Source organism: Streptomyces sp. NBC_01288, from assembly GCF_035982055.1.
Classification (GTDB): domain Bacteria; phylum Actinomycetota; class Actinomycetes; order Streptomycetales; family Streptomycetaceae; genus Streptomyces.
Genome location: NZ_CP108427.1, coordinates 4,298,312 through 4,354,409, shown reverse-complemented (window position 1 = coordinate 4,354,409; position 56,098 = coordinate 4,298,312). Strand labels below are relative to the sequence as shown.

The following is a 56,098-nucleotide window of genomic DNA, read 5'->3' as shown; positions in this document are numbered from 1 at the left end:
CGAGCACGCCTTCATCTACACCCAGGCCAACATCGGATCGCGCAGCACGCTGCTGGACCTGAACTCGGAGAACGGCAGGCGGCTGGCCGAGGAACTGCTGGCCGAGGCCGACGTCGTGGTCAACAACCACCGCGGCGACAAGCTCGAACGGCTCGGGCTCGCCCCGGAGGAACTCGCCGAGCGCCACCCCGGCCTGGTGCAGGTGTCGGTCACCTGTTACGGCTCCCAGGGGCCGTGGTCCGCCCGCGGCGGTTTCGACATGAACGGTTCCGCCGCCTCCGGCCTCATGGCGGCAGCCGGGTCCGAGCAGGAACCGAAGCTGCCCGTCACCGGCATGATCAATGACTTCGTCACCGGCTACATGGGGGCCGTCGGCGCCACCGCCGGCCTGGTCAAACAGGCGACTGTGGGCGGGAGTTGGCATGTGACGGTGAACCTGACCCGCAACGCCATGTGGTATCTGACCCTGGGGCTGGTCGACCCGGCGCTGGCCGGCAGCGACGAGGAACACAGCCTGCGGGAGCCGAAGGCGTTCGACGCGGACACCCCGCTGGGCGCCCTGCACTTCCCCGCGCCGCAGGTCGAGTTCGGCCGGACTCCGCCCGCCTGGCCGGAGCCCGCGCTGGTGCCACGCGGTTCGAGCAGCCCCCAGTGGCGGTGAGCCCGGTGTCGCACGTCGTACGCGGGGAACTGACGGTGGACGGGCGCAGGCGCACCTACGTCGTGGTGACCGGCGGGTCCCCGTCGCCGGTGCCGCCGTCCGGACGGCCGCTGGTGGTGTTCTTCCACGGCACGGCCCAGACCGGTAACGGCATGCGCCACTTCAGCGGCGACTCCTTCGACGCACTGGCCTACCGCGCCGGAGCCGTCGTCGTGTATCCCGACGGTTACCGCCGGGACTGGAACGGCGCACGCGACATCGACACGCCCGCGCAACGGCACGGTGTCGACGACGTCGCCTTCTTTACGGCGCTGGTCGAGCAGATGGCCGTACGGCACGACGTCGACGCGGGTCGGGTCGTCACGGTCGGCTTCTCGCTGGGGGGCCAGATGGTGATGCGCCTGCTGCACGACGTACCGGAACGACTGGCCGCGGCCGCGATCATCAGCAGTACCCAGCCCGACGCCGCCCATTTCACCGCCGCACACCGCGGGCCGGACGCGAGCAGACCGGTTCCGCTGGTCCTGTTCCACGGCACCGCCGACCCGCTCGCCCCCTACCAGGGCGGCATCGTCAGCGTGCACGGCCTCTTCCCGCGCGGGCTGCACCTTTCGGCGCCCGATACGGCCGCGTACTACGCCGCCCGCAACGGCATCGCCGGGGCCCCGGTGAGCGAACCACTGCGGCAACCGGGTGGCGCGGAGGTGCCCGCCGTCACCGTGACGACCTACGGCGGGGACACCGACGCCCCGGTGGCGCTGTTCACCGTCCACGGCGGCGGGCACCAGGTGCACAACGCCGTTCGCGCACCGCTGCGGTGGCTGCTGGGTCCGGGGTGCCGCGGCCTTGTGTGCGCCGACGTGATCGCGCGGCGGTTCGCGCTGGTGCCGGGGTAGCCGGACCGGACCAAGATGGACCGCATGGACGAGAGCGGCAGCCACCGGATCGACGAGGACGACGTCGCCCTCATCGACGCCCTGCACGTCAATCCGCGTGCCAGCTTCGAACAGCTCGGCCCTGCCCTGGGCATGTCCGCGGTCACGGCCGGGCGGCGCTGGCGACGACTCACCCGGGCGGGCCTGGCCTGGATCTCCAGCGCGCCCGGCCCGGCGATGCCGCTGGCGAGCGCCGTGGTCGAGGTGGCCTGCGCACCGGGCGACGCCGCCGACGTCGCCAGGGCGCTGGCGGCCCGGCCGCAGGTCTTCAGCGTCCACCTGACCGCGGGCGGCCACGACATCTACGCCCTGGTGCTGGCCAAGGACACCGCGGCCATGGCACGTCTGCTCCTCGACGACATCGGTCGCGTCCCCGCGATACGGCAGCTCACGGTTCGCATCGCGACCCACGTGTTCAGCGGCGTGCACTGGCGCCTGGGGGCGATCGACCCCGAGGCCGTGGAAGCCCTGTCGTCCGCGGATTCCTCCGACCACGCCACGACGCGGGAGCCGAACGCATTCGACCAGGCCCTGTTCCTGGCCCTCCAGAGCGACGGACGCACGACCATCCGCGATCTGTCCCGCGACCTGGACCGGTCCGAGCGAGCGGTCACACGGCGCCTGGAGAGCCTGGTGCGCGCCGGAGTGCTCGCGTTCCGGACCGACTTCGTACGATCCGAGGGCGGCTGGCCCGCGCAGGTCGCGCTGTCCCTGCGGGTTCCCGACGAGTCGCTGCACGAGGTGGGCAGCCGGGTGGGCGCGTGGCCACAGACCCGGGTCTGCGCGGCCGTGATCGGGGCGGCCAACCTGTTCGTCACCGTGCAGCTCCACGATCTGCCGGCTCTCGAACCCCTGCTACGGCGCATCCGCGCGACCTGGCCGTCCGTCGAGGTGACAGACCGACAGGTCGTCCTACGCCCGGTCAAGTCTTGGGGCAGGCTTCTCGACACCGAAGGCCGCGCGATCGACACGGTCCCGGTCGATCCCTGGGCTTGAACACCGCGCAACGGAGGGAGAGTTGGGCGGTGGCGTCGTCGAGTACGGCGTTGTCAGTGGGGCAGGGCATGATCCGGTGGATGCGCTGCACGACGTGGACTTCGGATCGGATGTTCGTCGCCCGGCAGTGTGCGGCTGAACCACCGCTGCCGGGCGAGGAGTGGGAGACCGTGGTGGACGTGAGCATCTGTAGTACGAGTGGCCGCCTGCGGCTGTTCCAGTGGGGCGGAGGTCTGGAGAAGGACGCGGGGAACTTCGCGACGGCCGGGGCGGGTTGGTATCGCGTCCGCGTTCAGACAAGTGACGCGATGAAGGCGACGGGCCCGGCGGCGACACCCCGGTCGAAGAGCACTTCCTCAGCGTGTGGCCGGCGCCGCCCGAACCAGACACCGTGCACCGCGCGAACGACGCCTTCGCCCGCACGCACTATGACCCCGCGCGGGCTCCCGGCGAGCTATTCAGCCCTGAGTGCGACGCGGCTCTCCGAGTAGGGACGCTCGTTGAGGTGAGCGGTGACGTGATGGCCCTGGTCCGGGGGACCCTGCTGGGGAAGTGTGACAGTTTGGCAGAAAGTGTCACACTTTTCCGGGGTGGGTAGGGGTCAGGCTTCGGATGTGTACGTCACGAAGTCCGTCCAGGCGGCTGCCGTGACGGTGAACTGGGGGCCCTGGGTGTTGTGCTTGGAGTCGCGGATGTGGATGGTGGCGGGGGTGGTGGCCACTTCGACGCAGGAGTCGCCTTCGCTGCTACTGCTGTAGCTGCTCTTGAACCAGGCCAGTTCGGGCTCGCGGATCATGTTTCCCCCAGCAGTTGCTCGATGAAGGCCCTCGACTCACGCGGTGTGAGGGCCTCAGCCCGGATGATGCCATACCGCAGTTCAAGGATACGGAGCTGCCTGGGTTCGGAGACCGGCCGACCGTTTGCCACAGCCGGCGAGCGCCCTACCGCCGAGCCGTCGGCGAACTTCAGTACCTCGATGCCACCGGCCACTCCAGCGTGCTCTTCGCGGTCCATCGGCATCACCTGGAGGTCGACGTTCCTCAACTGTCCTGTATCCAGCAGATCTTCGAGTTGGCGGCGCAGTACCGCCTTGCCGCCGAGCGGACGTCGAAGCGTCCACTCCTCCAGGACGAAGCTGAGTTCAGGACCGGGGTCCCGCTTGAAGATCGCCTTGCGTGCCAGACGCGCGGCGATGTACCGCTCTACCTCGTCCTCGGTGTACGCGGGGCGCCTCATCAGAAGAAGGGTGCGTGCGTACTCCGGCGTCTGAAGCAACCCGTGGATGTTCAGGGGATCGTAGAGCTGGAGCTCGACCGCCTGCGCCTCCATCTTGGCCAGGGCTCGTACCTTCTTCGGGTACCGGACCCTCGCCACATCCTCCTTCATCGCGGAGATCAGTCCATCCGCCCTCAACACCTCCTCCGCCTTGTCCAGATACTCAGGCCGAGGAATCCGCTTCCCACCCTCGATCTTGTAGACGAGGTCTTCTCCGTACCCCACCACCACCGCGAAGTCCGGGACCCGCATCCCCGCAGCCTCGCGCCGCAGCCTCAACTGCCGCCCGACCGTCGCAAGGACCGCCAACCCCCACTCGTCGTCCGGGTCCACCTCCCAACCCGGCTCGTCCGCTTCGCCGTTGACCTGCTCCGGTTCCTTGTCCACGCTCGCCCCTCCGTCGTACGGCCGTGCCGCAACGCCCCCTACCCGTACGGTCCCTGTCGACAGCCTGGACATCACTGGACAAGCACCGGACAGTCACCGTACGGGTTGGACTAGTCACGGGTAGGCATTACGAGCGGTAACGGCCCAGCGTCCTCAACCCCGGCAGCGCCTTGTCCTGGAAGTCGAACAACGCCAGGTTCTCCCACGCGTTGCCGGACGTCGGATCCGCCGGGTCCCAGCCGTCACCGGCCCGATACGTCCACACGCCCTCCCAATAGCAGTAGCCCAGGCCCTTGTTGCCGGGAACGTTCGCCATCAGGTCCGCCACGGTCCGCAGCCACGCCGACTGGCCCGCCGGTGTCGCCGGATACCCCTCCGTCAGCTGCGACGCGTCGTACATGATGTCGTTCGTCGCGTCCTCGCTCTCCAACGTGAACGGGTACGCCGTCTCCGCGATCAGCACAGGCTTGTCGTAACGGGCCGCCAGATCCGCCAAGTTGGCCGCCGCCGCATCCGGGGTGCCGTGCCAGAACGGGTAGTACGACTGGGCGATGATGTCGAAGTCGACCCCGTCGGCCACCACGTTGTCGTACCACCAACGCGATGTGCCGTTGTCGCCGCCGGAGGCTATGTGGAGCATCGTGCGGATACGCGGGGTCGTGTCCCGGGCGGCATTCAGACCTGCCTTCAAGAACGTCGTCAGGTTGCCCCAACCCCCGCCGTCGTCACCCCAGTTCTTGCCGGTCGGCCAGAGCAGCCCGCCGTTGATCTCGTTGCCGATCTGGACCAGGTCGGCCGGGGTGCCCTGGCGGCACAACGCGCCCAGGACGTCCGCCGTGTGGTCGTAGACCGCCCTCGTCAGGCCCGCCACATCCAGGTCGGCCCAGGCCGCCGGCTTGGTCTGGTGGGCCGGGTCCGCCCACGTGTCGGAGTAGTGGAAGTCGACCCAGATGCCGATCCCCGCCCGGCGCAACCGCTTCGCCAACGGCAGGATGTGCTTCTTGTTGTTGTAACCGTCGGCCGGGTTCACCCAGACCTTGAGGCGGGCGTGGGTGACGCCCGCGTCCGCCAGGATGCGGATCGGATCGTCCCGGCGGCCGTCGGCCCGGCGGTAAATCGCCCCGTGCGCCTCGTCCTTGGGGAGGGACGAGATGTCCATCCCCCGGATCTCCAATCGCCGCCGGTCAGCGGCGACCGCGGGCACCGCGCCCAGCACCGGTACCGCGAGTGCCGCCGCTCCCGCCGCCGTAAGAACACTGCGTCTGCGCATCACGAAGTTCCCCTTCACTGAAAGAAGCAAAAGAAGTAACTGAGCCCCACCACGCGCCAGTTGGTCAGCGCGGGTCCCGGAAAACCTCCACCCCGCCCGGCGGGACCGCCGCCCGACTCCCGTCCGGCAGCACCACCTTCACCTCGCCCCCGGTGTGGTTCACCGCGAAGCGAAACGTCCCCGACTCGCCCTCCCGTACGACGAGTTCGACATCGCGGGGCAGATCGACCGGCGTGATCCCCGCGTCCGCGAGGGCGAGGTCGACGACGGCGGCCAGGTCGGCGCCCGTCAGCCGCGTCGCCAAGTACCAGGAAGCCCCCGACCCCAGCGCGTACCGGGTCAACGCGGGCCCTCCCGCCGTACGACCGTCCGCGAAGGCGGCGACCGTCTCGCACCCCTCACCCGGCACGACCACCTCGGACCACAGATCCGCCGCGTACAACGAGCCGTCCGCACCCCGCACGTTTACCGTCTCCCCGGGCAGCAACGGGTCGAACTCCTCGACCGTCAGCCCGAGTACATCCCGCAACGCCCCCGGATACGCGCCCGGATGCAGCGTGTCGTTCTCGTCGACGATCCCGGAGAAGAAGGAGACGAGCAGAGTCCCGCCCCGCGACACATACCGCTCCAGATCCGCCCCCACCCCCACCGGCGCCGCGTACAACTGCGGTACCACCAGCAGCGGATACCGCTCCGGGTCCAGGTCGGACAGCCCCGTCGGCGGCAGGAAGTCCACCGTCAAGTGCCGGTCGTACAGGGCCTCGTAGAACGAATCCAACCGTTCCCGCGCGTCCAGATCCTGACTCGGCCGCCACTCAAGGCTCTGCGCCCACCAGGAGTCCCACGACCAGACCATCGCCACGTCACCCCGGGTCCGCGTACCCCGTAGCTCCGCGAGGTCGGCGACACGCTTCCCGAGGTCGGTGACCTCACGCCAACCCCGGTTGTCCGTACCGGAGTTCGCCAGCATCGCCGTGTGGAACTTCTCCGCCCCCGACTGCGACTGCCGCCACTGGAAGAACATCGCGCCCTCGGAACCCCGGGCCACATGCCCGAGCGAGTTGCGCGCCATCTCACCGGGACGCTTCGCGGGGTTGTACGGCTGCCAGTTGACCCCGGACGTGGCGTGTTCCAGGAGCAGCCACGGGCCACCGCCCGCCACCGAGCGGGTCAAGTCCGCCGCCAGCGCCAGGTTCACGTGCGTGCGGCGGCCGTCGGTCATCAGGTAGTGGTCGTTGGTGACGAGGTCGACCTCCTTCGCCCAGGCCCAGTAGTCCACGGTCTGGCCCTGGCTCGGCGCGACCATGAAGTTGGTGGTGACGGGGACGCCGGGGGAGAGGCGGTGCAGGATGTCCCGCTCGGCGACGAAGTTGGCGCGGGCCTGGGCGTCGGCGAAGCGGTGGTAGTCGAGTTGCTGGGTGGGATTGCATACGGACGGGGTCGCCCGGGGCGGAGTGATCTCCTCCCAGTCGCCGTACTGCTGGCCCCAAAACGCCGTTCCCCAGGCGTGGTTGAGGGCATCGAGGGTGTCGTGGCGCTCGCGCAGCCAGCCCCGGAAAGCCGCCGCGCACACATCGCAGTAGCAGGCGAGGACGGGGGCGCCGTACTCGTTGTGGACGTGCCACAGGACCACGGCCGGGTGGCTGCCGTAGCGCTCGGCCAGCGCCCGCGTGATCGTGGCCGCGGCCGACCGATAGGCCGGGTTGGAGTGGCAGATCGCGCCCCGCGAGCCGAAGGCGAGGCGGACTCCCTCGCGCGTCACCGGGAGCGCGTCGGGGTGCGCGCGGTAGAACCACGCCGGCGGTACGACAGTCGGCGTGCCGAGGTTCACGGAGATCCCGGACGCGTGCAGCAGGCCCATCACCGTGTCCAGCCACTCCCAGTCGTACTCACCGGGACGCGGCTCCATCCGGGCCCAGGAGAAGACGCCGAGGGAGACCGCCGTGACCCCGGCCTCCCGCATCAGCCGTACGTCCTCCTCCCAGACCTCCTGCGGCCACTGCTCGGGGTTGTAGTCACCTCCGAAGGCGAGCGGCAGACGGTCGTGGGGGGCGGGGGACGGCATGGGTTCACTCCCGGGGATCGGAGGAGAAAGTCGGCTGTTTCTGTGATCGTGCACATGGATGGTTGCGGCGTCCATCCGTCAGCAACAAGTAGGTAACCCCACGGTTCATCCATTGACAAGGGTCCGAAACAATTCTCTACTGTGCACGGTCACAGAGCCGTGCGGAGCAGGTGGGACACCTCCGAGGCCGGCTCGCACTCAGTCAGGGGAGATGAAGATGTCGATCCACCGCCACCAGTTCAGCAGGCGCAGCATTCTTGCCGGGGCAGCAGCCGTAGGCCTCACGGGCACCCTCGCCGCCTGCGGCGGTTCCGACGACGACTCCGGCAAGAGCAGCGGGCCCGTCAAGCTCACCTACTGGGCCTGGGCGCCGAACATGGACAAGGTCGCCGCGATCTGGAACAAGAAGAACCCGGACATCACGGTCACGGTGTCCAAGCAGGCGGCCGGCAAGGACATCGTCTCCAAGCTGATCACCGCGAAGAAGGCGGGCAACGCCCCCGACCTGATCCAGGTCGAGTACCAGTCGCTGCCGACGCTGGTCTCGAACGACGTGCTCGCGGACATCTCGAAGTACGCGAAGTCCGCCAAGTCCGAGTTCGCCGAGGGACTTTGGAGCATGGTGACGCTCGGCACCGACGCGGTGTACGCGATACCGCAGGACTCCGGGCCGCTGATGTTCTTCTACCGCGAGGACCTGTTCAAGAAGCACAACCTGACCGTCCCGGCCACCTGGGACGACTTCGCCAAGACCGCCCGCGCCGCCAAGAAGGCGGTCCCGGACGCCTACTTGACGACGTTCTCCGCCAACGACCCTGGATTGTTCGCCGGGTTGGCGCAGCAGGCCGGTGCCAAGTGGTGGACCGTGGAGAGCGGCGGCAAGTGGACCGTCGGCATCGACGACGCGGCGACGAAGGAGGTCACCGACTTCTGGGGCGGCCTCGTCCAGGAGGGCGCGATCGACAACCAGCCGATGTACACGCCGGCTTGGAGCAGCGCCCTGAACAAGGGCACCCACCTCGGCTGGGTCTCCGCCGTGTGGGCGCCCGGCGTGCTGATCAGCTCGGCCCCCGACACCAAGGGCAAGTGGCGGATGGCGCCGCTGCCGCAGTGGAGCACGGGCGAGGACGTCACCGGCAGCTGGGGCGGCTCCTCCACCGGCGTCTCCACCGACTCCAAGCACGCCGAGGCCGCGGCCAAGTTCGCGACCTGGCTGAACACCGACGCGGAGGCGCTGGCCGCCCTGGTCAAGGAGGCCTCCATCTACCCGGCGGCCACCAAGGGCCAGTCCGGCTCGGTGCTGACGGCCCCCGCGTTCTTCCCGAACCAGACCGACTTCTACGACACGGCCGCGAAGATCGCCGCCACCACGGCCGCGTCCGCCTGGGGCCCGAACGTCCAGGTCGCCTACGACACCTTCAGCGACGCGTTCGGCAAGGCCACCAAGGCGAAGAAGGCGGCGCAGTTCGACACCGCGCTCGCCACCATGCAGTCGTCGACCTTCACCGACATGAAGAAGCAGGGCTTCAAGGTGACCGAGGCATGACCAGCACTCCGCTCAAGGGCGCCGACCGGTCGACGGTCGGGCCCTTGGCGGACGGCACCGCCGCCTCCGTCCGCCCCCGCCGCCTCCGTCGCCGTGGCCGCAGCGCGCCGTACTGGTTCCTCGTACCGGCCGTGCTCCTGTTCGCCGCCTTCACCGTCGTACCGATCGGGTACGCGGTGTGGCTCAGTCTCCACAAGGTCCAGGTCAAGGGCATCGGCCTCGGCAAGGGCGCCCGTCAGCAGGTCTGGAACGGCATCGGGAACTACACCGACGTCCTGCACGACTCCGAGTTCGGCCACAGCGTCCTGCGCGCCTTCGGCTACGGCCTGATCGTCATCCCCACGATGCTCGGTCTGGCGCTGGTCTTCGCGCTGATGCTGGACACCCCGCAGGCCCGCAGCGCCAAGTTCGCGCGCCTCGCGATCTTCCTGCCGTACGCCGTCCCCGGCATCATCGCCGCCCTGATGTGGGGCTTTCTGTACCTGCCGACGGTCAGCCCCTTCTACTACCTGCTGCGCGAGTTCAACCTCCCGCAGCCGGACCTGTTCGACGGCGGCAACCTGTACCTGTCCTTCGCGAACATCGCGGTATGGGGCGGCACGGGCTTCAACATGATCGTCATCTACACCGCCCTGCGCTCCATCCCGCAGGAGATCTACGAGGCCGCCCGCATCGACGGCGCGTCCGACCTGAAGATCGCCCTGCGGATCAAGATCCCGATCGTGATGCCGTCCCTCGTGCTCACGTTCTTCTTCTCGGTCATCGCCACGCTCCAGGTCTTCACCGAGCCCATGGCGCTCAGGCCGCTGACCAACGGCCTCTCCAGTTCCTGGAGTCCGCTGATGGCCATCTACGACGCCGCCTTCCTCAGGTCGGACATCTACGGCGCCTCCGCCACCGCCGTGGTGCTGGCCCTGGCGACCTTCGCGCTCTCCTTCACCCTGCTGCGCGTCTCCGACCGCTACACCCGGGAGGACCGGGCATGACCCCCCTCACCCTCACCGCCACCGACGCCCGCCCGGGCCCCGCGAAGCCGAAGCGCACCGCGTGGGTGCCGACCCTGGTGCTGGTCATCGGCTCGCTGTACTGCCTGATCCCCGTGGTCTGGGTGGTCATCGCGGCCAGCAAGGGCCGCGGCGAACTGTTCTCCACGTTCACCTTCGCCCCCGGCTCCGGCTTCCTCGACAACTTCAAGGACCTGAGCGCGTACCGCGACGGCATCTACTGGCAGTGGATGGTCAACTCCCTCTTCTACGCGGGCGGCGGCGCCCTGCTCTCCGCCGCGGTCTCGGCCGCCGGCGGCTACGCACTGGGCCGATTCGCCTTCAGGGGCCGGGAGTTCATCTTCAAGCTGATGCTGGCCGGCGTCCTCGTCCCGAGCATCGTGCTGACCGTCCCCCAGTACTTCCTCCTCTCCAAGCTGGGCCTGGCCGACTCGTACTGGTCGATGCTCCTGCCGTCGATCCTCTCGCCCTACGGCGTCTACCTCGTCCGTATCTACGCGGCCGCCTCCGTGCCCGCCGAACTCCTCGAAGCCGCCCGGATGGACGGCGCGAGCGAGTGGCGGATCTTCTCGCGGATCGCGGTGCCGATGATGATGCCGGGCCTCATCACGGTGTTCCTGTTCCAGTTCGTCGGCATCTGGAACAACTTCCTGCTGCCGTACGTGATGCTCGCGGACGACACCAAGTTCCCGCTCACACTGGGCCTTTACACCCTGCTCAACCAGGGCGCCTCACAGCCCGCGCTCTACACCCTGGTCATCATGGGCTGCTTCCTCGCGATCCTGCCGCTGATCGCGCTGTTCCTGGTGATCCAGCGCTTCTGGTCCCTGGACCTGCTGAGCGGATCGGTCAAGGCGTGAGCGCTCCGCTGGAAGGGCGGTGATGGGCCGTCGCTCGTCTGCCGCGCCGTCGTGGCTGGTCGCGCCCACGCGGCGGTAGCGGCAAATCAAACACAGCCCCGCGCCCCTTTGGGGCGCGGCCTGACCGCCGCTGGCTTTCCACGATCTGCCCGGGCGGCCCCCCACAGCCGACCGCCCCCCACCACGAACGAGGAACATGACCACCAGCTCGAACGGACGCCGCAAACCGCCCACCATCCACGACGTGGCCCGGGAGGCAGGGGTCTCACGGGGGACCGTCTCCCGGTTCCTGAACGGCGGCCACTACGTCTCACCCGCCGCCCGCACCGCGGTGGAGACGGCGATCAGGAAGACGGGCTACGTCGTCAACCGGCACGCCCGCTCCCTGAGCACCGGACGGTCGGACTCGGTGGCGTTCCTCCTCACCGAGCCGCAGGAGAAGTTCTTCGAGGACCCCAACTTCAATGTCCTGCTGCGGGGTTGCACCGAACACCTGGCCCGCCACGACATCCCGCTGCTCCTGATGCTGGCCTCGTCGAAGGACGAACGCCGCCGCCTGACCCGGTACATCACCTCGGGCCACGTGGACGGCGTCCTCCTCGTCTCCAACCACAGCGGCGACCCGGTCGCGGCCGAACTCCGGGACGCGGGAATCCCGTTGGTGGCCTGCGGCAAACCGCTCGGCGCCGCCTCCAAGTACAGCTACGTCGCCGCCGCCGACCGCGACGGCGCCCAGGAGATGGTCCGCCACCTCGTCGCCGCGGGCCGCCGCCGCATCGCCATGGTCACCGGCCCGCTCGACGCACCGGGCGGCCCCGACCGCCTGGCGGGTTACCGAGACGTCCTCACGGAGGCAGGCCTGCCCCACGACCCGAACCTCGTCGTGGAGGGCGACTACCGCCGCACAGGCGGCGAGGAAGCAGCCCGCAGACTCCTCACCCAGGCCCCCGACATAGACGCGGTCTTCGTAGCCTCCGACCTGATGGCCCTGGGAGTCGTCAACACCCTCCAGCAGTCCGGCCGTTCGGTCCCGGATGACATCGCTGTCGGAGGATTCGACGACTCGGCGGCGGCCACCTCGATCACCCCGGCCCTCACGACCATGCGTCAGCCCTACGACCGCATCAGCGCCGAAATGGTGCGGATGCTCCTCGCCCAGATCGCCGGCGAGGACACGGCGGGCGTGATTCTGCCTACGGAACTGGTGGTACGGGAGTCGGCATAACGGTCGTAATTGTCAAACCAACCGGAACACGAGTACACGCATGTGAAGGCAGCAGCCGTCCGGTTCGTGTCGAGTCGGTGGGGCGTTCCATCCGTATTCTCTGATCATGGCCGCACCCCTCGCATATGCACTGATCGCCACCGACCTGGACGGAACGCTGCTGCGTGGCGACGACACGCTCTCCGACCGGTCCCGCGCCGTACTGCGGCGGGTGGCGGAGGCCGGTGCCCGGCACCTCGTCGTCACCGGCCGGCCCGCCCCGAGGGTGCGGCCCCTCCTCGACGACCTCGGCTCCAGAGGGCTCGCGGTGTGCGGACAGGGCGCGCAGTTGTACGACGCCGGCGCGGACCGTCTGCTCTGGTCGGTCACCCTGGACCGGGAGTTGGCGGAGACCGCGCTCGGCAAGATCGAGGCGGAGGTGGGCCAGGTGTACGCGGCGGTCGACCAGGACGGCGTGGACGGCCTGACGCTGATCGAGCCCGGCTACTTGATGCCGCACCCCACGCTCCCGGCGGTACGGGTAGGCAGGCGCGACGACTTGTGGTGCGAACCCATCAGCAAGGTGCTGCTCCGTCACCCCGCCCTGGAGGACGACGAGTTGGCGTCCACGGCCCGCTCGGTGGTTGGTTCCCTGGCCTCGGTCACCATGTCGGGCCCCGGCACCGTCGAACTCCAGCCACTCGGCATCACCAAGGCAACGGGACTGGCCCTGGCCGCCCGCCACTTGGGCCTGACCCCGTCCGACACCATCGCCTTCGGCGACATGCCGAACGACATCCCGATGTTCGACTGGGCAGCCCACGGCGTGGCCATGGCCAACGCCCACCCCGAACTCAAGGCAGTGGCGGACGAGGTGACGTCCTCGAACGAGGACGACGGCATCGCGCTGGTCCTGGAGAGACTGCTCGGCTGAGCCCTGAATGGCCCCGCAGGGGCACATTCAGGGGCGCGGGGAACTGCGCGACCAGCCACGACGGCGCCGCAGCCGAACGACGACGTCCCCCTGCTGAACCGGCGGAGCTAGTACGCGCCGTACACGTTGTCGATAGACCCGTACACCGCCGCCGCGTAGTTACAAGCAGCGGTGATGTTCGCGACCGGGTCATACGGATCAAACGAAGTCCCGGCCACGTGATACGCGTTGAACGTCGGGTCGATCACCTGAAGCAACCCCTTCGACGGCGTACCGGCCACCGCGTTGGAGTCCCAGTTGTTGATCGCGTACTGGTTACCGGACGACTCACGGATCACGTTCCGGTAGATCCCGTTGTACGTACCCGGAATCCCCTTCTGCGCCATGATCGCGAGCGACTCCCGGATCCACCCGTCAAGGGTGTTGGGGTACCCGGCGAGCGTGGTCGAGGCGGTGGTCGACGTGGTGGCCGCGGACGCGGTGGTCGCACCGACGACAGGCAGCGCGAGGATCGCGACACCGGTACCGGCGACGACGACACGGCGGACGAAGCGGGCACGGCGGGACTGAGCGGTTGCAGGCATGACGAGGTTCCTCTCCGTCGCCTGCGAGGTGAGCTGTCGGGTTCGGGCTGGGAGGTGCCCGGCCAAGCCCTTGCGGACGTGACTTAACCCCAAGCCGTTCCGGTCATGACGACCGGCCCGGCGACTTACCTGGTTCCCCCGCTCCTGCCGTGCGAGAAGTTCGTGACTGGGATGCCGGGCGGCGGCAGGATTCGGCGTTCCGCTCGACAGGCCGGGAAACTATGCGAGAGCACATGTCCGGAACAAGTGGCGGAATCACACCTAACCCCTATTGACCTTGGTCTGAGGCGTATGGGGCGCTTGATCCTTTGCGCGAGCCAAGGGTCAACTGTCAAATGCCGTAAGGGAAAACGCGGGCAGACCAGGACACAGGTCACGCACAGAAACGCGTGACCCAACTCACGGGAGGATTAAGAACGGCAAATCGGGCATTCGCCCTCAACTGGCAGTTCTCGGAATCCTTTTCTCCCAAGTGCGGTGGAAGATCACTTCTTCACCCTCGGTGCAGATAACCTCATTTGATGCAAGAAAGTCCGTTTCGTCACAAGTAATCTCCGACCGGGTGCGCACGCTCGTGTCCCATCCCAGCTCCGGTCGATGCAGCCGGATCGACCACTCCGAGAGGGTGCGCGCCGACAGCGGGTCCGACTCGTCGATCGTGTACGTCTCCAACGCGTCCTCGGTGAACTCCAACCCATCCGGATACACGCGCGTGCCGCCGTACCGGGGATCCACTTCGAGCCGCCACTCACCCTTCGCGACATCCCGTACGACCAGCCGCTCGGGGCGTGGTTCGTCAAGGGTCGCCGGGTAGTTGACCCCGAGCGGCTCGGCCTCCTCCGGCTCCTCGAAGCGAATGTCGCCCGCCGACTCCTGCTCCCGCACCGGGAGTTCGAGCGCGCTCCCCTCCGGGTCCAGCGTGAACCCAACCGAGGACTCCGGCTGCGGCCAGATCCACGGCCAGTACGCCGACGACACCGCGAGCCGGATGCGGTGCCCGGGCGGGAACGCGTGCCCGATGCCGTTCAGCTCGAAGGTCACGTCCTCGGTGGTGCCCGGCGTCCACGGCACCGCCCGGTCCCGCCCGTGCCGCGCCGACAGGTTCAACACGCCCCGGGTGACGAGGGTCGAGGCACCGTCGGGGGCGACGTCGCACAGCCGGGCGATCACCTGCCCGCGCGGCACCTCGCAGGTCAGCCGCAGCCGTATCCTCGGCCGCCCCAGCACCCACGTCTCGGCCGGCACCTCGAACTCGAAGCACGCGGAGCGCGCGTCCTCGTCCCGCTGGTCCGGCGGCAGATCGGCGTCGTTCCCGAAGGGGAAGAAACGGCCCGCGTCCACACCGGTGTGCATGGGGGAGCGGACGATCACGGGCGCGCCCCGGAGGCCGTACGTCGTCGTCTTCACGTGCGGCGAGGGCCACGCGGGCTCGCCGACCCAACGGCCCGGGAGGGTGTCGTAGACCGTGGCCGGCGGGTGCGAGTCGCTGACGTAGGCCCGTAGGAGCGGGTCGGACGTGACGCCGGTGTCCTTGTCCTTGAGCCAGTGGTCCCACCAGCGGAGGGTCTCCTGGAGGAAGCCGATCGCGGGGCCGGGCGGCAGGCCGCGGTCCGGGTACTGGTGCGACCACGGGCCGATCAGGCCGCGTACGCGGTCCGGCGGGAGGTGTTCGACGAGCCGTAGGACCGTGTCGCGGTACGGGTCGTGCCAGCCGCCCACCGCGAGGACGGCCGCGTCGATCGCGCCGTAGTCCTCGCAGACGCTGCCGTGCTTCCAGTAGTCGTCGCGGATCTGGTGGGCGAGCCAGGTGTGGATGAACGGGTCGATCTGTTCCAGGCGCTTGAGCCACATGTCGCGCCAGACCAGGCCCGCGTACTCGGGGTCCGGCGGGCGGGCGACGAAGGCGAGCATGGTGGCCGCCCAGGCGTGCAGGTCGACGGCGAGGGCGGAACCTCCCATGTAGTGCACGTCGTTGTCGTAGCGGTCGTCCGTCGAGCAGACCGTGACGATCGCCTTGAGCGGCTCGGGCGCGAGGGCCGCGATCTGGAGGGAGTTGAAGCCGCCCCAGGAGATGCCGAACATGCCGACCCTGCCGGTGCACCAGGGTTGCGCGGCAAGCCAGTTGACGACCTCCACGCCGTCGGCGAGTTCCTGCGCGTCGTACTCGTCGCCGGGGGCACCCTCACTGTTGCCGTGCCCGCGCACGTCGACCCGGACGGAGGCGTAGCCGTGGCCCGCGTACCAGGGGTGGCGCTGGGCGTCCCGGGGGGCGGTCCAGTCGGTCAGGCGGTACGGGAGGTATTCGAGGAGCGCGGGGACGGGTTCGTCCGTCACCGGGCGCCACACGCGCGCGTAGAGGCGTGTTCCGTCCGCGAGGGGGATGCGGATGTCCTCGTGGGCCGTCTTGTGGGGGAAGGACGTACGGATGCGCATGAGGGGACCCCTGGGTTCAGTGGACCGGGTGCATGGTCCGGCGCAGCCACGGCGCGGCGGCCATCACCGCGAGGCCCGCGGCCACCGCGATCGCGCCGTTGACGCCGAAGTAGGCCGGCTTGGAGACGTCGTCGTAGAGCTTCACCGTCTGGGCCTGGATGCCGTTCGCGAGGGCGAGGGACAGGAACCAGAGGGACATGGTCTGGCTGGAGAAGGCGGCCGGGGCGAGCTTCGTGGTGGCCGACATGCCGGAGGTCTCCAGGAGGATGTCGCCCAGGCCCAGCAGGAAGTACGAGCCGACGATCCACCAGGCCGACATCCGGTAGGCGTCGCCGCTGTGCCCGCTGGTCGGCAGGACCATCAGCAGGAAGGAGAGGCCGCCGAGTACGACGCCGATCGCGATCTTGTTGGAGGCGTGCGGCTGGCGGCGGCCCATGCGGACCCAGAGCGCGGCGACCACGGGCGCGAGCCCGACCTCGAAGGCGCCGAGCGCGCTCGCGTACCAGCTCGCGGGGAAGTCGAAGCCCAGGATGGTCGTCTCGGCGTTCGACGCGGCCAGCAGCATCATCGTCGAATAGGCCTGGAAGAGGATGAAGTTGAAGACCGTGGAGGCCAGGAACAGCACGATGTACGGGCGCAGTCGGCCGCGTTCTTCGGGGCTCACGCGCGGACTCTTGAACATCACCGCGAAGTACACGACCGGCGCGATCACGGAGATCACCGTGAGGAGGTCGACGAAGCGGCCCATCGTGAGCCAGCCGGCGGTGGCCAGCCCGGTCGCGAGCACGGCGGCCACCAGGATGCCCACGACGATCAGCTTCACCGCGCGGCGCAGCGCGTCCGGCGCGAGCGCGAACTCGGCGGTGTTCCTGCGACCGGCCAGGTGACGGCGCCCGGCGACGTACTGGATGAGCCCGAACGTCATGCCGACCGCGGCCGCCGAGAAGCCCCAGTGCCAGCCCTCGTGGTCGCCGAGCCAGCCGGTGATCAGCGGGCCCGCGAAGGCGCCGATGTTGATCGCCATGTAGTAGAGCGCGAAACCGGCGTCACGGCGTTCGTCGTCGGTGCGGTAGAGCTTGCCGACCATGGTGGCCACGTTGGGCTTGAGCAGGCCGGTGCCGGCGCTGATCAGGCCGAGGCCCACCCAGGTCATCGTGGGCGTGGGCACCGCCATCGCGTAGTGCCCGCAGGCGATCAGGACGCCGCCCCACAGCACCGCGCGGTACGAACCGAGGATGCGGTCCGCGAGCCAGCCGCCCGCGACCGAGACGAGATAGACCAGCGTTCCGTAGGCTGCCGACACGGAGGCGGCCGTTCCGGACGACATGCCCATGCCGCCGTGCGCGACGGTATCCGCGAAGTAGAGGACGAGGATGGCCTGCATGCCGAGGAACGAGAAGCGCTCCCAGACCTCAAGCCCGGAGAGCGTGAGCAGCCCCTTGGGCTGCCCGAAGAAGGCGTGGTCGTCCTCGGGGGGCGGTTGGTCGTCGGGGTCGGCTTCCAGTGCGGTTCGAGACACCATCCACTACTTCCGCGTAAGTCGATAAATATCCGTTCTTATCAGGTGATCGAAAACATACCGGTCGTGATCCGATACCGCCCCCGCTGGACGGGGTAGGCGGCATGGGTGATCGAAAGCTGACCGGATACGCTGACTTGAGTGATGCCAGCGACCTATCGACAAACCGTGTGACCGCCCAGGGACACCAGCAGACAGGAGACCCCTCGTGACCGTCGTCGGGCCGTTCGGGCTGAGCGTGCGGGACCAGGCTCTGGAAGCCGATGTCCAGGCCGGATTGACGGCCGTCGAGGAGGGTCTGCTCGAAGCCACCAAGAGCGAGGTCCCCTTCATCACGGAGGCCGCCCAGCACCTCGTGCGCGCGGGCGGAAAGCGGTTCCGGCCGCTCCTCGTGATGCTCGCCGCGCAGTTCGGCGACCCCTACGCGCCGGGTGTCGTGCCCTCGGCCGTCGTCGTCGAGCTGACCCACCTCGCCACGCTGTACCACGACGACGTCATGGACGAGGCGACCGTACGGCGCGGGGTGGAGAGCGCCAACGTCCGCTGGGGCAACTCGGTCGCGGTCCTCACCGGCGACTTCCTCTTCGCGCGCGCGTCGCACACCCTGGCCGACCTCGGCCCCGAGGCGGTGCGGGTGCAGGCCGAGGCGTTCGAACGCCTCGTCACCGGCCAGATCCTGGAGACCGCAGGACCCTCCGACGGGCGCGACCCGGTCGAGCACTACCTCGACGTGCTCGGCGGCAAGACCGGCTCCCTGGTCGCGGTCGCCTGCCGCTTCGGCGCGATGATGTCCGGCTGCGACGACGCCATCGTGGACGTCCTCACCCAGTACGGCGAGCGGCTCGGCGTCGCCTTCCAGCTCGCCGACGACGTCCTGGACATCGCCTCCGACGGGGAGGAGTCCGGCAAGACCCCGGGCACGGACCTGCGCGAGGGCATCCCCACGCTGCCGGTGCTGCTGCTCCGCGAGCGGGCCGCCCGCCTGGGTCTCGCCGAGGACATCGCCCTGTGCGAACTGCTCGACTCCGACCTCACGGACGACGCCCGGCATGCCGAGGCCCTCTCCCGGCTCCGCGTCCACCCCGCCCTGGAGCAGGCCCGCCGCGACACCGTCCGCTACGTGGAGGACGCCCGCGCGGCTCTCGCGCCGCTCCCCGAGTGCGATGCCAAGGTCGCGCTGCTGGAGATGTGCGACGCGGTGGTGCACCGCGCGGGCTGAGGTTCTGGGCAACTGCCTTACGGAGGCGGCGTCTTCCCCCTAAGGGTTTGGGGAGGCGCCGCCTCCGTGTGTCATACCCCAGGCGTACGCGGAGTTGGCTCCCGGGTCTGACGCTTATCCCCCGGCGATTTGGTCAGATGGAGAACAGAGAAAACACCACTCCTCACCGATTCGGGTGAGAATGGCGGCTCAGGGTGGTGGGGGCCCCTCCCGGTTCGAGCGAAGCCGAGAACTGGGGGAGAGTACAGCAAGGGTTAGCCGCCGCCGACGACGGAGGTAAGGCAGACATGGCACCGTACGAAACCGACGACAGCACGGACACCGGAGAGCGCGACGAGCTCCGGGCCGGGCGGCGCAGGGCGGCGCGGTACATCGTCCCGGTCACCGTGGTGGGGGTGGCGGCCGCGACCATCGGACTGGTCCCGGCGCTCGCCGACTCCGGCGACCCGAACCTTCCCAAGGTCACCGCAGAGCAGCTCATCAACAAGATCGCCAAGTCGGACGTCCAGCAGCTGTCCGGCACGGTGAAGATCAGCACGGACCTCGGCCTGCCCGACCTCGGCGGCCTGGAGAGCAGCATGCTGTCCGGCGCCACGAAGTCAGGCGACGGCTCCTCCGCCGATCCGACGACCAAGCTCACCGAGTTGGCCACCGGCACCCACACCCTGCGCGTCGCGGCCGACGGCCCCGACAAGCAGAAGGTCTCCCTGCTGGAGAACGCGGCGGAGTACAGCCTCATCCACAACGGCAAGGACGTCTGGGGCTACGACAGCCAGACGAACGAGGTCTTCCACGGCACGACCGCCGCCGACGCCTCCAAGAGCGACGAGACCCGGGCCACGCCCAAGGGGCTCACCGACGAGGCGCTGAAGTCGGTCGACGACACGACGTCCGTCACGGTCGACGGCACCGAGCACGTTGCCGGCCGCGACGCCTACAAGCTGCTGATCAAGCCCAAGCAGTCCGGTACGACGGTCGGCGCGATCAGCATCGCGGTGGACGCGAAGACCGGCCTGCCGCTCAAGTTCACGCTCACCCCGGCGAGCGGCGGCGCGGCCGTCGTCGACGTCGGCTTCACCCAGCTCAGCCTCAGCAAGCCGGCCGCCTCGACCTTCGACTTCAAGACGCCCAAGGGGGCGAAGGTCACCACGGAGGACAGCGCGAGCAAGGCGACTCCGGACCACTCCACCCCGTTCGGCAAGGACGACAAGAACAGCAAGACGGACAAGGGGCTCGCCAAGGGCGCCGACGATCCCACGGTCATCGGCAAGGGCTGGAACTCCATCGCCGTCTTCGACACCGGCGGCCAGGGCATCCCGTCCGGCTCCAAGTCCGGCGGCGGCGACCTCGGCGGCTTCCTCAGCTCGCTCGGCGACCAGGTGAAGGGTTCCTTCGGTTCGGGCACGGTCTACTCGACCCGGCTGATCAACGCCCTGGTCACCGACGACGGCAAGGTCTACGTCGGCGCGGTCACCAAGAGCGCGCTGGTGAAGGCGGCGGACGCGGCGAAGTAAGTACCGGCGGCTGATCAACTGCCGCAGGGGCACGACGAATCGAGGGAGTCGATGGGCGGACCGTGCGCGGAAGTGCAGGAACAGGCGGACGCGGGTGACGGCATCATCGCCACCCGTGGTCTCACCAAGCGCTTCCGCGGCGGGCAGCTCGCCGTGGACGGTCTCGACCTGACCGTCCCGGCGGGCAGCGTCTTCGGCTTCCTCGGGCCCAATGGCTCGGGCAAGACCACCACCATCCGCATGCTGATGGGGCTGATCGAGCCCACCTCCGGGACGGCCCGTGTGCTGGGCCGTCCCATGCCCAGATCCGTGCGTACGGTCCTGCCGCGCGTCGGTGCGCTGATCGAGGGGCCCGCCCTGTACGGGTTCCTGTCCGGTCGCGACAACCTGCTTCGGTACGACGCCGCCGACCCGACCGCCGATCCGCGTACCCGGCGGGATCGGGTTGCCGCCGCGCTGGATCGGGTGGGGCTGACTGCTGCCGCCGGAAAGAAGGCCAAGGCGTACTCGCTGGGGATGAAGCAGCGGCTGGGGCTTGCCTCTGCTCTGCTCCAGCCCCGTGAACTGCTTGTTCTGGACGAGCCGACCAACGGGCTCGATCCGCAGGGTATGCGTGAAATCCGGTCTCTGATCCGGGAGTTGGCCTCTGACGGTACGACCGTTTTTCTGTCTTCCCATCTGCTCGACGAGATCGAGCAGGTCTGCACGCATGCGGCGGTCATGGCGCAGGGCCGGTTGATCACGCAGGGGTCGGTGACCGAGCTGGCGGCGGGGACGCGGGGGCGGCTGTTCGTGACCACGCCTGATGCCGGGGACGCGGCGCGGGTGCTGAAGGAACTGGGGCTGGCCGATGTGGTCGTGGCGGAGGAGCGGGTGACTGCCGAGCCGCCCGATCGTGAACTCGCCGAGGTGAACGAGGCGTTGGTGACCGCCAGGGTGCGGGTGCGGGGCTTCGGGGTTGAACGGGCTTCTCTGGAGGACGCGTTCGTGGCGCTCACGGGGGAGGGGTTCGATGTCGCGGGCTGAGGTGGTTGCTTCCGCCGATTCCGGGTCGGTGGCCGTGCGTGCGCCCCGGTTTCTCTGGACCTTCGGGCTGTTGCGCAGCGAGTTGGTGACGACGTTCCGGCGGTGGCGCACGCTCGCGTTGCTCGGCGTGCTGGCTGCCGTGCCGATCCTGGTCGGGATCGCGGTCAAGCTGGAGACGCAGGACGGGTCGGGGCCTGGGCGTGGGAACGGGGGTGGCGGCGGGGGGCCCGCGTTCATTGCGCAGATCACCAACAACGGCCTGTTCCTGGTGTTCACGGCGTTGGCCGCCACGCTTCCGTTCTTCCTGCCCATGGCCATCGGGGTCGTCGCGGGGGACGCGATCGCGGGCGAGGCCAGCGCGGGGACCCTGCGGTATCTCCTGGTGGCTCCGGCCGGCCGTACCCGGCTGCTGCTCACCAAGTACGCGACGGTGCTGACGTTCTGTGTGGTGGCGACGCTGGTCGTGGCGGTTTCGGCGCTGACGGTAGGGGCGTTGCTCTTTCCGCTGGGGGATCTGACGACCATCTCCGGTACGCAGATCAGCTTCGCGGAGGGGCTGGGGCGGGCGCTGTTGATCGCGCTGGTCGTTGCCGCGTCGCTTGTCGGTATCGCGGCCCTGGGGTTGTTCATCTCGACCATGACCAGCAGCGGGATCGCGGCGATGGCTACCACCGTGGGGCTGTTGATCACCGTTCAGATCCTTGACCAGATTCCCCAACTGCACGCGCTTCAGCCGTACTTCTTCTCCCACTACTGGCTGTCCTTCGCCGACCTCATGCGCGAACCGGTGTACTGGGACGACCTGGTGAAGAACCTGGGTCTTCAGGCGTTGTACGCGGCGGTGTTCGGGTCGGCGGCCTGGGCGCGGTTCACGGCGAAGGACATCACGGCGTAGGACATCACGGCGTAGGGAAGCGGGCGAGCGGGGCTTCCTGGGTGAAGAACGTCTTCGCTCGGGTCAGTGCCTCGGTGTCCTTCAGTACGTCGCCGGGGGCGCTGCCGTTGCCGAGCAGGACTCCGCCGAAGCGCATCTTGAGGTACGCGGCCGAGTTGTTGAGCGTGCCGATCACCGGGTCGGCGACCACGGGCTCTTTGTCGGCGAGGGCGGAGACGCCCCAGAGCGTGCGGCCGGCCATCGTCGCCTTGAAGTCGGCGCCCGGCACGCGCAGCCAGTCGGACCAGTAGTCCAGGTAGCGCTTGGTGAGGCCGGAGAGCGAGTACCAGTAGACCGGCGAGGCGATCACGATGTCCGTCGCGGCGAGGGTGGCGTCGAGCAGCTGCCGGATGGTGTCGTTCTCGGTGGGCTGGACGGGCCGGACTATTCCGTCGTGCCGGATGTCCAGGAAGTCGGGGAGCGGGTGGTCGGCCAGGCGGATCCACTCCTGCTCGACGTCCGGGGGCAGCTGCTCGGCGGCCCTGCGGGCGAGGAGTTCGGTGTTGCCGTCCAGGCGGGCGCTGCCCAGCACGAAGAGGAAGCGGCGGGTCATGGGTCCCCCAAGAGTAATCGGCGTGCGGCAGTTATAGCCGTATGCATTATATGCGCGCGCAATCATCTGTCCATGGGGTGCCTGCGGGGGGTTGGGGGGTGCGCCCGCGGGTGTGTGGTGGGGTCGTAGCGGTACGGCGAGCCCGCCGCTTGTGGGGCCCCACGGGTGTTGTCGGAACTGGACGGGTTGGTGCCGGGTACGCGGCGGGCTGCGCCGTACCGCCACGACCCGCTCCCGGTTCGTCGGCGGCTGCGGGCGCGTGGGCCATCCCGGCCCATTCGGGTGGGCTTCAGCGTGGGTGGCGGATCGTGCCCGTGAGACGGGCCAGGGCTTCTGTCTCGCGGGGTGGTTCGCCGGTGAGGTCGCCGATGCGCCAGGACGGGACCCAGGGCACGCGGTAGACGTCGATCACCGACTCGATGGCCTTGATGTGCTGGGCGAGTTGGCGGGGCAGGCGGCCGGGGGCGTCCGCTACGAGGACCACGGCGTCCAGGTCGAGCCCTGCGGGGGCCTCGCCGCGGCGGAAGACCTCCAGGGCGCGGGATACGGCGGCCAGCCCGGCGGCGTGCGTGCGGGCGACGAGCAGGATCGACGGGGGGTCCTCGGGGCCCGGCCAGTCACGTCCGCAGTCCTGACCGCCGTAGACCGACGCGAGGGTGGTGGCGCCGGTGCCGCCGTGGGTGGCGACCCAGGAGAAGCGGCGGCGTGGGGCGGTGGTGATGCCGGCGGGGATGCGGGTGGGGATACTGGAGGGGCGCTCGGGTGCTTCCGGTGCCTCTGCGTGCGGGCCGTTGTCCACCGGTAGCGGTACCGGTCCGCGGAGCCAGATCTCCGGGCCCTGCCGTCCACCTGTCTGCATGACCGAGTTCCTCCCTCGTGGTCCCGCCGGTCCTCACGGAACTCCTGGGACGAGGCTGTGACGTCGCGGTTACCTGAGAACCTGAAGGGAACGGCGAGACTCAACAGTACGCGTACGAACGGATCTTGACGCTGGGGAACGCGGGCCGCCTCCCCGACGCATGCGAGTGAGGGAACCGATGACTCGACTCAGCCGCGAGAAGAAGCGGGAACAGAAGCGAGCCGCACGCTCGGCACCCGCCGCGTCACCTTTCGAGGTGCGCGTCCCCGTGGACGGCCCGGGCGCCGGTGGTGCGTCGATCGGGGGAGTGCCGGTGGCGGTGGCCGCGGGCGAGGAGATCCAGCAGGCGGTTCTGAGTCAGCTTCATCGCATCGCCTCGGCCACGGGGCACCCCGTGCGCGCGACTGTCCACGACGACCGGATCGGGTACGTCGTTCCGCTCCAGATCGATCCGGACGGGTCCAGTCACTTCTCGGCGGAGCCGTGGGCCATCGCCGGCCCAGGGGAAGGGGCTGCCCCGGTCGGTTTTCCGCCGCCGCCCCCCGCGCTGCCTCCGGCGGTGTCCCCGGACGTCGTAGGACCGGAACCGGAACCGGAACTGTCTCGGGAACCCGAGGACCGGCCTCGGCCTCGGTCGAGTGGTGACCCGGTGACTCATCGGCTGCGGGCCGTGTCCGCTCCGGGGGTGGAGGGGGAGGTGGTTCCGACCTTTCCGTTGCGGGCTGTGCCCGAGTCGGCGGGGGAGTCCGCGCCGACCTTTCCGCTGCACGCGGTGCCGGAGTCGGCCGAGGGGGGTGCGCCGCTGGGATCGGTGCAGGCGCCTACGGGAGCGTTCGGGCCGCCGCCGGTGATGGACGCGGCGCCGGTGACTGATGTACCGCCGGTCGCGGATGTGCCGCCGGTCGCTCCGGAACGCGCCCCGCGTCCCGCCGCCATCCCCATCCCCGACCTCGCCCTCACCGCCCCGGAACCGGACCCCAAGCCGACGCCCGCGCGTGGTTTCGACGCCGTGGCCGAGGCCGTGCTGGGCGACGAACCGGTGACGACCGACGGCGCGGGGACCGCGTTTCTCATCGAGCCGATGGTGCGGATCAACGACGCCGTCAAGGCGGGGCGGATCGACGAGGCCGCGGGCCTTGCGGAGCGGACCGTCGCGGACGCGGCGGGTGCTCTGGGCCCCGAGCACCCCGAAGTCCTACGGCTGCGCGAACTCGCCGCGTACATCGCCTACTTGGCCGGTGACCCGCTCCGCGCCTTCCACCTCTCCCTCGACCTCGCCCGCATCCGCCACCGCGCCCACGACGCGGAGGCCGCCTACGGCAACGTCCAGAGCGCGGCCACCGCCTGGCGCGCCGTACGCGACCCGGAGCAGGGCCTCGCCCTCGGCCGCGACCTCATCGACCTGTGGACCGAACTCACCACCGAGGACGGCCCCGCCGCAGAGGACATCGAGGAACTGGAGTCCGCCCGCGCCCGTATGGGGCGCCTCACCGAGCGCGCCCGCAGGGCCGCTGAGTGACGCCCGCCCCCTAGGCCACGCAGAACTCGTTCCCCTCGGGGTCCGTCATCACGACCCAGGCGCCGGCCGGTTCCGTCACCCGGCGCAGCACGCTCGCGCCGAGGCCGGTGAGGCGTTCCACCTCGGCCTCGCGGTGGTCCGGGCCCGGGTGCAGGTCGAGGTGGAGGCGGTTCTTGGTGGTTTTCGGCTCGGGCACGCGCTGGAAGAGGAGGCGGCGGCCCAGGCCCGTGCCGCGGTCCTTGTCGTAGGGGTCGTCGGGGTGTCGTACGGCCATCAGGTCGCGGAAGGCCGGGCGGCCGTGGAAGTCGACGGCCGCGGCTTCGGGCAACGCGCCCATTTTCAGGAGCTGTTGGACGAGGGCGCTGTTGTCTTCGGTCTCGTAGTGGAGCGCTGCGGCCCAGAAGTCCGCCTGGGCGTGCGGGTCGGCCGCGTCGATGACCAGTTTCCAGTGGACGGGTGTGGGTGCGGGCGTCTGTGTCATGCCCTTCACTCTGGCATCGGTGCGGTGGGCCTGCGGGCTACGCCTCTACCGTGTCCGCTGTGTCCGCTCTGTCCAATGGGTTCGGACTTCCGGCCGGGGGCGTCTCCTGTGGGATCGCCGCTGCTGCCGCCGCCCTGCCCCTCCGCGCCGTACGCCACGCGTCCGTCGTCAGGAGGATGAGGGCCAGCCATACGAGCGCGAAGCCCGCCCAGCGTTCGAGGGGCATCGACTCGTGGAAGTACAGGATGCCCAGCAGGAACTGGAACACCGGTGCCATGTACTGGAGCAGGCCCAGGGTCGACAGCGGTACCCGGATCGCCGCCGCGCCGAAGCAGACGAGGGGGAGGGCGGTGACGATGCCGGTGGAGGCGAGGAGGGTTGCGTGGCCGACGCCCTCCTCGGCGAAGGTCGCCTCGCCGTGTGCGCCGAGCCACAGCAGGTAGGCGAGCGCCGGCAGGAACTGGATCGCGGTCTCCGCGGCCAGTGACTCGATGCCGCCGAGGTTGACCTTCTTCTTCACCAGGCCGTACGTCGCGAAGGAGAAGGCGAGCGTGAGGGAGATCCAGGGCGGCTGGCCGTAGCCGACGGCCAGGACGATCACGGCGGCCAGGCCCACGCCGACCGCGGCCCACTGCGCCGGGCGCAGCCGTTCCTTCAGGAGCAGGACGCCCATCGCGATGGTGACGAGGGGGTTGATGAAGTAGCCGAGCGAGGCCTCGACGACGTGGCCGCTGTTCACGGCCCAGATGTAGACGCCCCAGTTGACGGTGATGAAGGCCGCGGCGATCGTCACGAGGCCCAACTTGCGGGGCTGGCGCAGGAGTTCGCCGGCCCAGGCCCAGCGTCGGATCACGAGGAGTGCCACGGCGACGAAGGCCAGCGACCACACCATGCGGTGGGCGAGGATCTCGGCGGCGCCCGCGGGCTTGAGCAGCGGCCAGAACAGCGGGACCAGGCCCCACATCCCGTATGCCGCGAAGCCGTTCAGCAGTCCTATGTGGTGCTGGTCGCCCTTCGGCTTCCCGCTCGGCTCCCCGCTCGGCTTCCCGCTCACGGGCCCCTCCTTCGCACGCGCCCTGCCGCGTCGACGCGGCCAGCACGAAGGTAGCGCCGAGAGGCCCCGGCTGTCATGGCCGTATCGCCATACGGTCATGACAGGGGAGGGGGCGAGCGTCTGGCATGCGGTCCCGTCCGGCCGATGTTGAGATGGATCGACGCGCCCTCAGCCGACCCGAGCCCCCCGCCGCGTGTGGCCGGAGCCCTGGAACGGAGCGACGCCGGCGACCCGCGTTTCGCGGCCACGCTCCTCAACCACATCGTCTTCGCCGACCCGTTGCGCGCCGACGCCAAGGAACTCCTCGCGCAGGTCTACGAGTTGCTCGGCCACGGCGCCGAGAACGGCACCTGGCGCAACTTCTGTCCGACCTCCGCCATGGAGTTGCGCCACGGCGTCAACTCCATCGCCATCGGCACGGCCGGCCCGGAGATGGTGATGTCGGTGGTGATGTCGTTGACCACGGACATGCCGCTGGACTCCGTCGCCGCCTCACGCTGCACAACGGCGCGCTCGCCCACCGGACCCTGGACACCCCCAAGACCCGGGCGGGCCTGACCCTCACCCTCACGAAGCCCCGACTCCTGGGCGTCCTCGCGGGCAAGGGCCTCGACGGCGTCACGACCGAGGGCGACGAGACCTTGCTGGCCCGGGTCTTCTCCCACGTCACCTGGCCCGACAAGGGGTTCCCGATCGTCACGCCGTGATGGCCGGGGCCCTCTGGAGGCGGGTCAGCCCTTGAGCGCGATGGCGATCGACTCGCTGATCGGCGTGGTCGGGTGGCCCGAGAGGCGGGACAAGTCGCCTGTGGAGACGACCAGTTGGCCCTGTGCGATGGACGCGTCGACCCCGGCGAGGATCGCGGCGAACGGCTCGGGCAGGCCGGCGCCGGTGAGGATGCCGATCAGGGTCTCGGCGGGCACGTTGTTGTAGGCGATCTCCTTGCCGGTCTGCCGGCTCAGCTCGGCCGCGTACTCGGCGAAGCTCCACGCCTCGTCGCCGCCCAGTTCGTACGTCTGGTTCTCGTGGCCCTCGCCGGTCAGTACGGCGACGGCGGCGGCGGCGTAGTCGGCGCGCGAGGCGGCGGAGACCCGGCCGTCACCGGCGGCGGCCACGACGGCGTTGTGCTCCAGGACGGGGGCGAGGTTCTCGGTGTAGTTCTCGTTGTACCAACCGTTGCGGAGCAGGGCGTACGGCACTCCGGACGCCAGCAGCGCCTCCTCCGTGCCGCGGTGGTCGTCGGCCAGGGCGGCGGCGAGGGGGCCGGGGGCGCTGGTGTAGGCGAGGAGCGCGACACCGGCGGCCTTGGCGGCCTCGATGACGACCTTGTGCTGCCCGACCCGACCCTTGTCGAACTCGTTGCCGGAGATCAGCAGCACCTTGTCGCCGGCGGCGAAGACGGTGTCGTAGGTCTCGGGGGTGTTGTAGTCCGCGACGACGATCTTCACGCCGCGCTCGGCGAAGTCGGCGGCCTTCTCCGGCGTCCGTACGACAGCGGTGATGCGGTCGGCCGGAACCTTCTCCAGCAACTGCTCCACGACGTGACGGCCGAGGTGTCCGGTGGCTCCGGTGACGACGATGCTCATGGTGACGACTCCTTGTAGGGGTGCGGCGTGGTGCGGCGTGATGCGGTGCGGTGCGTGCCACTAACCCTAGGGGAGGCGCTAACTCGTGGAAAGTACCCACTTTGAAGTAAGGTACTGGCATGGCAGTAAGTGCAGAGGTGGCCGGTGGCCGCGCGGTGGGCGAGGCGATGTGCCCGCACCGCCTGATCATGGAACACGTCACGTCCCGCTGGGGCGTCCTGGTCCTCATCGAACTCCTCGACCGCCCCTACCGCTTCAGCGAACTCCGCCGGGCGATCGGGGAGGTGCGACAGGTCAGCGAGAAGATGCTGGCCCAGACCCTGCAGACGCTTGAGCGCGACGGCTTGGTCCACCGCGACGCGCAGCCGGTGATTCCGCCGCGGGTGGACTATTCGCTGACCGACCTGGGCCGCGAGGCGGCGGAACAGGTACGGGGGCTGGCGCTGTGGGCCACGGATCGGATGGGGCGGGTGCTGGAGGCGCGGGAGATTTATGACGCGCGGAAGAGGGGCTCTGAGCAGGAGTGATGCGTCGGTCCGCAGAAGCCTGAAGGCATGTACACGGCGCCCTGGGGGCACACATATGTCAGGGTGTTGGTCGACATGCGAGACACGTCCATCCATGCGCCCCCTCTCCGCCTCCCGCGCCGACTTGAGTCGCCGGGCACGCTGGATGCGGAGTGCCACGTCCACCGTGCGTCGATCCGCGATGTCGTTGTGTGGCGCACGGTTACCGGATCCAGGGGGACACCTTGACATGGCCACACAGAATCGAGCCGACCGCGGTAGGAGTATCGGTTCTGCTGTCGCGGCAGGGCTCGGCTTGATGCGAGCCTTCTTCGCCCGGGGCTCCCGTCGTCGGCGTCAGGAGGACATCCTGGTGGAACTGCTCGGTCAACTGACGCTGATGACCGAGGAGATACACCGGGCGAACCTGATCCAGCAGTACCGGCTGACCTTGGACCAGATGGACCGGGCGATCGACGATCCGGCGCTGGCCGACGCGGGGAGCACGCTGACCGGGATCCCGGTGGCCAAGCGGCGCCAGATGATCTTCGCCAACCGCGAGTACGGAAGTCTGTTGATGGCCCACCGGGTCGGGATGTACGACTGGGACGAACTCGTCGGGCAGTTGCGTGTGCTGTGCCGCAACAAGCTGTTCGCCGAGTACTGGGACCGCACGGTCGAGCATCGCAGGTCCCTGCCCGCCGACTCGACCGAGGCGCGGGTCGGTGCGGTCGTCGACGTGATGATCGAGGAACTGGCCGACGATCCTGAGGAGTGGTGGATCGTCGGGCCGGATCCGGCGGGTCCCGGGTCCCGTTCCGATGGCACCCGCCGGTGACGCTCTCCAGTCTGCTGTCGACTTACTGACAGGGCCATTGGGGAATTGACTTGGCGACTTTATTACGTCCAGTTATTGAATTCCCTGGCTCTGTGGCAGAGTGTAATCGTCGGCCGATTTAGGGTGTGGACGTCGCCGCGAGGCGGAAGGCTCCCCCATTTCGGTCGGCATTTCGTCAGTTTCAGTGGTCCTTCTCCGCTGCGTGCTGAACCCTGCATTGTCGCTCGGCGGACCTAGACGTGTCGCTGCTTCGGCACGTCCGGGTGGCTGGAGCGAGAAGGGGGTGAACAGAGGGAGCCCGCACGTGTCGTTGAGCATCGTCCGCCGTCTAGGAGATCCACCCAAGTTGCGCGGCAGCGGAACGATGGAGACCTGTCCGGACATCTTCGAACTGAGTGACGGCAATTTCGCGGTCATCGGCACCGAAGCCACCGAGGACCTCGACTCCCTTCTCCCTCCGGACGCCGCCCGCGCGGACTACGAGAGAATCGTGATCATCAGCAGGGACACCTTGCTCAGGGCCAAGAGGGACATCCCCGACGCGTGACGTGAACAGACGGATGGAGGGCCCGGGTACGGAACCCGGGCCCTCCATCCGTATGAGCGAAACCCTCAGCCCACAACCGTCCAGGTGTCCCCGCCCGCCAACAGCGTGGACAGGTCGCCCTTCCCGTTCTGCACGATCGCCGTGTCGAGCTGGTCGGCCATCTGTGTGTCGTAGACGGGGCGTTCCACGGACCGGAGTACACCGATCGGGGTGTGGTGCAGGGTGTCCGGGTCGGCCAGGCGGGAGAGGGCGAAGGCGGTGGTGGGGGAGGTCGCGTGGGCGTCGTGGATCAGGATCTGGGACTCGTTGTCCGGGGTTACGTCGACCACCTTCAGGTCACCCGACGTCGCGTCCCGGACCACCCCCCGCGCGCCCTCCGCGCCGAACCGGATCGGCTGCCCGTGTTCCAGGCGGATCACTGCCTCCTCGGCCTGCTGGCGGTCCTTCAGCGCGTCGAAGGCGCCGTCGTTGAAGATGTTGCAGTTCTGGTAGATCTCGACGAGCGCCGTGCCGGGGTGGGCGGCCGCCTCGCGCAGGACCTGGGTGAGGTGTTTGCGGTCCGAGTCGATCGTGCGGGCCACGAAGGACGCCTCCGCGCCGATCGCGAGCGACACCGGGTTGAAGGGGGCGTCGAGGGAGCCCATCGGGGTGGACTTCGTGATCTTGCCTACCTCGGAGGTCGGCGAGTACTGGCCCTTTGTCAGGCCGTAGATCCGGTTGTTGAAGAGGAGGATCTTCAGGTTGACGTTGCGGCGCAGGGCGTGGATCAGGTGGTTGCCGCCGATGGAGAGGGCGTCGCCGTCACCCGTGACCACCCAGACGCTCAAGTCCCGCCTGGACGCGGCCAGTCCGGTCGCGATCGCGGGGGCGCGGCCGTGGATCGAGTGCATGCCGTACGTGTTCATGTAGTACGGGAAGCGGGAGGAGCAGCCGATGCCGGAGACGAAGACGATGTTCTCCTTGGCCAGGCCCAACTCCGGCATGAAGCCCTGGACCGCCGCGAGGATCGCGTAGTCACCGCAGCCGGGGCACCAGCGCACTTCCTGATCGGACTTGAAGTCCTTCATGGACTGCACTGCCTCGGCCTTGGGGACGAGTGAAAGTGCCTCGATCGTGCCCGTGCCTTCCGTGGACGTCTCAGCCATCGATGGCCTCCTTGAGAGCCGTGGCGAGCTGCTCAGCCTTGAACGGCATGCCGTTCACCTGGTTGTACGAGTGCGCGTCCACCAGGTACTTCGCCCGGACCAGTGTGGCGAGCTGGCCGAGGTTCATCTCGGGGATGACGACTCTGTCGTAGCGCTTCAGGACCGCGCCGAGGTTGCGGGGGAAGGGGTTGAGGTGGCGGAGGTGGGCCTGGGCGATGGACTCGCCGGATGCCCGCAGGCGTCGTACCGCCGCCGTGATCGGGCCGAACGTCGAGCCCCAGCCGAGGACCAGCGTCCGCGCTCCGTGCGGGTCGTCGACCTCCAGATCCGGTACGTCGATGCCGTCGATCTTGGCCTGGCGGGTGCGGACCATGAAGTCGTGGTTGGCGGGGTCGTAGGAGATGTTGCCCGTGCCGTCCTGCTTCTCGATGCCGCCGATGCGGTGTTCCAGGCCGGGCGTGCCGGGGATGGCCCAGGGGCGGGCGAGGGTCTGCGGGTCGCGTTTGTAGGGCCAGAAGACCTCGGTGCCGTCGTCCAGGGTGTGGTTCGGGCCCTGCGCGAACTGGACGGTGAGGTCCGGGAGTTCGTCGATGTCGGGGATGCGCCAGGGCTCGCTGCCGTTGGCCAGGTAGCCGTCCGAGAGGAGCATCACCGGGGTGCGGTAGGTGAGCGCGATGCGTGCGGCCTCGATCGCCGCGTCGAAGCAGTCGGCCGGTGTGCACGGGGCGACGATCGGGACCGGCGCCTCGCCGTTGCGGCCGAACATCGCCTGGAGCAGGTCGGCCTGTTCGGTCTTGGTGGGGAGGCCGGTGGAGGGGCCGCCGCGCTGGATGTCCAGGACGAGGAGCGGGAGTTCCATGGATACGGCGAGGCCGATGGTCTCCGACTTCAGTGCCACGCCCGGGCCGCTCGTCGTCGTCACCGCGAGGGAGCCACCGAAGGCCGCGCCCAGGGCCGCGCCGATGCCCGCGATCTCGTCCTCGGCCTGGAAGGTCCGCACGCCGAAGTTCTTGTGCCGGCTCAGCTCGTGCAGGATGTCCGAGGCCGGGGTGATCGGGTACGAGCCCAGGAAGAGGGGCAGGTCCGCCTGTCGGGACGCGGCGACCAAGCCGTAGGACAGGGCCAGGTTCCCGGAGATGTTGCGGTAGGTGCCGGTCGGGAACGCGGTGGTGGCCGGCGCGACCTCGTAGGAGACCGCGAAGTCCTCCGTCGTCTCGCCGAAGTTCCAACCCGCCCTGAACGCCGCGATGTTGGCCGCCGCGATCTCGGGTTTCTTCGCGAACTTCGACTTCAGGAACTTCTCGGTGCCCTCGGTCGGCCGGTGGTACATCCACGACAGCAGGCCCAGCGCGAACATGTTCTTGCTGCGCTCGGCCTCCTTGCGGGTCAGGCCGAAGTCCTTCAACGCCTCGACGGTGAGGGCCGTCAGGGGCACGCGGTGCAGGCTGTAGCCGTCCAACGACCCGTCGTCGAGGGGCGAGGCGGCGTAACCCACCTTCTGCAGCGCGCGTTTGGTGAACTCGTCCGTGTTGACGATGATCTCCGCGCCGCGCGGCACATCGGCGATGTTCGCCTTCAGGGCGGCCGGATTCATCGCGACCAGCACGTTGGGCGCGTCGCCCGGGGTCAGGATGTCGTGGTCGGCGAAATGCAGCTGGAACGACGAAACCCCCGGCAGGGTGCCTGCGGGGGCGCGGATCTCGGCCGGGAAGTTCGGCAGGGTGGAGAGGTCGTTCCCGAAGGACGCCGTCTCCGAGGTGAAGCGGTCGCCGGTGAGCTGCATCCCGTCACCCGAGTCACCGGCGAACCGGATGATCACCCGGTCCAGGCGGTGGACGTCTTTCACCCCCGCCGGTTTGCGTTGTTCCCCGACCAACGTGCTGTCGGCTCCGTCGGCCTGCTCCGCTGGGCTACTGACCTGGCTGGTCACTGAACTGGACCTCCTCTTCGAGGACGCTGTCCGGGCATGGTCGTACTGCCGACCCTCCCAGGATCAACCCTACGTCTGTAAGGGTCGCCTTCCTTCGGCCGTTCGCATGATGGACGCTGTTTTGAGACGGCCTGACGCCCTGACTTGTCATGATTTCTTGCCCCCCGACGCTTCCCTCGGAGACGCTCCCGTCGTGTTGGCTGGTTCTCGGACTTGGCTGTCCGGCCCTCGGATCCGGCTGACAGGTGACTGACGGCGGTGAACAACCGCCGGTCGGCGGCCGGACAGCTGACACGGTGTCAGTTTGGCAGGATTCTGTCAGGAGTTGAGGTAGGTGAGGACGGCCAGAACACGTCGGTGATCCCCGTCACTCGGCGACAGGCCCAGCTTCAGGAAGATGTTGCTGACGTGCTTCTCGACCGCGCCGTCGCTCACCACGAGCTGCCGGGCTATCGCGGAGTTCGTCCGCCCCTCGGCCATCAGTCCCAGCACCTCGCGCTCCCGAGGGGTGAGCCGTACGAGCACGTCCTGCTTACGGCTGCGCCCGAGCAACTGCGCGACCACCTCCGGGTCGAGCGCCGTACCGCCCGAGGCCACGCGCACCACGGCGTCGACGAACTCGCGCACCTCGGCCACCCGGTCCTTCAGCAGATAGCCGACGCCGTGCGTGGAACCGGCCAGCAGTTCGGTGGCGTAGCGCTCCTCCACGTACTGCGACAACACCAGCACGCCGAGACCGGGATGCGCCTTGCGCAGCTCCACGGCCGCCCGCACACCCTCGTCGGTGTGTGTCGGCGGCATTCGTACGTCGGCCACGACCACGTCCGGCAGCGCGCCCTGATCCGCCAGCTCGGTGATGGTCTTCACCAGCGCGTCCCCGTCGCCCACCCCGGCCACCACGTCATGCCCGCGATCGGTCAACAACCGGGTCAGGCCCTCCCTGAGCAGCACTGAATCCTCGGCGATGACCACCCGCACCCTGTCCTCCACGATGTTCGGCCCCCCATTGCCCGCCCTGCCGGCCCACGTCGGTCCGCGTCCGTCCACACGACAGGTCCAGCATTCCAGGGTTCGCGACCTGGTGCGGGCGGCGGGATGGAATCGAGGGTGGGGGGGTGCTGGAGGCTGGGGGTAAATCTAACCGCTGTCGGGTGTGTTGAATGGTTAGAACGGACCACAGCCTGCGGAGGGTAGTGAGGGCGGAGGAGTCCGGCCTGTCCGGTGTCTGCTTCGCTGCGCGGGCTGCGGGCTGCGGGCTGCGGGCTGCGGGCTGCGGGCTGCGGGCTGCCGGCTTCCGGCTTTCAGCGCAGGCCAGCTATATCCAGCCCGCAGCCCCCGGAGGGCAGGACAGCGGGCTCAACCCGTCAACGCCTCAAGCCCTCAACTTCCCGCCAGGGCAACTCCGCCGTGATCCGAGTGGGCCCACCCACCGGCGAGTCCACCACCAGAATCCCGTCCACCGCGTCCAGCCGCCCGGCAAGACCAGCGAGCCCGGAACCGCCGGAGGCATCCGCGCCGCCCACCCCGTTGTCCACGACCTGAAGCATCAGCCGGTTCTCCACGCGCCACACATCCACCGCGGCATACGTGGCCCGCGCGTGCTTGCTGATGTTCTGGAGCAGCTCGGAGACGGTGAAGTACGCGATGCCCTCGATGGCGGCGGCCGGCCGCGCGGGCAGATCCACGTCCACCTGCACCGGCACCGTGCACCGCGAGGCCACGGAGGACAGGGCCGCGTCCAGCCCCCGGTCGGTCAGCACCGCCGGGTGGATCCCGCGCGCCAGATCCCGCAGCTCCTGCAACGCCGTCTTGACCTCGCCGTGCGCCTCGCCGACCATCCGCGCCGCCGCCTGCGGGTCCTCCGTCAGCTTCTCCTTCGCCAGCCCCAGATCCATGGCCAGGGCCACGAGCCGGGCCTGCGCCCCGTCGTGCAGGTCGCGCTCGATCCGCCGTAGATCCGCCGCCGCCGTGTCGACCACGACGCCCCGGTCCGACTCCAGCTCCACGACCCGGGTCGCCAGGGTCGACGGGCCGAGCAGCCCGTGCACCATGACCCGGTCCACCATCGTCAGCGCCCGCACGATCCACGGCGTGGCCAGCGTGAACAGCAGTCCGACCAGCGCGGTCACGGTGATCTCGAAGGGGTTGTCCAGGTAGATCCGGTGGTGCTCGTCGCCGTAGAGCTGAAGGCCGCCCCCACCGCCGTACATCGGGAAGACCCAGAACCACAGCGGGTACGTCAGGAGGGCCCAGCCGTACGACCAGAAGGTGAGGCCGACGACGAAGGAGAAGACCGCCCACGGGAAGTGCAGCAGGGCGTACAGCAGATGGCGCCAGGACGAGCCGCTCTTGAGGACGGCGCCCATCCAGGCCATCGGGCCGTTCTTCTTCATGCGCAGCGGCTCGGGGGCCGCGACGTCCAGGTCGAGCAGCCGGCGGGCCCGCGCCCGCTCCAGCACGCCGAAACCGCGGCAGCCGGCCAGCGCGCCCGCCAGGACCGGCACGCCGAGGAAGGTGATCAGCAGGCCCGCGCCCAGCGACACCATCGTGACGGCGTAGGTGAAGAGCAGGATGCTGATCGGCAGGCTCAGCAGCACATAGCCGAACTCCCGCCAGCTGCGCGCCTCGAAGGGTGCGCGCAGCACGGCCGGCAGCCGGTGCCGGCGCCGCTCGTCGAGGTCGAACGTGCCGTGCGTTCCGTACCCCTGCCCGTACTCCGTGGCCATTGACGTCGTCCCGTTCTACTCGTTGTCCGCAGCCGTGCCGGCCGTGCTGTCGTATCTCCAGACTGCTTGACCGCAGGTCCGTGGACCATGGAGTCCGTCGGCCTCCCGGGAGGGGGGTTTTCCCTACCCCCGGGCTGGGTCGGTGGTCCGTTCCCGCCAGGGGAGTTCCGCCGTGACGGTCGTAGGGCCGCCCGGCGGGGAGTCGAGGACGAACAGGCCGTCGACCGCGCCGAGTCGGTCGGCCAGGCCGCGCATGCCGGTGCCGCCGTCGAGGTTCGCGCCGCCGCGGCCGTCGTCCCAGACCTGGATGAGCAGCCGGTCCTCCGACCGCCACACGTCCACCGACGCCGAACGGGCGCCGCTGTGCTTGCTGATGTTCTGGAGCAGCTCGGAGACGGTGAAGTACGCGATGCCCTCGATGGCAGCGGCCGGGCGCGCGCCGATGTCGGCGGTCACCTTCACCGGCACCGTGCAGCGCGAGGCGACGGAGGAGAGGGCCGCGTCGAGTCCGCGGTCGGTGAGGACGGCGGGATGGATCCCGCGCGCAAGGTCCCGCAGTTCCTGGAGCGCCAGCTTCACCTCGCCATGCGCCTCGTCGACCATCGCGGCGACCTGTTCGTCGGCCTGGCCCTCCAGCAACTTCTCCTTGGCCAGCCCCAGGCCCATCGCCAGATTGACCAGCCGGGCCTGCGCCCCGTCGTGCAGGTCGCGCTCGATCCGCCGCAGATCCGCCGCCGCCGTGTCGACCACGACACCCCGGTCGGACTCCAACTCGGCGATACGGCGCTCCAGTTCGTCGGAGGGGGAGAGGAGGCCGCGCACCATCGCCCGGTCCGCGTTCGCCAGCCCGCGCGCGATGAACGGCAGCACCGGCCACAGCACGAACAACGAGGTCAGCGTGACGGTGAAGGTGACGATGCCCCACGGCAACCGCATCCCGTCGTACAGCACCGTCCGCCAGCCCACCGGGTCCTTCAGCGCCATCCACACCCGTTGCAGCAGCCCGCCGCCCTTGCGCCACGGCAACGGGCTCGGCTCGTCGATCCGCACCCCCAGCAGCCGCCGGGCCCGGCCCCGCTCGAACTTCCCGATCAGCCGGGCGCCCATCAACCCGAGCGCGAGCAGCGGGAACCCGACCACGGTGACGGTCAGCCCGCCGCTGATGGCCAGCATCGTCACCACATAGACGAAGCCGAACACCGACACCGGCAGATTCGTCAGGAGATGCGCGATCTCCTTCCAGGTGTGTCGGTCGTAGGCGAAGCGGGCAGGCGGCAGCGGCTCGTCGAGCTCGCCGCCGGGTGCCGCCGGGTCGGCGTAGGGGATACGTACGGTCATATGGCCCAGCGTGCCCGGCGACGCGCTCCGGCGCCATGAGGTCCGCCGCCCGGGTCTGCTGGGGAAAACCCCACCACGGGATCTCCGGGGGAGATCAGGGGGAGATCAGGGGCATCTCGGGTGAGCTCAAGGCGTGACGGGCTGCTTACCGTCTCTTTAACAGGGCCTAGACTCCCGTGCGTACAGATCGTCGAACACAGAGTTCACATGGGTCACGGGGGCACCGGGTCACCGGAGCGTGCCGTGGGGAAGCCCGTGCCGAGGAGGAGGGGTCGGACTTGCGGGAGATGTTGCCGGGGACCTTGCCGAACACCTTGCGGGAGCCGACCGTGGTCGTCGCGGCGGACTACTTCCGGTCCTACTCCGTCGTGGGACTGCTCGCCGTCGTCGGCGTGCTCTTCGTCGCCGTGGCCTTCGGCGCGGGCCGCCTGCTGCGCCCGGTCGTCCCCACCCCCGAGAAACTCCTGACGTACGAGTGCGGCGTCGACCCCGTCGGCGAGGGCTGGGCCCACACCCAAGTCCGGTACTACGTCTACGCGTTCCTGTACGTCATTTTCGCCGTCGACTCGATCTTCCTCTTCCCCTGGGCGACGGTCTTCGCCGCGCCGGGCTACGGCGCGACCACCCTCGTCGAGATGTTCATCTTCCTGGGCTTCCTGACCGTGGGCCTGCTGTACGCATACAAGAAGGGCGTCCTGGCATGGACGTGACCCCCGAGCCCGTGATGCTGCCGGAGCCGAAACGCCTGGGCGCCCTCGCCCGCCTCGCCCCCGAACCCATGAAGGTGGTCCTCAACTGGGGCCGCCGCTACTCCCTCTGGGTCTTCAACTTCGGCCTCGCCTGCTGCGCCATCGAGTTCATCGCCGCGTCCATGGCCCGCCACGACTTCATCCGCCTCGGCGTGATCCCCTTCGCGCCCGGCCCGCGCCAGGCCGACCTGATGGTCGTCTCCGGCACGGTCACGGACAAGATGGCCCCGGCCGTGAAACGCCTCTACGAGCAGATGCCCGAGCCCAAATACGTCATCTCCTTCGGCGCGTGCAGCAACTGCGGCGGCCCGTACTGGGACTCGTACTCGGTCACGAAGGGCGTCGACCAGATCATCCCGGTCGACGTCTACGTCCCCGGCTGCCCGCCCCGCCCCGAGGCCCTCCTCCAGGGCATCCTCAAACTCCAGGAGAAGATCGCCCGGGAGTCGCTGGGGGAGCGGTACGGGGTGGCTGGGGGCCGGGCTTCTACGGCGGCGCTACAGAGCGGGTTGGTGACGGCGCCGGTGCCGGTGCCTGGCTGGGACTCTGCGAGTAAGGGTGCGGGTGCGGACTCGCCGGGTGCGGGTGCCGGCCTGCCCTCCGACTCGGGCCCGTCCTCCCACTCGGGCTACGACTCGGACTCCGACTCCGGCCCGGGCTCCAACTCCGGCCCGGGGGACGCCCGATGACCGCCGTCGGCTGGCTGCCCGCACCGGTCGAGGAGTTGTTCGGTACGGAGGCCACGGCCGAGGAGTCCTACGACCTCCTCACGGTCGACGTACCTCCCACCACCTGGCTCGCCGCCCTGCGCACCGCCCGCGACGACCTGAGCTGCACCTACTTCGACTGGCTGAGCGCGGTCGACGAACCCGGCACCGGCTTCCACGTCTCCGCCCACGTCGTGGCACTGGCACCGGTACGTCGACTCCTCATCCGTACGACCGTCCCGCACGAGACCCCGGCACTCCCCACCGCCGTCGACGTCTACGCGGGCGCCGCCTGGCACGAACGCGAGACCCACGAAATGTTCGGCGTCGACTTCGAGGGCCACCCGGCACTGGACCACCTCCTCCTCCCGGAAACCTTCGAAGGCCACCCCCTCCGCAAGGACTTCGTCCTCGCGGCCCGAGTCGCCAAGGCCTGGCCCGGAGCGAAGGAACCGGGCGAGTCGGACCACGGCGGCCCGAAACGCCGCCAGATGCTCCCGCCGGGCGTCCCCGACCCGAACGAGTGGGGCCCATTGAAGGGCCAACTTCCGGCGGCCCCGGCGCGACCTGCGCGGGGGGCGGGGCGGGCGGCGGGTGAGCGTCCGGTGCGTGGAGCGGGTGAGCGTCCGGTGCGTGGAGCGGGTGAGCGTACGACAGGTGCGGCGGGTGAGCCTCCGGCCCGCGCGGCCGGTGACGGTCCGGCCCGTGCGGCCGGCGATCGTCCTGTGCGGCGGGCCCGTTCGGTTTCGGAGGGGTCGGTGAGTCAGGCGGCGCCGGCTGGGGGTGCGGTGCCTTCGGGTGAGGGTGAGGGTGAGGGTGCGGTGAGCCAGGGCCGGGATGCCGGTGACGGGACCGGTCCCGGTGAGCAGGGTTCGGGAACCCCGGCCGCGCCGCGCCGCGCACGCAGCGCCTCGGAGGGTTCGGCGAGTCAACAGGGCACGGGCGCGGCACCCCCTCGCCGGTCGCGCAGCGCGGGCGACGGCTCGGCATCGCAACAGGCGCCGACACCGGCACCGGCGGTGGAACCGGAATCGGCACCCGCGGCAGACCCGTCACGGGGACCGGCGTCAACACGCGAGGGCGGCACCACCCAGCCCCCCACCGCTCCCCGCAACACGGACGCCCCGTGGCACAACGCCCGCCCGGCCTTCGAGCAGCCCGAGCCCGACGCGGACACAACTGCGCCTGAGACGGAGGCAGTTGAAGGGCCCGATTCACCCCCCACCACCGAAGGCCCCGCCTCCGAAAACCCAACTCCTGACCCCCCAACTCCTGACCCCCCAACTCCCGACACCCCCACAGGAGGCCCGCAGTGAACGACGTGCTCGACGTCGCCCTGCGACTCCTGATCGTCTTCGTCGTCTTCCTCACCTTCCCCCTGATCGTCGGCCAGACCGAGCACAAGGTGATGGCCCACATGCAGGGCCGCCTCGGCCCGATGTACGCAGGCGGCTTCCACGGCTGGGCCCAACTCGTCGCGGACGGCGTGAAGTTCGCCCAGAAGGAAGACATCGTCCCGGCGGGCGCGGACCGCCGTGTCTTCCAAATCGCCCCCGCCGTCGCCCTCCTCCCGTACCTGCTCGTCCTCCTCGCCATCCCCATCGGCCCGAGCGAGGGCGCCGTCGGCCAGGTACTGGACGCGGGCATCTTCTTCGTCCTCGCGGTGATGGGCGTGAGCGTCCTCGGCTCGCTCATGGCCGGCTGGGCCTCCGCCAACAAGTTCTCCCTTCTCGGCGGCCTCCGCACCGCCGCGCAACTCCTCGCCTACGAACTCCCCATGCTGCTCACCGCCGCCTCCGTGGCGATGGCAGCCGGCACGGTCTCCCTCCCCGGCATCCTCGACGCCTTCCACTGGTGGTGGCTGCCCTGGCAGATCGTCGGCGCGATCGTGTTCTTCATCGCCGGCCTGGCCGAACTCCAGCGGCCCCCCTTCGACATGCCCGTCGCCGACTCCGAGATCATCTTCGGCGCCTACACCGAGTACACCGGCCTCCGCTTCGCCCTGTTCCTCCTCGCCGAGTACGCCGGCATCGTCGTCCTGTGCGGCCTGACCACCGTCCTCTTCCTGGGCGGCTGGCACGGCCCGTGGGGCGCGGACGGCCTCGGCTGGGTCTGGACCCTGCTGAAGACCGGAATCCTCGCCTTCGTCGTCATCTGGCTCCGCGTCACCTATCCCCGCCTGCGCGAGGACCAGCTCCAGAAACTCTCCTGGACCCTCCTCGTCCCCCTCTCCCTCGCTCAGATCGCCCTCACCGGCATCGTGAAGGTGGTGTTCCTCTGATGGCCCCGATCCCCGGCTCCGGTCTCGCCAAGGGCCTGGCCGTCACCCTCCGCACGATGACGAAGAAGACCGTCACCGAGCAGTACCCGGACACCCAGCCCGACCTCCCGCCCCGCACCCGCGGAGTTATCGGCCTGTTCGAGGAGAACTGCACGGTCTGCATGCTCTGCGCCCGTGAGTGCCCCGACTGGTGCATCTACATCGACTCCCACAAGGAGACGGTCCCGGCGGCTGCCCCCGGCGGCCGTGAGCGCAGCCGCAACGTCCTCGACCGCTTCGCCATCGACTTCTCCCTGTGCATGTACTGCGGTATCTGCATCGAGGTCTGCCCTTTCGACGCGCTGTTCTGGTCCCCGGAGTTCGAGTACGCCGAGACCGACATCCACGAACTCACCCACGAACGCGACAAGCTCCGCGAGTGGATGTGGACCGTCCCGGCCCCACCCGCCCTCGACCCCAACGCCGAGGAACCCAAGGAGATCGCCGCCGCCCACAAGACCGCCGAGAAGCTGGCGGCAGCTCAGGTAGCTCAGGCGTCACAGGCCGCACAGGCCGAGGAAGCCGCGGAAGCCGCAGCGACCACGGAGGCCATGCAGACTCCGGAAACCGCAGCGCCGGCAGAGACCACGCAGACCAAGCCCACAGAGACCGCACAGGCCACGGAAGCCGCGGGGCGCGCGAAGGCCACGCAGGCCGTAGAGGTCACCGAGACTGCGCAGACCAAGCCCACAGAGTCCCCGCAGACTGCGGAAACCGCAGCGCCCGCCGTCACACCGGCCGCCGACGTCACCGAGGCCGAGCAGGCCGACCCCGCCGAGGTCACCGGGGCCGAGCAGACCAGGTCCGCAGAGGCCACCGAGGCCGCGAAGCCCAACCGTCCAGAGGCCACCGAAGTCGCGAAGCCCAACCCCGCAGAGGCCACCGGAGTCGCGAAGCCCAAGCACCCGGCGGAAGCCACCGAAGCCGCGCCGACCTACCCCGCCGAAGCCGCGCCGCTCGACCCCACCGAGGCCGCGAAGCCCAACCCCGCCGACCCCGCCAATCCGCCGGAGGGCCAGTCGTGACCCTCGCCGACACCGTCGCCGTGACCGCCACGGCACCCCTCGCCGCCCCCCACACCCACGGCTTCCTCTCCCCGACCGGCGTCGAGATCGCCTTCCTCCTCGTCGGACTGGTCACGTTCGGCGCCGCCCTCGTCACCGTCACCACCAAGCAGCTGGTGCACGCCGCCCTGTGGCTCGTGGTGACCCTCGGGGGTCTCGCCGTCGAATACCTCCTCCTCACCGCCGAGTTCATCGCCTGGGTGCAGGTCCTCATCTATGTCGGTTCCGTCGTCGTCCTCCTTCTCTTCGGTCTGATGCTCACCAAGGCCCCCATCGGCCGCTCCCCGGACGCGGACTCCGGCAACCGCTGGGCCGCCCTCGCCGTGGCCGTCGCCGCCGCGGCGGCCCTGGTCTGGGTCGTCGTCGACGCCTTCCGCGCGACCTGGATGAACCTGGCCGGTCCGGCCGCCGGCTCGACCGCGGTGACCGGCGCGAGCCTGTTCCAGAACTGGGTCCTCCCCTTCGAGGCCCTCTCCGTCCTTCTCCTCGCGGCCCTGGTCGGCGCGATCGTCCTGTCCCGCAAGACGAAGTCGGAGCTGAGCTCTCCCCCTGTGAACTCCCGGGGTGCGAGCGGTAGTTCCCCATCCGTCCCCGATTCCCGTAATCACACGTTCGGGCGAAATAGCCGTTCTCAAGGCAACGATCCGACCCCGCGGAACAACCGGACCGAGCGGAACGACCCGACCGAGCGGAGCCAGACCGCGCAGAACAACGCAGCCGCGCAGAACAACGCAGCCGCGCAGAACGACGGAACCGCTCAGAACACCCCCACCGAGCAGAAGGGAGCCAGCTGATGCACCTGGTCTATCCCGCCGTGCTCGCCGCCCTCCTCTTCTGCACCGGCATCTACGGCGTCCTCGCCCGCCGCAACGCGATCCTCGTCCTGATGTCGGTCGAGCTGATGCTCAACGCCGTCAACCTGAACCTGGTCGCCTTCGACGTCTGGCTCAGCAGGACCGCCGAGGAGAAGCTGCACTCCGGCCAGGCCCTGACCCTGTTCACCATCGCCATCGCCGCCGCGGAGATCGGCATCGGCCTGGCGATCGTCCTCGCCGTCTACCGAGGCCGCGGCACCTCGGACATCGACAAACTCCGCGACACCGCGGAGGGCCACGAAACCGACGGCCCCGACGGCCCCGACGGATCCAGCGGCCCCGACAGCACCGGCGGCTCCAGCCCCAGCGGCTCAGACAGCAACGGCACCGAGCCCCCCGTGGCCGAGAAGGCTGAGGCCACCGCGTGACCACGACCACCCTCGCCGTCCTCGTCCCCCTCCTCCCGTTCCTGGGCGCCGCGGCCGGCCTGCTCCTGGGCCGCACCGCCCCCGGCTTCGTCCGCCCGCTCGCCGTCCTGCCGTCGCTCGCCGCGCTCGCGCTGGCCGCGATCGTCGCCGTACGGCAGGGCGGCGACGCGGCCATCGACTCCGCCACCGAACTCACGCCCACCGGCTCGGTCCCCGTCGAACTCGCCCTGCACATCGACGGCTTCGCCGCCCTCGTCGCCGTCCTGGTCGCCTTCGTCGCCACCTGCGTGCAGATCTACTCGACGGGCTACCTGCGCGACGACCCGCGCTACCCCTCGTACGCCGCGCTCGTCTCCCTCTTCACCTCCGCGATGCTCCTCGTCGTCTACTCCGGCGACCTGATCGTGCTGCTGGTCGGCTGGGAGGTCATGGGCATCTGCTCCTACTTCCTCGTCGGCCACTACTGGGAGACCCCGGAAGCCCGCGCCGCCTCCATCAAGGCCTTTCTCGTCACCAAACTCGGCGATGTCCCCTTCCTGATCGGCCTGTTCGCGCTCGCCACCGACGCCGGGTCCTTCCGCATCACCAAGGTCCTGAGCACCGTCGCGAACGGCGGGCTGCACCACCCGACCCTGATCGCCCTGCTGCTCCTGGCCGGCGTGGCGGGCAAGTCGGCGCAGTTCCCGCTGCACACCTGGCTCCCCGACGCGATGGCGGGCCCGACCCCCGTCTCCGCGCTGATCCACGCCGCGACGATGGTCGCCGCCGGTGTCTACTTCGTCGCGCGTCTCCTTCCGGTCTTCGAGGCATCCTCGGCCGCGATGGTCGTCCTCGCCGTCATGGCCGCCGTGACGATGGCCGGCTCGGGCCTCGCCGCGCTCGCCCAGGACGACATCAAACGCGTCCTCGCGTACTCGACGATCGGTCAACTCGGCTACATGACCGGCGCCCTCGCCGTCGGCGACCGCGGTGCCGCCGTCTTCCACCTCCTGTCCCACGGCGCCTTCAAGGCGCTGCTGTTCCTCGCGGCCGGCGTGGTCATCCACGCCTCCGGCACCAACTCGCTGGCCGCCATGTCCCGCATGGGCAACCTGCGCGCCCGCGTCCCCGACGCCTTCTGGACGATGACCGTGGCGCTCCTCGCGCTCGCCGCGATCCCGCCCTTCAGCGGCTTCTTCTCCAAGGAGTCCGTCCTCGGCGCCGCCGAACACGCGGCCACCGGAGACACCGAGCACATCCCCGGTGCGGCGGGCTGGATCGTCCTCCTGGCCGGCCTGCTCGCCGCCCTCCTCACCGCCGCGTACGCGACGCGCCTGTGGCTGCTCGCTTTCCACGGACGCGGAGTCGAGGCCCCTGACCACGGCAGGCAGCCCGTGGCGATGAACGCCGTGCTGTGGGTGCTCGCCGTCCCGTCCCTCGCCCTCGGCGGACTCGCCTACCGCGTGCTCCCCGACTGGTTCGACGGCCGCGACCTGACCCCGACACTCACCACCTCGGTGCTGGGCACGGGGGTCGCCCTCGTCGGCGGCATCGTCACCTACGGCGCCTGGCGCCACACCACCGCACTCGCAGGCAGCGCACCGATGGGTGCCGTCGCGGCCCACCCGGAGGGCGACGCCGGACTCGTCGAGGCCGAGGCCATCGCGAGCCACACACCCGCCTACGGAGACGTGGCCTCGGCACCCGACCCGGCGGACCCGGGCCGACTCCTGCTCGGCCCGCTGCACCGCCACGCGGCCTCCGGCTTCCACCTGGACGCCGTGTACGCGGCCCTGTTCGTCCGCCCGGTCATGGCCGCGGCGAGTCTCGTCCGGTTCCTCGACCGCGAGGTCGTCGACACCTACGTACGCGGCGCGGGCACCCTGCCCCGCCTCCTCGGCGCCGCCGTACGGCGCGCCCAGACCGGCAATATGCAGACCTATGTGAGCGCGCTGCTCGCCGGCACCGTCGTCCTGACGGTCGCCGTCCTCCTCGTCGCCACGGGAGCGTGAGCAGGCGTGATCGATATCAACGAGTCCGTGATGCAGGTCCTTCTGGCGTTCGTCGTCGTCGGCCCGCTCCTCGGCGCCGTCACCGCCCTGCTGCCCGCCCCGCCGGGACTGAAGGGGAAGTCGCCCGAACAGGCCGTACTACGGCACGGCGTGACCGTGACCGGCGTGATCCTCATCGCCGCGATCGTCCTCGCGCTCGGCTTCGACCACGACCATCCCTCGAAGATGCAGGCCACGACCGACATCAGCTGGATCCCCGCACTCGACGTGCGCATCCACCTCGGCATCGACGGCATCTCCCTCCCCCTTCTGGTCCTGACCGCGCTGCTGACCTTCCTCTGCGCGCTCTACTCCTACTTCAAGATGCCGTCGGGCCCGTCCCCGAAGGCATTCGTCGCCCTGATCCTCGTCCTGGAGTCCGGCACCCTCGCCACCTTCGCCGTCCTCGACCTGATCCTCTTCTTCCTCGCCTTCGAGACCGTCCTGATCCCGATGTACTTCCTCATCGCCCGCTGGGGCGGTGCCCAACGGGCCCAGGCCGCCTGGAAGTTCATCCTCTTCACACTGCTCGGCTCCGTCGTCATGCTGCTCGGCCTGCTCCTGATCGGAATCAAGGCGGGCACATTCGACATGGTGGCACTCGCCACTGACAACGGCCGGTCGCTGACCACATCCGTGCAGGTCATCGCCGTTCTGGCGATCGGGATCGGGCTCGCGGTGAAGGCGCCGATGTGGCCACTGCACAGCTGGCTGCCCGACGCCCACACCGCCGCCCCGACCGTCGGCTCGGTCCTGCTGGCCGGCGTGATGCTGAAGATGGGCACGTACGGGTTCGTCCGCATCCTGCTGCCGATCGCCCCCGACGGCATGCACACCTTCGCGCCCTACCTCGCCGCCTTCGCCGTCGTCGGGATCATCTACGGCTCCCTGGCCTGCCTCGCCCTCGCGAAACAGGGCGCGAAGGGTGACCTCAAGCGCCTCATCGCGTACTCCTCCGTCGGCCACATGGGGTTCGTCCTGCTCGGCATCTCGACGATGACCCCGACCGGCGTGAACGGCGCGCTCTTCGCCAACATCGCCCACGGCCTCATCACCGGCCTGCTCTTCTTCCTCGTCGGCGCCCTCAAGGACCGTACGGGCACCACCGACTTGGACACCCTGGCCGAGGAGACGGGCGCCGCCCTCTACGGCAAGGCCCCGCGCCTCGGCGGACTGCTCGCGTTCGCCGCCGTCGCCTCGCTCGGACTGCCCGGACTCGCCGGATTCTGGGGCGAGATGCTGGCGCTGTTCGGCGCATTCAAGCCCGCCGCCGGCCTCAGCCGCCCCGCGTTCCTCACCTTCATGGCGATCGCGGCCTTCGGCACCCTGCTGACGGCCGCGTACATGCTCGCCGTGGTCCGCCGCGTCTGCATGGGCGCCGTGGCGCAGGAAGCGCCGAAGCTCGCCGACGTCCAGACGTACGAGTTCGCCGCGTGGACCCCGCTCGTCGCCCTCACCGTCGCCGTCGGCCTGTGGCCGAAGGCACTCCTCGGCCTGACCGACCCGGCCGTGCAGCAGCTCCTCTCAGGAGGCACCCGATGAGCGCCCTGGCCCAGCCTCTCGCGGAGTCGATGGTCCAGTCCGTCGACTGGCTGGCGATCGCACCGCCGACCATCACGGCGGTCGTAGGCCTGGTGGTCCTCGTCGCCGACCTGTTCCTCCAGGAGGCCAGAAAAGCGCTCCTGGGCTGGGTGTCGGTCGCGGGCCTGGCCGCCTCCGCGCTCATGCTGCTGCCCCTCCTGGACGGCGACCGCGCCACCTTCTGCCTCACCGGCGACGCGACCGCGTGCAGCTATACGGCGGACCGCTTCACCGTGGTCATCCAGTTCCTGGTCCTCGGCGGCGCCCTCTTGGCCGCCCTCCTGTCGATCACCACCCTGAAGGACGCCGACAAGGGACTCCCCGAAGGGGAGTACTGGTTCCTGCTGCTCTCCTCCGCCGCGGGCGCCGCCCTCCTGCCCGCCTCCCGCGACCTCGCGACCCTGATCGTCGCCCTGGAGGTTGCCTCCCTGCCCGCCTTCGCCCTCGTCGGCATCCGGCACGGCGACAAGAAGTCCGCCGAAGCGGCCCTCAAGTTCTTCCTGTCCTCGGTTACGGCGACCGCGGTCAGCCTGATGGGCGTCAGCTTCGTGTACGCCACCACGGGCACCCTGTACCTCACCCGGATCGCCGACCGCATCCAGCACGTCGACGGCCAGTTCCACACCCTCGCCCAGACCGGCGTCGCCCTCACCCTCGTCGGCTTCGCCTTCAAGACGGCCGCCGTCCCCTTCCACTTCTGGGTACCCGACACCTACGTAGGAGCGCCCCTCCCGATCGCCGCCTACTTGTCGGTCGTCGGCAAGGCGGTCGGCTTCTCCGGCCTGATCCTCGTCACCGTCGTCGCCTTCCCGTCGTACGCCGACGTGTGGGGCCCGGCACTCGCCGCACTGGCCGCCCTCACCATGACGGTCGGCAACCTGGGTGCCCTGCGCCAACAGGCCACGCGCGCGTACAGCGCGGTACGGCTGCTCGCCTGGTCCTCCGTCGGCCAGGCCGGCTACCTCCTCGTACCGATCGCCGCCGCCGCGTACTCCAAGGACGCCCAGAAGTCGATCGGCTCCACGGTCGCCTACGCCCTCATGTACGCGGCCGTGAACCTCGGCGCCTTCGCGGTGGCCGCCCTGGTGGGCCGTAGCAGAGCCCTCAACCGCATCAGCGACTACCGCGGCCTGTACGCGTCGAACCCGCTCGCAGCACTGCTCCTGGCCTTCTTCCTGCTGTGCCTCGCCGGGCTGCCGCCGGGTGTCATCGGGCTCTTCGCCAAGGTGACCGTGTTCTCGGCGGCCGTCGACGCGGGCCTGGGCTGGCTGGCCGTCGTCATGGCCGTCAACGTGGTGATCGCGCTCTTCTACTACCTCCAGTGGACGGCCCTGCTGTTCCGCGCCCCGGAGGGCGAGCACGCCGAACACCGCGTCCCCGCGACCCTCACCGCCGCGCTCGCACTCACCGGCGCCCTCGGAATCGCCCTCTCCGGAGCACCCCAACTGGTCCTGCGCTTCGCCGACACCGGACTCTTCTGAGCCACCGGCACATACCACCGTCCTCACCCGGACGGCCCACCCCCGGCGTCGTACGCACAAGGGAACTAGAGCCCCCCGCCTGGCGTTGACCAGTACGGGAGGGTCCACTGGACGTGACACCACGACACCGGTGGCATCAGAGATCAGCAAGCAAAGGGTTCCCCTGCCGCACGATTTGGAGGGCGTACCGTGCACCGCCGGCACAACGGGCTCAGGACCGCAGTTCTCCTCGGGGGACTGTCCGCACTCATCATCGTCATCGGCAGCTTCTTCGGCCGCACGGGCCTCGTCGTAGCGGTCGTGATCGCGCTGGGCACGAACGCGTACGCGTACTGGAACAGCGACAAACTGGCGCTACGCGCGATGCGCGCCCGTCCGGTGAGCGAGTTCGAGGCCCCGGCCCTGTACCGGATGGTCCGCGACCTCTCCACCCAGGCCCGCCAGCCCATGCCGCGCCTGTACATCTCGCCCACAGAGGCACCCAACGCCTTCGCCACGGGCCGCAACCCGCGCAACGCCGCCGTGTGCTGCACGGAGGGCATCCTGCGCATCCTGGACGAGCGCGAACTGCGCGGGGTCATCGGCCACGAACTCAGCCATGTCTACAACCGCGACATCCTGATCTCGTCGGTCGCCGGCGCCCTCGCCTCGGTGATCATGTTCCTGGTCAACTTCGCCTGGCTGATCCCGATCGGCCGCTCGAACGACGACGACGGCCCCGGCATCCTGGGCATGCTGCTGATCATGATCCTGGGTCCCCTCGCGGCCAGCCTCATCCAGTTGGCCATCAGCCGCTCCAGGGAGTACGAGGCGGACGCGTCCGGCGCCCAGCTCACCGGAGACCCCCTCGCCCTCGCGAGCGCGCTGCGCAAGCTCGACGCGGGCACCAAGCAGCTTCCGCTGCCTCCGGAGCCCCGCATCGAGACCGCGAGCCACATGATGATCGCGAACCCCTTCCGCCCGGGCCAGGGACTCTCCAAGATGTTCTCGACACATCCGCCGATGGCGGAGCGGATCGCCCGGCTCGAAAAGATGGCAGGTCGCCCTCAGTGAAAACCATCCTGAATGTCATTTGGCTCGTCCTGAGCGGCTTCTGGCTGTTCCTCGGGTACCTGCTCGCCGGCGCGCTGTTGTGCATCACCGTCATCGGCATCCCGTTCGGCATCGCCGCCTTCCGTATCGGCGTCTACGCCCTGTGGCCCTTCGGGTACACGACGGTCGAGCGCCGGGACGCGGGCGCCCCCTCCTGCGTCGGCAACGTCCTGTGGCTGGTCCTCGCGGGCTGGTGGCTGGCCCTCGCGCACATCGTCACCGGCATCGCCATGTGCATCACGATCATCGGCATCCCGTTCGGCATCGCCAACTTCAAGCTGATCCCGGTGTCGCTGTTCCCCCTGGGCCGCGAAATCGTGCCCACGGACCAGTCGTTCGCCGCCCGCTGACGGCGGGCAGCGGTGGGGGCGCCCAAGTACGTCCTGCTGTCGCAGACGAAGGCGCCGAGTCCACCGGCGAGCACGGCTACGAGGAGACCTGGGCCCTCTGCGAGGACGCCGCCGACCTCTTCGCCGAGCCGCCCCCACCCGCGCGCGGGACGTACGAACTCCTCGGCTGCGCACCCGAGGGTGACCTGCGAACAGCCCTCGCACGCGCGCGTGCCGACGGTTCGGCACCGCTCGGCCCGCTCACCCTGGAGACCCTCGACAGGACCGGCGGGGAGAGGGCGAGTGGCGGCTGAAGGACGTACGCGTCGCCGACCGTCCCTGCGCGCGAGACCTGTCGCTGAGGGACGTCACCGTCGAGGGCAGGCAGTTCGACGACAACCTCTACGACTGTCCGCAGTGCCCACCCCTGTCCCCCGGGCTACCGGCTACTGGGCGCGGACGGCCAACCATGGGGCGCCTGCCGGGACTTGGCCCACGCACAGGAGGATCGCCCCGAACAACTGGAGCCGCCGCACCGCCTGTTGGGCTGCTCCCCGCGCGGTGCGCTGCGGGCGGCACTGGACGGCGGGGAAGAGGACCTGGGCCACGTCAAGGTGGTGCGCGTCGACACGTCCGGTCGGCCCGTACAGCCCGCCGCCGAGGGCGAGTTACGGGCCTGGATCCCGTCCGCGCGCGGCCCGGGCCTGGTCGACCTCACCCTCGACCCATGGTCGGAACGCCCACCGCTCGCGGCCCGGGAGGTGTGGGACCTGTGGGGCGAGGGCCGCCCCTCCGAGCCCAACCGCTGGGCCGATTGCGACGCCGAAGGCCGCCGCTTCTGGTTGGACACAGCCCTGGCGAACTACACCCGCACCACCCCGGACCGTCCGCCGGGCACCACCTACCGCCTCGACGGCAGCAACATCACCGACGCACCCGGCTTCTTCTGCGCCCTGGGCGAGGCGGTGAACGGCCCCGTCGGATGCTTCGGTGGGGGCCTGGACGCTCTGAACGACTGCCTGCGCGGCAGTTGGGGAGCCACCCCACCCTTCACCCTCGTCTGGCACGACGCCGCCATAGCCCGCACCTGTCTCGGCGCCACCTCGCACACGGGCCGACGCCCGCCGACGTTCGAGGAGTTGCTCGCGTTCCTCGCCGAACGGCACGTCGACGTCCGCCTGGCTTGACCGTTCGTCACCGCAGGACGCTCGCAGCCGGGGCGTACGACCAGCGGTTTTCCACAACCGCGGGGTTGTCCACAGGCCGCCCCGACTGTCAGTGGCGCGCGGCACCATGAAGCCATGACCGAGAACGAGCAGCAACTGCTGACACGAGTGGCCGCCGAGGCCCGCAACACCCGCCCGTCGGGCTGGACTTCGCTCCCCGCCCCCGCGGACGAGGCCACGGTGACCCGCGCCGAGGCCGCCCTGGGCTTCCGCCTGCCCCCGCTGCTCGCCGCGCTCTACACACGCATAGGAGACGGCGGATTCGGCCCGGAGTACGGCCTGTTGCCCCTCCCCGACAACCCACCGGCCGGCGAGCCCGCCGCCGTCACGCAGTACCTCGCCAACCGCGCGAGCGGACACGAGGACCCCGACTGGCCCTGGCCCGAGGGCGTCCTGCCGATATCCCACTGGGGCTGCGCGATGTACGCGTGCGTGGACTGCCGATCCTCGGAGGCCACGGTCCTCCTCTACGAACCGAACGCCGACGAGGCCGACCACGCGTGGTACGTCGACGCGCCCAGCCTCGCCGACTGGCTGCGCGCCTGGCTCGACGGCACGGGCTGGTACGAGGACTACGACGGCGCTCCCGAACCGACACCGTGGACCGACTTCCGCATCCGCACGACGGCACCTGCATCCTGAGCGGTCGCCGCAGGCCACGGATGCCTGCAACCACCACACGCATCCGTGACGTCCTGTTCATCGACACGGCAGAACATGCAGGCACAGGCCGTGCGCAAGGACTTACGAACACAGCCTGTCCGGGCGGAATTCACAGCTCCGGATCAGTGCAAGCACAGCGTGAGAGGGCAGGTTCACGGCATGGGCATCATCAGCTGGATCATCCTGGGACTGTTGGCCGGAGCCATCGCCAAATTCCTGTTGCCGGGTCGCGACCCGGGCGGCTTCATCGGTACGACCATCATCGGCGTCGCGGGCGCGTTCATCGGCGGCTGGATCTCGGCCCGCTGGTTGGACCACCCGGTCGCCAAGAACTTCTACGACGGCGCCACTTGGGCCTCGGCGATAGGCGGCGCACTCGTCCTCCTGATCGCCTACCGCATCATTTTCGGCAACTCGCGCAACTAGCGCGTCCCCGTGCCGCAGCCGGCAGGCGAGAAGGGGTGGGCACCGACGGGCGCCCACCCTTCCTCGTATCCCCGTCACCCGCGCGCGGCGGATGCGCGCGGTGCGGTTCTACCGGTAGTTCACGTACCGGCAGCTTGATCCTCTGACCTGCACATAGTCGCCGATAGGGCGTCTGACGTGCGGAAACTACTGACAGTACTTGTCAACGTTTCGCAGCGTCGTACAGGGTCTTGTGCCCTGACTGTGCCCTCATGCTTACGGCCGGACCCATGGGTCCGGCCGTTGGTGTTCCTGGGGTCAGCGCCGCGCCGCCGTTACTCGCGCTCGGCCTCGCGCTCTTTGCGGATGCGCGCGACGTACTCCCGCGACCAGTCCACCGAGCGGGCGATGCGGGCGTTCGACTCCCCTAGGTCAAGGTGCTTGTGGATGGCCGCCATCAGGGCATCGCGGGCTCGGTCGTACTCGTCTCGCAGGTCCCGGAGTTCGGGGATCTCGTCTCGCGCCATGGCTGTCATGTTGTCACGACCTCTCTTGTGAACTCTGTGCGGAACAATGTTGACAGTCCCACGACGCGAGGGTAGTGTCAACATTGTTCGGAACTGAGTTGACGAAGTGCCCGGACAACGCAAGCGGCCCCCGGCGGTGTTGGAAGCACCGACCGAGGGCCTACGGAACCACCTTGATCGAAGCAAGGAGCCCGTTGTGTTTCACCTTCTCACGTCACCCCGCACCGCCCGTACGGTGCGCAGCCTGATCGGTGCCCTCGTCGAGACCGCCGCCGACACCCTCCGCTCCCTCGCCCCGGCCGAGACGCCGGCCGTCGAGGGGACCACCGCCCCGGACCCGGCCGACGTCTACGGCGTCGACGAGCTGCCCGAGGTCGACACCATCGAGACGGCCGCCACCGACTACGACGAGGCCGCCGACCAGGCCCGCGCCGCCGACAGGGCGAAGCGCAAGGCCCGCAAGCTCCTCGACCGGCTGCCCGCCGGCCGCTACGGCCAGTGGCTCATCCGCCGCATCGAGTCCAGCCGCGAGACCCCCGACCTGGTCGCCATCCGCGCCACGTACGAGCGCCTCGGCCTGGGTGACGTCCCCATGCGGAAGGTCGCCCCGAGCCTGCGCGTCGAGCGCGTCGAGACCGAGTCCACCGCACCGGCCGCCGTCGCGGCCATGGCCGCCTGAGCCGGGGGAACGAGCACCATGAACCGCATCCAGACCCACGTCCCCGCCGTAGACACCACGACGGCCGGCCACCTGCCCTACGTCGTCCAGGCCGCCGAGCCCACCCGGACCAGGGCCGAGCAGCCCGCGACGGACGGAGCCCGCGAGCACAACGCCGCCGACCTCAAGCCCGTCGTCGTCATGCTCCGCCCCGCCGAACTCGACGACGACAACCCCGGCATCCTGCACGTCATCTGGTCGTACCTCAAGGGCGGCCAGTGGGACATCGAGGCCGCCTACGACGACCAGTGGATCCCCCGCACCGGAGCCGAATTCCGTCTCCGCGCGCAGCTCGCCGAGCACGGCATGCACGTGGCCGCGTTCCTCAGCGAGAACGACGAGTACCTTCCCCAGCTGATCGCCGAATGCGAACGGCGCGGCCTCGCACTCCAGTTGACCGACGACCCCGCCATCGACCTCCCCGAGATCCGGGACATCAACGGCCGCGCCACCTTCATCGCGCGCAGCAACGAACTCGGTGTGGCGCTCGACGAACTGTCCGCCGCCGCCCGCGAGTACGAGCGCAGCCGCTACGCCGCCGCCGGCCTGTACATCGCGACCGTCGGCTACAACGAGGCCCTCGCCAAGCCCAACCCCTCCGTCACCCTGGACAACATGTGTGACGGCCTGGGCGAGGCCATGAGCGAGATCATGGCCTCGGTGGGCAAGGCGTTCAAGGTCACCGGCGCCCACATGGAGTTCGCCGAGATCCTGCGGGCCTCCATCGCCGACCGGCTGTGCGCGTTCAACGCGATCGAGTTCGCCCGCTCCGAGTGTGGGGACGGCTACGACTACGTCTTCGACCTGCTGGCGGACGGTGTCAGGAGCGGCGGCGACCCGCACATCGCGCGGACCACCGCGCTCGACGTCCCGAAGCGGCTCCGCGAGAACGCCGAGGTTGCCCGATGACGAACCTCAACACCGCCCCGGCCCCGCAGGTCACCCCCGGCCACCGGCTCGTACCCGCCACGATCACGTTCTTCGACGATGCCGCCCGGACCGTGTGGATCGAGTGCCCCACCTGGTGCGTCACGGATCACGTCGTTGACGTGCAGCTGGCCGTCGAGGACATCATCCACACGTCGAAGATCGAGGACTTCGGCATCGGCACCCTGGAGAAGCCGGGCCACGTCTTCGAGCTGAACGCGCAGATCCAGTCCGGCCCGGCCGACCCGAACCCGCAGCTTCGGCAGGCGACGGTCGCGGTCGACGACGGGTGCGGTGAGTACGCGTTCCTCACCCCGGACATGGCCGACGACCTGGCCGACCGGCTGGTCTCGTTCGCCGCCCGGATCCGGCAGTTGTCCCGTACCGCCCGCGCACACCAGCAGCAGGCGCAGGTGACGGTATGACCAACCGGCCCACCCCGGCCGAGCAGGCGCCCACCCTTGCGGTGGGCGCCCTGCCCGGGCCCATCGACCCGTCCGACCTCGCCGTCGCCATTAGCGTCGGCCAGCAGATGCTCGCCATCTACGGCGACACCGACGGCCGCGACATCTACGCCTACATGCAGGCCCACGGCGCCCTCGCCGAAGCTCTCCGCATCCTGCTCAGGGCCCTCGGCGGCGATGAGACTGCCAGCCTGGCAGTGTCATCCGGACGTTGCCCGGCCGCGCACGTCGAGGACCCGACCCCGTGCGTCGGCCTGATCGCGGTCACCGTCCTCGACGCGGCCAACGCGGGCGCCAACGGATGCGAGCACCACGCCGCCCGACTCCTCGCCTCGCTGGAAGGCGGGCGCGTGTACGCCCTCGGCACGGCCCCCGAGTCCGCGGCGATCCGCGTATTCAAGGCCGCCGCCGCCCTCCGCCCGTTCCCGTGGATCACCGACGCCCCGCGCGTCCTGCCGTCCCAGCTCAGCCACGACGAGAACCGCGCCGGAGGTGAGGGCCGATGAGCACCCCGACCCGTGACCGGTGGTGGTACCTGACCGTCCCGTACGACGAACTCCTCGACGACCTCGGCACCTACGTCTTCGAGAAGCGTCACCCCGACTTGCCCAACCGCCTGGCCCAGATCATCCCGACGGGTGACGGCCGCATCGCCTACGTCGAGGTGTCCCCGGACGTGACGGGCTTCGAGCGGGAGATGGTCCTGCGCGCCCTGCTGGCCAAGTGGCACGGCGCGGACGTCACCGACTGGCCCGTCCCCATGGTGTGGACCGGGAGGCGTGCCTGATGAGCATCGAGCCCCGTACCGCGGTCGTGAACGTCTTCGTCACCAAGCCGCTGGAGATCAGCGAACCCGACTGGTGTGCCGGCCACCCCGACGACCGGGCCGGCTACAAGGTCGACATCAGTCACGACGGGCCCGAGCACGTCATCGCACCCAGCGGCGACGTGCTGTTCAAGGCCTCGCTCACCCAAGCCCCGTTCTCCAACGCCGACCGGACCATCGGCCTGTACATCGAGGCCGACGTCGAGCCGCACACGTGCACGCCCGACGAGGTGGACCAGTTCGCCGACGACCTCATCGCCGCCGCCGACCAGCTACGCAGGCTCGGCCGTCAGCTCGC

The 56,098-nt window shown here is 69.6% G+C and carries 56 protein-coding genes, 1 pseudogene and 1 riboswitch (2 of these 58 cut by a window edge); of the genes and pseudogenes, 39 read left to right on the top strand and 18 right to left on the bottom strand.

The genetic code is table 11. The features are described from left to right. The 3 genes in view from OG194_RS19210 to OG194_RS19200 are tightly spaced (at most 24 nt apart) and all read left to right on the top strand, a layout consistent with a single transcriptional unit that may run on beyond the window. Nucleotides 1-661: the 3' end of a CoA transferase gene (locus OG194_RS19210; protein ID WP_327402058.1), read on the top strand. It extends 776 nt beyond the left edge of the window; the window shows 661 of its 1,437 coding nt (coding positions 777-1,437); its start codon lies beyond the left edge, outside the window; it ends in the stop codon at nt 659-661. A gap of 5 nt (nt 662-666) precedes the next feature. Then, nucleotides 667-1,557 carry an alpha/beta hydrolase family esterase gene (locus OG194_RS19205; protein ID WP_327402057.1) on the top strand — a complete coding sequence of 297 codons (891 nt, stop codon included), beginning with the start codon at nt 667-669 and terminating at the stop codon, nt 1,555-1,557. A gap of 24 nt (nt 1,558-1,581) precedes the next feature. Then, nucleotides 1,582-2,592: an Lrp/AsnC family transcriptional regulator gene (locus tag OG194_RS19200; RefSeq protein WP_327402056.1), complete on the top strand. Its 1,011-nt coding sequence runs from the start codon at nt 1,582-1,584 to the stop codon at nt 2,590-2,592. Between the two features lie 601 nt (nt 2,593-3,193). Here the strand turns inward: OG194_RS19200 and OG194_RS19195 are convergent. From OG194_RS19195 to OG194_RS19180, 4 genes are all read right to left on the bottom strand, one after another. After that, nucleotides 3,194-3,388 (bottom strand): DUF397 domain-containing protein, encoded by a 195-nt coding sequence (locus tag OG194_RS19195; protein WP_327402055.1) that lies wholly within the window; start codon nt 3,386-3,388, stop codon nt 3,194-3,196. Beyond that, nucleotides 3,385-4,254, bottom strand: coding sequence for a helix-turn-helix domain-containing protein (locus OG194_RS19190; RefSeq protein WP_327402054.1), 870 nt, complete (start codon nt 4,252-4,254; stop codon nt 3,385-3,387). The genes OG194_RS19195 and OG194_RS19190 overlap by 4 nt, the downstream gene beginning before the upstream one ends. Before the next feature lie 127 nt (nt 4,255-4,381). Continuing rightward, entirely contained in the window at nt 4,382-5,524 is a 1,143-nt protein-coding gene (locus tag OG194_RS19185) for a glycoside hydrolase family 53 protein (RefSeq protein WP_327402053.1), read from the bottom strand. Between the two features lie 64 nt (nt 5,525-5,588). Continuing rightward, complete coding sequence (locus OG194_RS19180) at nt 5,589-7,589, bottom strand: beta-galactosidase (RefSeq protein ID WP_327402052.1); 2,001 nt, start codon at nt 7,587-7,589, stop codon at nt 5,589-5,591. Nucleotides 7,590-7,800: 211 nt separating this feature from the next. Between OG194_RS19180 and OG194_RS19175 the strand changes: the two genes are divergently transcribed. The 5 genes from OG194_RS19175 (at nt 7,801) to OG194_RS19155 (ending at nt 13,137) form a co-directional block, all read left to right on the top strand. Next, nucleotides 7,801-9,135, top strand: a complete 1,335-nt coding sequence (locus OG194_RS19175; RefSeq protein ID WP_327402051.1) for an ABC transporter substrate-binding protein — start codon at nt 7,801-7,803, stop codon at nt 9,133-9,135. After that, nucleotides 9,132-10,121 (top strand): carbohydrate ABC transporter permease, encoded by a 990-nt coding sequence (locus OG194_RS19170; RefSeq protein WP_327402050.1) that lies wholly within the window; start codon nt 9,132-9,134, stop codon nt 10,119-10,121. The genes OG194_RS19175 and OG194_RS19170 overlap by 4 nt, the downstream gene beginning before the upstream one ends. Beyond that, entirely contained in the window at nt 10,118-10,999 is an 882-nt protein-coding gene (locus tag OG194_RS19165; RefSeq protein ID WP_327402049.1) for a carbohydrate ABC transporter permease, read from the top strand. The genes OG194_RS19170 and OG194_RS19165 overlap by 4 nt, the downstream gene beginning before the upstream one ends. Before the next feature lie 196 nt (nt 11,000-11,195). Then, nucleotides 11,196-12,224 carry a LacI family DNA-binding transcriptional regulator gene (locus tag OG194_RS19160; RefSeq protein ID WP_327402048.1) on the top strand — a complete coding sequence of 343 codons (1,029 nt, stop codon included), beginning with the start codon at nt 11,196-11,198 and terminating at the stop codon, nt 12,222-12,224. Nucleotides 12,225-12,330: 106 nt separating this feature from the next. After that, nucleotides 12,331-13,137 (top strand): HAD family hydrolase, encoded by an 807-nt coding sequence (locus OG194_RS19155; protein ID WP_327402047.1) that lies wholly within the window; start codon nt 12,331-12,333, stop codon nt 13,135-13,137. Between the two features lie 107 nt (nt 13,138-13,244). Here the strand turns inward: OG194_RS19155 and OG194_RS19150 are convergent, their stop codons facing one another. From OG194_RS19150 to OG194_RS19140, 3 genes are all read right to left on the bottom strand, one after another. Further along, nucleotides 13,245-13,721 carry a transglycosylase SLT domain-containing protein gene (locus OG194_RS19150; protein WP_327402046.1) on the bottom strand — a complete coding sequence of 159 codons (477 nt, stop codon included), beginning with the start codon at nt 13,719-13,721 and terminating at the stop codon, nt 13,245-13,247. A 3-nt stretch (nt 13,722-13,724) separates the two neighbouring features. Then, nucleotides 13,725-13,896, bottom strand: a riboswitch (cyclic di-AMP (ydaO/yuaA leader). A 263-nt stretch (nt 13,897-14,159) separates the two neighbouring features. Beyond that, nucleotides 14,160-16,154 (bottom strand): CocE/NonD family hydrolase, encoded by a 1,995-nt coding sequence (locus OG194_RS19145; protein WP_327402045.1) that lies wholly within the window; start codon nt 16,152-16,154, stop codon nt 14,160-14,162. A 16-nt stretch (nt 16,155-16,170) separates the two neighbouring features. Continuing rightward, nucleotides 16,171-17,676 carry a peptide MFS transporter gene (locus OG194_RS19140; protein ID WP_327402044.1) on the bottom strand — a complete coding sequence of 502 codons (1,506 nt, stop codon included), beginning with the start codon at nt 17,674-17,676 and terminating at the stop codon, nt 16,171-16,173. A 205-nt stretch (nt 17,677-17,881) separates the two neighbouring features. Between OG194_RS19140 and OG194_RS19135 the strand changes: the two genes are divergently transcribed. The 4 genes from OG194_RS19135 to OG194_RS19120 all read left to right on the top strand — a co-directional run bounded on the left by OG194_RS19135 (nt 17,882) and on the right by OG194_RS19120 (nt 22,327). After that, nucleotides 17,882-18,892, top strand: a complete 1,011-nt coding sequence (locus OG194_RS19135) for a polyprenyl synthetase family protein (RefSeq protein ID WP_327402043.1) — start codon at nt 17,882-17,884, stop codon at nt 18,890-18,892. A gap of 287 nt (nt 18,893-19,179) precedes the next feature. Beyond that, entirely contained in the window at nt 19,180-20,406 is a 1,227-nt protein-coding gene (locus tag OG194_RS19130; RefSeq protein WP_327402042.1) for a LolA family protein, read from the top strand. Nucleotides 20,407-20,457: 51 nt separating this feature from the next. Then, nucleotides 20,458-21,432, top strand: a complete 975-nt coding sequence (locus tag OG194_RS19125; protein WP_327402041.1) for an ABC transporter ATP-binding protein — start codon at nt 20,458-20,460, stop codon at nt 21,430-21,432. Beyond that, nucleotides 21,419-22,327 carry an ABC transporter permease gene (locus OG194_RS19120; RefSeq protein ID WP_327402040.1) on the top strand — a complete coding sequence of 303 codons (909 nt, stop codon included), beginning with the start codon at nt 21,419-21,421 and terminating at the stop codon, nt 22,325-22,327. Before OG194_RS19125 ends, OG194_RS19120 begins: the two co-directional genes overlap by 14 nt. A 4-nt stretch (nt 22,328-22,331) precedes the next feature. On the opposite strand, the gene OG194_RS19115 is transcribed toward OG194_RS19120, so the two are convergent. Next, complete coding sequence (locus OG194_RS19115; RefSeq protein WP_327402039.1) at nt 22,332-22,919, bottom strand: flavodoxin family protein; 588 nt, start codon at nt 22,917-22,919, stop codon at nt 22,332-22,334. A gap of 289 nt (nt 22,920-23,208) precedes the next feature. Next, the gene (locus OG194_RS19110) at nt 23,209-23,778 is read right to left on the bottom strand and encodes a DUF6668 family protein (RefSeq protein WP_327402038.1); all 570 of its coding nucleotides are present in this window, start codon (nt 23,776-23,778) and stop codon (nt 23,209-23,211) included. 178 nt (nt 23,779-23,956) lie between these two features. On the opposite strand from OG194_RS19110, the gene OG194_RS47640 reads away from it, so the two are divergent. After that, nucleotides 23,957-25,297, top strand: a complete 1,341-nt coding sequence (locus OG194_RS47640; RefSeq protein ID WP_442811589.1) for a tetratricopeptide repeat protein — start codon at nt 23,957-23,959, stop codon at nt 25,295-25,297. Between the two features lie 10 nt (nt 25,298-25,307). Here the strand turns inward: OG194_RS47640 and OG194_RS19095 are convergent, their stop codons facing one another. Together OG194_RS19095 and rarD are read right to left on the bottom strand one after the other, a co-directional pair. Then, complete coding sequence (locus tag OG194_RS19095; RefSeq protein ID WP_327402035.1) at nt 25,308-25,778, bottom strand: VOC family protein; 471 nt, start codon at nt 25,776-25,778, stop codon at nt 25,308-25,310. Between the two features lie 37 nt (nt 25,779-25,815). Next, on the bottom strand, nt 25,816-26,832 hold the full coding sequence (gene rarD, locus OG194_RS19090; protein WP_327402034.1) for an EamA family transporter RarD: 1,017 nt from the start codon (nt 26,830-26,832) through the stop codon (nt 25,816-25,818). Nucleotides 26,833-26,976: 144 nt separating this feature from the next. On the opposite strand from rarD, the gene OG194_RS19085 reads away from it, so the two are divergent. After that, nucleotides 26,977-27,390, top strand: coding sequence for an alkyl sulfatase dimerization domain-containing protein (locus OG194_RS19085; RefSeq protein WP_327402033.1), 414 nt, complete (start codon nt 26,977-26,979; stop codon nt 27,388-27,390). Further along, on the top strand, nt 27,330-27,539 hold the full coding sequence (locus tag OG194_RS19080; RefSeq protein ID WP_327407130.1) for an alkyl sulfatase C-terminal domain-containing protein: 210 nt from the start codon (nt 27,330-27,332) through the stop codon (nt 27,537-27,539). Before OG194_RS19085 ends, OG194_RS19080 begins: the two co-directional genes overlap by 61 nt. Before the next feature lie 24 nt (nt 27,540-27,563). On the opposite strand, the gene OG194_RS19075 is transcribed toward OG194_RS19080, so the two are convergent. Then, the gene (locus OG194_RS19075; protein ID WP_327402032.1) at nt 27,564-28,418 is read right to left on the bottom strand and encodes an SDR family oxidoreductase; all 855 of its coding nucleotides are present in this window, start codon (nt 28,416-28,418) and stop codon (nt 27,564-27,566) included. A 119-nt stretch (nt 28,419-28,537) separates the two neighbouring features. Here OG194_RS19075 and OG194_RS19070 point away from each other — a divergent pair, with 119 nt between their 5' ends. From OG194_RS19070 to OG194_RS19060, 3 genes are all read left to right on the top strand, one after another. Then, nucleotides 28,538-28,945, top strand: a complete 408-nt coding sequence (locus OG194_RS19070; protein ID WP_327402031.1) for a winged helix-turn-helix transcriptional regulator — start codon at nt 28,538-28,540, stop codon at nt 28,943-28,945. Between the two features lie 181 nt (nt 28,946-29,126). Beyond that, nucleotides 29,127-29,762 carry a DUF6082 family protein gene (locus OG194_RS19065; protein ID WP_327407129.1) on the top strand — a complete coding sequence of 212 codons (636 nt, stop codon included), beginning with the start codon at nt 29,127-29,129 and terminating at the stop codon, nt 29,760-29,762. A gap of 310 nt (nt 29,763-30,072) precedes the next feature. Beyond that, nucleotides 30,073-30,309 (top strand): hypothetical protein, encoded by a 237-nt coding sequence (locus OG194_RS19060; RefSeq protein ID WP_327402030.1) that lies wholly within the window; start codon nt 30,073-30,075, stop codon nt 30,307-30,309. Between the two features lie 65 nt (nt 30,310-30,374). Here OG194_RS19060 and OG194_RS19055 read toward each other — a convergent pair whose 3' ends face one another. The 5 genes from OG194_RS19055 to OG194_RS19035 form a co-directional block, all read right to left on the bottom strand. Continuing rightward, nucleotides 30,375-31,454 carry a 2-oxoacid:ferredoxin oxidoreductase subunit beta gene (locus OG194_RS19055; RefSeq protein WP_327402029.1) on the bottom strand — a complete coding sequence of 360 codons (1,080 nt, stop codon included), beginning with the start codon at nt 31,452-31,454 and terminating at the stop codon, nt 30,375-30,377. After that, on the bottom strand, nt 31,447-33,384 hold the full coding sequence (locus OG194_RS19050) for a 2-oxoacid:acceptor oxidoreductase subunit alpha (RefSeq protein ID WP_327402028.1): 1,938 nt from the start codon (nt 33,382-33,384) through the stop codon (nt 31,447-31,449). Before OG194_RS19050 ends, OG194_RS19055 begins: the two co-directional genes overlap by 8 nt. Nucleotides 33,385-33,702: 318 nt before the next feature. Continuing rightward, a complete protein-coding gene (locus OG194_RS19045) occupies nt 33,703-34,362 on the bottom strand; it encodes a response regulator transcription factor (RefSeq protein ID WP_026179104.1) in 660 nt (219 codons plus the stop codon). A 386-nt stretch (nt 34,363-34,748) separates the two neighbouring features. Beyond that, entirely contained in the window at nt 34,749-36,110 is a 1,362-nt protein-coding gene (locus OG194_RS19040) for a sensor histidine kinase (protein ID WP_327402027.1), read from the bottom strand. A 123-nt stretch (nt 36,111-36,233) separates the two neighbouring features. Beyond that, complete coding sequence (locus OG194_RS19035; protein WP_327402026.1) at nt 36,234-37,448, bottom strand: sensor histidine kinase; 1,215 nt, start codon at nt 37,446-37,448, stop codon at nt 36,234-36,236. A gap of 287 nt (nt 37,449-37,735) precedes the next feature. Between OG194_RS19035 and OG194_RS19030 the strand changes: the two genes are divergently transcribed. The 15 genes and pseudogenes from OG194_RS19030 (at nt 37,736) to OG194_RS18960 (ending at nt 52,359) form a co-directional block, all read left to right on the top strand. Further along, on the top strand, nt 37,736-38,158 hold the full coding sequence (locus tag OG194_RS19030) for an NADH-quinone oxidoreductase subunit A (protein ID WP_327407128.1): 423 nt from the start codon (nt 37,736-37,738) through the stop codon (nt 38,156-38,158). Continuing rightward, nucleotides 38,149-38,886 carry an NADH-quinone oxidoreductase subunit B gene (locus OG194_RS19025; protein WP_327402025.1) on the top strand — a complete coding sequence of 246 codons (738 nt, stop codon included), beginning with the start codon at nt 38,149-38,151 and terminating at the stop codon, nt 38,884-38,886. The genes OG194_RS19030 and OG194_RS19025 overlap by 10 nt, the downstream gene beginning before the upstream one ends. Beyond that, a complete protein-coding gene (locus OG194_RS19020; protein ID WP_327402024.1) occupies nt 38,883-40,220 on the top strand; it encodes an NADH-quinone oxidoreductase subunit C in 1,338 nt (445 codons plus the stop codon). Before OG194_RS19025 ends, OG194_RS19020 begins: the two co-directional genes overlap by 4 nt. Next, a complete protein-coding gene (locus OG194_RS19015) occupies nt 40,217-41,185 on the top strand; it encodes a complex I subunit 1/NuoH family protein (protein WP_327402023.1) in 969 nt (322 codons plus the stop codon). Before OG194_RS19020 ends, OG194_RS19015 begins: the two co-directional genes overlap by 4 nt. Next, nucleotides 41,185-41,763, top strand: a pseudogene (locus OG194_RS19010) (NuoI/complex I 23 kDa subunit family protein); the annotation flags it as partial. The gene OG194_RS19015 and the pseudogene OG194_RS19010, both read left to right, overlap by 1 nt. A gap of 482 nt (nt 41,764-42,245) precedes the next feature. Further along, complete coding sequence (locus OG194_RS19005; protein ID WP_327402022.1) at nt 42,246-43,082, top strand: NADH-quinone oxidoreductase subunit J family protein; 837 nt, start codon at nt 42,246-42,248, stop codon at nt 43,080-43,082. Continuing rightward, entirely contained in the window at nt 43,082-43,531 is a 450-nt protein-coding gene (gene nuoK / locus OG194_RS19000; RefSeq protein WP_327402021.1) for an NADH-quinone oxidoreductase subunit NuoK, read from the top strand. The genes OG194_RS19005 and nuoK overlap by 1 nt, the downstream gene beginning before the upstream one ends. Further along, nucleotides 43,528-45,522 carry an NADH-quinone oxidoreductase subunit 5 family protein gene (locus OG194_RS18995; protein ID WP_327402020.1) on the top strand — a complete coding sequence of 665 codons (1,995 nt, stop codon included), beginning with the start codon at nt 43,528-43,530 and terminating at the stop codon, nt 45,520-45,522. The genes nuoK and OG194_RS18995 overlap by 4 nt, the downstream gene beginning before the upstream one ends. 6 nt (nt 45,523-45,528) lie before the next feature. Continuing rightward, nucleotides 45,529-47,103 (top strand): complex I subunit 4 family protein, encoded by a 1,575-nt coding sequence (locus OG194_RS18990; RefSeq protein ID WP_327402019.1) that lies wholly within the window; start codon nt 45,529-45,531, stop codon nt 47,101-47,103. Then, nucleotides 47,100-48,623, top strand: a complete 1,524-nt coding sequence (locus tag OG194_RS18985) for an NADH-quinone oxidoreductase subunit N (RefSeq protein ID WP_327402018.1) — start codon at nt 47,100-47,102, stop codon at nt 48,621-48,623. The genes OG194_RS18990 and OG194_RS18985 overlap by 4 nt, the downstream gene beginning before the upstream one ends. Nucleotides 48,624-48,812: 189 nt before the next feature. Next, nucleotides 48,813-49,676 (top strand): zinc metalloprotease HtpX, encoded by an 864-nt coding sequence (htpX, locus tag OG194_RS18980; protein ID WP_033282557.1) that lies wholly within the window; start codon nt 48,813-48,815, stop codon nt 49,674-49,676. Next, nucleotides 49,673-50,065, top strand: a complete 393-nt coding sequence (locus OG194_RS18975; RefSeq protein WP_327402017.1) for a YccF domain-containing protein — start codon at nt 49,673-49,675, stop codon at nt 50,063-50,065. Before htpX ends, OG194_RS18975 begins: the two co-directional genes overlap by 4 nt. A 467-nt stretch (nt 50,066-50,532) precedes the next feature. Beyond that, nucleotides 50,533-51,231: a barstar family protein gene (locus tag OG194_RS18970; RefSeq protein WP_327402016.1), complete on the top strand. Its 699-nt coding sequence runs from the start codon at nt 50,533-50,535 to the stop codon at nt 51,229-51,231. Nucleotides 51,232-51,345: 114 nt separating this feature from the next. Continuing rightward, complete coding sequence (locus tag OG194_RS18965) at nt 51,346-51,912, top strand: SMI1/KNR4 family protein (RefSeq protein ID WP_327402015.1); 567 nt, start codon at nt 51,346-51,348, stop codon at nt 51,910-51,912. A gap of 180 nt (nt 51,913-52,092) precedes the next feature. Continuing rightward, complete coding sequence (locus OG194_RS18960; protein ID WP_327402014.1) at nt 52,093-52,359, top strand: GlsB/YeaQ/YmgE family stress response membrane protein; 267 nt, start codon at nt 52,093-52,095, stop codon at nt 52,357-52,359. Nucleotides 52,360-52,673: 314 nt separating this feature from the next. Here the strand turns inward: OG194_RS18960 and OG194_RS18955 are convergent, their stop codons facing one another. After that, entirely contained in the window at nt 52,674-52,865 is a 192-nt protein-coding gene (locus OG194_RS18955) for a hypothetical protein (RefSeq protein WP_327402013.1), read from the bottom strand. Nucleotides 52,866-53,061: 196 nt separating this feature from the next. Between OG194_RS18955 and OG194_RS18950 the strand changes: the two genes are divergently transcribed. The 6 genes in view from OG194_RS18950 to OG194_RS18925 are tightly spaced (at most 18 nt apart) and all read left to right on the top strand, a layout consistent with a single transcriptional unit that may run on beyond the window. Beyond that, the gene (locus tag OG194_RS18950; protein ID WP_327402012.1) at nt 53,062-53,544 is read left to right on the top strand and encodes a hypothetical protein; all 483 of its coding nucleotides are present in this window, start codon (nt 53,062-53,064) and stop codon (nt 53,542-53,544) included. 18 nt (nt 53,545-53,562) lie between these two features. Beyond that, nucleotides 53,563-54,492, top strand: a complete 930-nt coding sequence (locus OG194_RS18945) for a hypothetical protein (protein WP_327402011.1) — start codon at nt 53,563-53,565, stop codon at nt 54,490-54,492. Next, complete coding sequence (locus OG194_RS18940) at nt 54,489-54,935, top strand: DUF6907 domain-containing protein (RefSeq protein ID WP_327402010.1); 447 nt, start codon at nt 54,489-54,491, stop codon at nt 54,933-54,935. Before OG194_RS18945 ends, OG194_RS18940 begins: the two co-directional genes overlap by 4 nt. Further along, nucleotides 54,932-55,480, top strand: a complete 549-nt coding sequence (locus OG194_RS18935; RefSeq protein ID WP_327402009.1) for a hypothetical protein — start codon at nt 54,932-54,934, stop codon at nt 55,478-55,480. Before OG194_RS18940 ends, OG194_RS18935 begins: the two co-directional genes overlap by 4 nt. Continuing rightward, nucleotides 55,477-55,761: a hypothetical protein gene (locus OG194_RS18930; RefSeq protein ID WP_327402008.1), complete on the top strand. Its 285-nt coding sequence runs from the start codon at nt 55,477-55,479 to the stop codon at nt 55,759-55,761. Before OG194_RS18935 ends, OG194_RS18930 begins: the two co-directional genes overlap by 4 nt. Beyond that, nucleotides 55,761-56,098: the 5' portion of a DUF6907 domain-containing protein gene (locus OG194_RS18925; RefSeq protein WP_327402007.1), read on the top strand. Its footprint extends 28 nt past the window's final position; the window shows 338 of its 366 coding nt (coding positions 1-338); its start codon is at nt 55,761-55,763; its stop codon lies off the right edge, out of view. The genes OG194_RS18930 and OG194_RS18925 overlap by 1 nt, the downstream gene beginning before the upstream one ends.

Coding starts and splice junctions, on each gene's coding strand:
- OG194_RS19195 (WP_327402055.1), bottom strand. CDS start 3,388: ATGATCCGCGAGCCCGAACTGGCCTGGTTCAAGAGCAGCTACAGCAGT.
- OG194_RS19110 (WP_327402038.1), bottom strand. CDS start 23,778: ATGCAGACAGGTGGACGGCAGGGCCCGGAGATCTGGCTCCGCGGACCG.
- OG194_RS19155 (WP_327402047.1), top strand. CDS start 12,331: ATGGCCGCACCCCTCGCATATGCACTGATCGCCACCGACCTGGACGGA.
- OG194_RS18945 (WP_327402011.1), top strand. CDS start 53,563: ATGAACCGCATCCAGACCCACGTCCCCGCCGTAGACACCACGACGGCC.
- OG194_RS18965 (WP_327402015.1), top strand. CDS start 51,346: ATGACCGAGAACGAGCAGCAACTGCTGACACGAGTGGCCGCCGAGGCC.
- OG194_RS18930 (WP_327402008.1), top strand. CDS start 55,477: ATGAGCACCCCGACCCGTGACCGGTGGTGGTACCTGACCGTCCCGTAC.
- OG194_RS19165 (WP_327402049.1), top strand. CDS start 10,118: ATGACCCCCCTCACCCTCACCGCCACCGACGCCCGCCCGGGCCCCGCG.
- OG194_RS19075 (WP_327402032.1), bottom strand. CDS start 28,418: ATGAGCATCGTCGTCACCGGAGCCACCGGACACCTCGGCCGTCACGTC.
- OG194_RS19095 (WP_327402035.1), bottom strand. CDS start 25,778: ATGACACAGACGCCCGCACCCACACCCGTCCACTGGAAACTGGTCATC.
- OG194_RS18935 (WP_327402009.1), top strand. CDS start 54,932: ATGACCAACCGGCCCACCCCGGCCGAGCAGGCGCCCACCCTTGCGGTG.
- OG194_RS19180 (WP_327402052.1), bottom strand. CDS start 7,589: ATGCCGTCCCCCGCCCCCCACGACCGTCTGCCGCTCGCCTTCGGAGGT.
- OG194_RS19150 (WP_327402046.1), bottom strand. CDS start 13,721: ATGCCTGCAACCGCTCAGTCCCGCCGTGCCCGCTTCGTCCGCCGTGTC.
- OG194_RS47640 (WP_442811589.1), top strand. CDS start 23,957: ATGACTCGACTCAGCCGCGAGAAGAAGCGGGAACAGAAGCGAGCCGCA.
- OG194_RS19125 (WP_327402041.1), top strand. CDS start 20,458: ATGGGCGGACCGTGCGCGGAAGTGCAGGAACAGGCGGACGCGGGTGAC.
- OG194_RS19065 (WP_327407129.1), top strand. CDS start 29,127: ATGTCGTTGTGTGGCGCACGGTTACCGGATCCAGGGGGACACCTTGAC.
- OG194_RS19020 (WP_327402024.1), top strand. CDS start 38,883: ATGACCGCCGTCGGCTGGCTGCCCGCACCGGTCGAGGAGTTGTTCGGT.
- OG194_RS19120 (WP_327402040.1), top strand. CDS start 21,419: ATGTCGCGGGCTGAGGTGGTTGCTTCCGCCGATTCCGGGTCGGTGGCC.
- OG194_RS18955 (WP_327402013.1), bottom strand. CDS start 52,865: ATGGCGCGAGACGAGATCCCCGAACTCCGGGACCTGCGAGACGAGTAC.
- OG194_RS19070 (WP_327402031.1), top strand. CDS start 28,538: ATGGCAGTAAGTGCAGAGGTGGCCGGTGGCCGCGCGGTGGGCGAGGCG.
- OG194_RS19140 (WP_327402044.1), bottom strand. CDS start 17,676: ATGGTGTCTCGAACCGCACTGGAAGCCGACCCCGACGACCAACCGCCC.
- OG194_RS19170 (WP_327402050.1), top strand. CDS start 9,132: ATGACCAGCACTCCGCTCAAGGGCGCCGACCGGTCGACGGTCGGGCCC.
- OG194_RS19030 (WP_327407128.1), top strand. CDS start 37,736: ATGTTGCCGGGGACCTTGCCGAACACCTTGCGGGAGCCGACCGTGGTC.
- OG194_RS18960 (WP_327402014.1), top strand. CDS start 52,093: ATGGGCATCATCAGCTGGATCATCCTGGGACTGTTGGCCGGAGCCATC.
- OG194_RS19175 (WP_327402051.1), top strand. CDS start 7,801: ATGAAGATGTCGATCCACCGCCACCAGTTCAGCAGGCGCAGCATTCTT.
- OG194_RS19025 (WP_327402025.1), top strand. CDS start 38,149: ATGGACGTGACCCCCGAGCCCGTGATGCTGCCGGAGCCGAAACGCCTG.
- OG194_RS19185 (WP_327402053.1), bottom strand. CDS start 5,524: ATGCGCAGACGCAGTGTTCTTACGGCGGCGGGAGCGGCGGCACTCGCG.
- OG194_RS18985 (WP_327402018.1), top strand. CDS start 47,100: ATGAGCGCCCTGGCCCAGCCTCTCGCGGAGTCGATGGTCCAGTCCGTC.
- OG194_RS19160 (WP_327402048.1), top strand. CDS start 11,196: ATGACCACCAGCTCGAACGGACGCCGCAAACCGCCCACCATCCACGAC.
- OG194_RS19145 (WP_327402045.1), bottom strand. CDS start 16,154: ATGCGCATCCGTACGTCCTTCCCCCACAAGACGGCCCACGAGGACATC.
- OG194_RS18940 (WP_327402010.1), top strand. CDS start 54,489: ATGACGAACCTCAACACCGCCCCGGCCCCGCAGGTCACCCCCGGCCAC.
- OG194_RS19115 (WP_327402039.1), bottom strand. CDS start 22,919: ATGACCCGCCGCTTCCTCTTCGTGCTGGGCAGCGCCCGCCTGGACGGC.
- OG194_RS19085 (WP_327402033.1), top strand. CDS start 26,977: ATGTTGAGATGGATCGACGCGCCCTCAGCCGACCCGAGCCCCCCGCCG.
- OG194_RS19130 (WP_327402042.1), top strand. CDS start 19,180: ATGGCACCGTACGAAACCGACGACAGCACGGACACCGGAGAGCGCGAC.
- OG194_RS19200 (WP_327402056.1), top strand. CDS start 1,582: ATGGACGAGAGCGGCAGCCACCGGATCGACGAGGACGACGTCGCCCTC.
- OG194_RS19040 (WP_327402027.1), bottom strand. CDS start 36,110: ATGGCCACGGAGTACGGGCAGGGGTACGGAACGCACGGCACGTTCGAC.
- OG194_RS19035 (WP_327402026.1), bottom strand. CDS start 37,448: ATGACCGTACGTATCCCCTACGCCGACCCGGCGGCACCCGGCGGCGAG.
- nuoK (WP_327402021.1), top strand. CDS start 43,082: ATGCACCTGGTCTATCCCGCCGTGCTCGCCGCCCTCCTCTTCTGCACC.
- OG194_RS19055 (WP_327402029.1), bottom strand. CDS start 31,454: ATGGCTGAGACGTCCACGGAAGGCACGGGCACGATCGAGGCACTTTCA.